Origin of the sequence: Pseudomonas huaxiensis (assembly GCF_003231275.1) — a bacterium.
GTDB classification, from domain to species: domain Bacteria; phylum Pseudomonadota; class Gammaproteobacteria; order Pseudomonadales; family Pseudomonadaceae; genus Aquipseudomonas; species Aquipseudomonas huaxiensis.
In genome coordinates, this window is record NZ_QKVL01000007.1 from 55,260 (window position 1) to 111,143 (window position 55,884).

General features: G+C 61.3%; 54 protein-coding genes and 1 pseudogene (2 of these 55 running past the window's edge). 27 read left to right on the plus strand and 28 right to left on the minus strand.

What is annotated here, in order from left to right:
• Both DM374_RS10725 and DM374_RS10730 read left to right on the plus strand, forming a co-directional pair.
• On the plus strand, positions 1 to 197 hold the final stretch of the coding sequence (locus DM374_RS10725; RefSeq protein WP_009402429.1) for an acyl-CoA thioesterase. The gene continues 205 nt to the left of window position 1, outside the view; the window shows 197 of its 402 coding nt (coding positions 206–402); its start codon lies off the left edge, out of view; its stop codon occupies positions 195 to 197.
• 71 nt (positions 198 to 268) lie between these two features.
• The gene (locus DM374_RS10730) at positions 269 to 1,165 is read left to right on the plus strand and encodes a D-hexose-6-phosphate mutarotase (protein WP_110969803.1); all 897 of its coding nucleotides are present in this window, start codon (positions 269 to 271) and stop codon (positions 1,163 to 1,165) included.
• Positions 1,166 to 1,184: 19 nt separating this feature from the next.
• Here DM374_RS10730 and DM374_RS10735 read toward each other — a convergent pair whose 3' ends face one another.
• The 4 genes from DM374_RS10735 to purE form a co-directional block, all read right to left on the minus strand.
• The gene (locus DM374_RS10735; RefSeq protein ID WP_225422475.1) at positions 1,185 to 1,718 is read right to left on the minus strand and encodes a DUF3299 domain-containing protein; all 534 of its coding nucleotides are present in this window, start codon (positions 1,716 to 1,718) and stop codon (positions 1,185 to 1,187) included.
• A 51-nt stretch (positions 1,719 to 1,769) separates the two neighbouring features.
• Complete coding sequence (locus DM374_RS10740; RefSeq protein ID WP_110969805.1) at positions 1,770 to 2,015, minus strand: GlsB/YeaQ/YmgE family stress response membrane protein; 246 nt, start codon at positions 2,013 to 2,015, stop codon at positions 1,770 to 1,772.
• A gap of 90 nt (positions 2,016 to 2,105) precedes the next feature.
• Positions 2,106 to 3,188: a 5-(carboxyamino)imidazole ribonucleotide synthase gene (locus tag DM374_RS10745; RefSeq protein WP_110969806.1), complete on the minus strand. Its 1,083-nt coding sequence runs from the start codon at positions 3,186 to 3,188 to the stop codon at positions 2,106 to 2,108.
• A gap of 10 nt (positions 3,189 to 3,198) precedes the next feature.
• Entirely contained in the window at positions 3,199 to 3,690 is a 492-nt protein-coding gene (gene purE / locus DM374_RS10750; RefSeq protein WP_065758113.1) for a 5-(carboxyamino)imidazole ribonucleotide mutase, read from the minus strand.
• Between the two features lie 255 nt (positions 3,691 to 3,945).
• On the opposite strand from purE, the gene DM374_RS10755 reads away from it, so the two are divergent.
• Positions 3,946 to 4,587, plus strand: a complete 642-nt coding sequence (locus DM374_RS10755) for a zinc metalloprotease (protein ID WP_110969807.1) — start codon at positions 3,946 to 3,948, stop codon at positions 4,585 to 4,587.
• A gap of 7 nt (positions 4,588 to 4,594) precedes the next feature.
• On the opposite strand, the gene DM374_RS10760 is transcribed toward DM374_RS10755, so the two are convergent.
• Complete coding sequence (locus tag DM374_RS10760; RefSeq protein ID WP_110969808.1) at positions 4,595 to 5,503, minus strand: LysR substrate-binding domain-containing protein; 909 nt, start codon at positions 5,501 to 5,503, stop codon at positions 4,595 to 4,597.
• 180 nt (positions 5,504 to 5,683) lie between these two features.
• Here DM374_RS10760 and aspA point away from each other — a divergent pair, with 180 nt between their 5' ends.
• The 5 genes from aspA to DM374_RS10785 all read left to right on the plus strand — a co-directional run bounded on the left by aspA (position 5,684) and on the right by DM374_RS10785 (position 11,634).
• Positions 5,684 to 7,108, plus strand: a complete 1,425-nt coding sequence (aspA, locus tag DM374_RS10765) for an aspartate ammonia-lyase (protein ID WP_095158915.1) — start codon at positions 5,684 to 5,686, stop codon at positions 7,106 to 7,108.
• A gap of 189 nt (positions 7,109 to 7,297) precedes the next feature.
• Positions 7,298 to 8,293 carry an asparaginase gene (locus tag DM374_RS10770; RefSeq protein ID WP_110969809.1) on the plus strand — a complete coding sequence of 332 codons (996 nt, stop codon included), beginning with the start codon at positions 7,298 to 7,300 and terminating at the stop codon, positions 8,291 to 8,293.
• Positions 8,294 to 8,344: 51 nt separating this feature from the next.
• A complete protein-coding gene (locus tag DM374_RS10775) occupies positions 8,345 to 9,337 on the plus strand; it encodes an AraC family transcriptional regulator (protein ID WP_110969810.1) in 993 nt (330 codons plus the stop codon).
• A gap of 150 nt (positions 9,338 to 9,487) precedes the next feature.
• Positions 9,488 to 10,534: a histone deacetylase family protein gene (locus DM374_RS10780; protein ID WP_110969811.1), complete on the plus strand. Its 1,047-nt coding sequence runs from the start codon at positions 9,488 to 9,490 to the stop codon at positions 10,532 to 10,534.
• Entirely contained in the window at positions 10,531 to 11,634 is a 1,104-nt protein-coding gene (locus DM374_RS10785) for a polyamine ABC transporter substrate-binding protein (protein ID WP_110969812.1), read from the plus strand. The genes DM374_RS10780 and DM374_RS10785 overlap by 4 nt, the downstream gene beginning before the upstream one ends.
• 68 nt (positions 11,635 to 11,702) lie before the next feature.
• Here the strand turns inward: DM374_RS10785 and pdxR are convergent, their stop codons facing one another.
• Entirely contained in the window at positions 11,703 to 13,232 is a 1,530-nt protein-coding gene (gene pdxR / locus DM374_RS10790; RefSeq protein WP_110969813.1) for a MocR-like pyridoxine biosynthesis transcription factor PdxR, read from the minus strand.
• Between the two features lie 91 nt (positions 13,233 to 13,323).
• Here pdxR and DM374_RS10795 point away from each other — a divergent pair, with 91 nt between their 5' ends.
• From DM374_RS10795 to DM374_RS10805, 3 genes are read left to right on the plus strand one after another with little or no spacing between them, the layout of a single operon-like run.
• The gene (locus DM374_RS10795) at positions 13,324 to 13,953 is read left to right on the plus strand and encodes an FMN-binding negative transcriptional regulator (protein ID WP_110969814.1); all 630 of its coding nucleotides are present in this window, start codon (positions 13,324 to 13,326) and stop codon (positions 13,951 to 13,953) included.
• Between the two features lie 13 nt (positions 13,954 to 13,966).
• Positions 13,967 to 14,413, plus strand: coding sequence for a GNAT family N-acetyltransferase (locus DM374_RS10800; RefSeq protein WP_110969815.1), 447 nt, complete (start codon positions 13,967 to 13,969; stop codon positions 14,411 to 14,413).
• Between the two features lie 14 nt (positions 14,414 to 14,427).
• Positions 14,428 to 15,102: a GNAT family N-acetyltransferase gene (locus DM374_RS10805; protein ID WP_110969816.1), complete on the plus strand. Its 675-nt coding sequence runs from the start codon at positions 14,428 to 14,430 to the stop codon at positions 15,100 to 15,102.
• A gap of 4 nt (positions 15,103 to 15,106) precedes the next feature.
• On the opposite strand, the gene DM374_RS10810 is transcribed toward DM374_RS10805, so the two are convergent.
• Positions 15,107 to 16,006 (minus strand): homocysteine S-methyltransferase family protein, encoded by a 900-nt coding sequence (locus DM374_RS10810; protein WP_110969817.1) that lies wholly within the window; start codon positions 16,004 to 16,006, stop codon positions 15,107 to 15,109.
• 106 nt (positions 16,007 to 16,112) lie between these two features.
• Here DM374_RS10810 and DM374_RS10815 point away from each other — a divergent pair, with 106 nt between their 5' ends.
• Positions 16,113 to 16,931, plus strand: coding sequence for a transporter substrate-binding domain-containing protein (locus tag DM374_RS10815; RefSeq protein WP_095158905.1), 819 nt, complete (start codon positions 16,113 to 16,115; stop codon positions 16,929 to 16,931).
• Positions 16,928 to 17,752 (plus strand): amino acid ABC transporter permease, encoded by an 825-nt coding sequence (locus DM374_RS10820; protein ID WP_110969818.1) that lies wholly within the window; start codon positions 16,928 to 16,930, stop codon positions 17,750 to 17,752. Before DM374_RS10815 ends, DM374_RS10820 begins: the two co-directional genes overlap by 4 nt.
• Before the next feature lie 32 nt (positions 17,753 to 17,784).
• On the opposite strand, the gene DM374_RS10825 is transcribed toward DM374_RS10820, so the two are convergent.
• The 4 genes from DM374_RS10825 to DM374_RS10840 all read right to left on the minus strand — a co-directional run bounded on the left by DM374_RS10825 (position 17,785) and on the right by DM374_RS10840 (position 22,817).
• On the minus strand, positions 17,785 to 18,063 hold the full coding sequence (locus DM374_RS10825; RefSeq protein WP_095158903.1) for a helix-turn-helix domain-containing protein: 279 nt from the start codon (positions 18,061 to 18,063) through the stop codon (positions 17,785 to 17,787).
• The gene (locus DM374_RS10830) at positions 18,060 to 19,385 is read right to left on the minus strand and encodes a type II toxin-antitoxin system HipA family toxin (protein WP_110969819.1); all 1,326 of its coding nucleotides are present in this window, start codon (positions 19,383 to 19,385) and stop codon (positions 18,060 to 18,062) included. The genes DM374_RS10825 and DM374_RS10830 overlap by 4 nt, the downstream gene beginning before the upstream one ends.
• A gap of 197 nt (positions 19,386 to 19,582) precedes the next feature.
• Positions 19,583 to 21,391 (minus strand): sodium-extruding oxaloacetate decarboxylase subunit alpha, encoded by a 1,809-nt coding sequence (gene oadA, locus DM374_RS10835; protein ID WP_110969820.1) that lies wholly within the window; start codon positions 21,389 to 21,391, stop codon positions 19,583 to 19,585.
• A 10-nt stretch (positions 21,392 to 21,401) separates the two neighbouring features.
• A complete protein-coding gene (locus tag DM374_RS10840) occupies positions 21,402 to 22,817 on the minus strand; it encodes an acetyl-CoA carboxylase biotin carboxylase subunit (protein ID WP_110969821.1) in 1,416 nt (471 codons plus the stop codon).
• 204 nt (positions 22,818 to 23,021) lie between these two features.
• Between DM374_RS10840 and DM374_RS10845 the strand changes: the two genes are divergently transcribed.
• Positions 23,022 to 23,969, plus strand: a complete 948-nt coding sequence (locus DM374_RS10845) for a LysR family transcriptional regulator (RefSeq protein WP_175653128.1) — start codon at positions 23,022 to 23,024, stop codon at positions 23,967 to 23,969.
• Here the strand turns inward: DM374_RS10845 and DM374_RS10850 are convergent.
• Both DM374_RS10850 and hexR read right to left on the minus strand, forming a co-directional pair.
• A complete protein-coding gene (locus DM374_RS10850) occupies positions 23,911 to 24,129 on the minus strand; it encodes a PA3496 family putative envelope integrity protein (protein ID WP_095158899.1) in 219 nt (72 codons plus the stop codon). The genes DM374_RS10845 and DM374_RS10850 overlap by 59 nt on opposite strands.
• Before the next feature lie 159 nt (positions 24,130 to 24,288).
• Positions 24,289 to 25,155 carry a transcriptional regulator HexR gene (gene hexR / locus DM374_RS10855; protein WP_095158898.1) on the minus strand — a complete coding sequence of 289 codons (867 nt, stop codon included), beginning with the start codon at positions 25,153 to 25,155 and terminating at the stop codon, positions 24,289 to 24,291.
• A gap of 103 nt (positions 25,156 to 25,258) precedes the next feature.
• Here hexR and zwf point away from each other — a divergent pair, with 103 nt between their 5' ends.
• Positions 25,259 to 26,701, plus strand: coding sequence for a glucose-6-phosphate dehydrogenase (gene zwf, locus DM374_RS10860; RefSeq protein ID WP_095158897.1), 1,443 nt, complete (start codon positions 25,259 to 25,261; stop codon positions 26,699 to 26,701).
• A 3-nt stretch (positions 26,702 to 26,704) separates the two neighbouring features.
• On the opposite strand, the gene DM374_RS10865 is transcribed toward zwf, so the two are convergent.
• A complete protein-coding gene (locus DM374_RS10865) occupies positions 26,705 to 29,575 on the minus strand; it encodes a putative bifunctional diguanylate cyclase/phosphodiesterase (protein ID WP_110969822.1) in 2,871 nt (956 codons plus the stop codon).
• 235 nt (positions 29,576 to 29,810) lie between these two features.
• On the opposite strand from DM374_RS10865, the gene uvrD reads away from it, so the two are divergent.
• The 4 genes from uvrD (at position 29,811) to DM374_RS10885 (ending at position 34,531) form a co-directional block, all read left to right on the plus strand.
• Positions 29,811 to 31,994 carry a DNA helicase II gene (gene uvrD, locus DM374_RS10870; protein ID WP_110969823.1) on the plus strand — a complete coding sequence of 728 codons (2,184 nt, stop codon included), beginning with the start codon at positions 29,811 to 29,813 and terminating at the stop codon, positions 31,992 to 31,994.
• Between the two features lie 180 nt (positions 31,995 to 32,174).
• Positions 32,175 to 33,029 carry a Tim44 domain-containing protein gene (locus DM374_RS10875; protein ID WP_110969824.1) on the plus strand — a complete coding sequence of 285 codons (855 nt, stop codon included), beginning with the start codon at positions 32,175 to 32,177 and terminating at the stop codon, positions 33,027 to 33,029.
• Between the two features lie 120 nt (positions 33,030 to 33,149).
• The gene (locus tag DM374_RS10880; RefSeq protein WP_095158893.1) at positions 33,150 to 33,557 is read left to right on the plus strand and encodes an SMI1/KNR4 family protein; all 408 of its coding nucleotides are present in this window, start codon (positions 33,150 to 33,152) and stop codon (positions 33,555 to 33,557) included.
• A gap of 152 nt (positions 33,558 to 33,709) precedes the next feature.
• Positions 33,710 to 34,531 carry an alpha/beta hydrolase gene (locus tag DM374_RS10885; RefSeq protein WP_225422476.1) on the plus strand — a complete coding sequence of 274 codons (822 nt, stop codon included), beginning with the start codon at positions 33,710 to 33,712 and terminating at the stop codon, positions 34,529 to 34,531.
• On the opposite strand, the gene DM374_RS10890 is transcribed toward DM374_RS10885, so the two are convergent.
• On the minus strand, positions 34,525 to 36,285 hold the full coding sequence (locus tag DM374_RS10890) for a cation:proton antiporter (protein WP_110969825.1): 1,761 nt from the start codon (positions 36,283 to 36,285) through the stop codon (positions 34,525 to 34,527). The genes DM374_RS10885 and DM374_RS10890 overlap by 7 nt on opposite strands.
• Positions 36,286 to 36,606: 321 nt before the next feature.
• On the opposite strand from DM374_RS10890, the gene DM374_RS10895 reads away from it, so the two are divergent.
• Positions 36,607 to 37,098: an acyl-CoA thioesterase gene (locus DM374_RS10895; RefSeq protein WP_110969826.1), complete on the plus strand. Its 492-nt coding sequence runs from the start codon at positions 36,607 to 36,609 to the stop codon at positions 37,096 to 37,098.
• On the opposite strand, the gene pdxY is transcribed toward DM374_RS10895, so the two are convergent.
• Positions 37,095 to 37,967, minus strand: coding sequence for a pyridoxal kinase PdxY (gene pdxY, locus DM374_RS10900; RefSeq protein WP_095158890.1), 873 nt, complete (start codon positions 37,965 to 37,967; stop codon positions 37,095 to 37,097). The two genes, DM374_RS10895 and pdxY, sit on opposite strands and share 4 nt — an antisense overlap.
• 118 nt (positions 37,968 to 38,085) lie before the next feature.
• Here pdxY and DM374_RS10905 point away from each other — a divergent pair, with 118 nt between their 5' ends.
• Complete coding sequence (locus tag DM374_RS10905) at positions 38,086 to 38,478, plus strand: DUF3301 domain-containing protein (RefSeq protein WP_110969827.1); 393 nt, start codon at positions 38,086 to 38,088, stop codon at positions 38,476 to 38,478.
• Here the strand turns inward: DM374_RS10905 and DM374_RS10910 are convergent.
• Genes DM374_RS10910 through zigA form a run of 3 tightly spaced genes read right to left on the minus strand, consistent with a single transcriptional unit; the run spans position 38,475 to position 41,336 of the window.
• Positions 38,475 to 39,449, minus strand: a complete 975-nt coding sequence (locus DM374_RS10910; RefSeq protein WP_110969828.1) for a CobW family GTP-binding protein — start codon at positions 39,447 to 39,449, stop codon at positions 38,475 to 38,477. The genes DM374_RS10905 and DM374_RS10910 overlap by 4 nt on opposite strands.
• Positions 39,450 to 39,492: 43 nt before the next feature.
• The gene (locus DM374_RS10915) at positions 39,493 to 40,128 is read right to left on the minus strand and encodes a DUF1826 domain-containing protein (RefSeq protein ID WP_110969829.1); all 636 of its coding nucleotides are present in this window, start codon (positions 40,126 to 40,128) and stop codon (positions 39,493 to 39,495) included.
• Positions 40,128 to 41,336: a zinc metallochaperone GTPase ZigA gene (gene zigA, locus DM374_RS10920; protein ID WP_110969830.1), complete on the minus strand. Its 1,209-nt coding sequence runs from the start codon at positions 41,334 to 41,336 to the stop codon at positions 40,128 to 40,130. The genes DM374_RS10915 and zigA overlap by 1 nt, the downstream gene beginning before the upstream one ends.
• A gap of 117 nt (positions 41,337 to 41,453) precedes the next feature.
• On the opposite strand from zigA, the gene DM374_RS10925 reads away from it, so the two are divergent.
• Positions 41,454 to 41,834: a glutamine synthetase gene (locus DM374_RS10925; protein WP_110969831.1), complete on the plus strand. Its 381-nt coding sequence runs from the start codon at positions 41,454 to 41,456 to the stop codon at positions 41,832 to 41,834.
• A gap of 74 nt (positions 41,835 to 41,908) precedes the next feature.
• Positions 41,909 to 42,796 (plus strand): GTP cyclohydrolase FolE2, encoded by an 888-nt coding sequence (folE2, locus tag DM374_RS10930; RefSeq protein ID WP_110969832.1) that lies wholly within the window; start codon positions 41,909 to 41,911, stop codon positions 42,794 to 42,796.
• Positions 42,797 to 42,818: 22 nt separating this feature from the next.
• Here folE2 and DM374_RS10935 read toward each other — a convergent pair whose 3' ends face one another.
• Complete coding sequence (locus DM374_RS10935) at positions 42,819 to 43,346, minus strand: DUF3617 domain-containing protein (protein WP_110969833.1); 528 nt, start codon at positions 43,344 to 43,346, stop codon at positions 42,819 to 42,821.
• A 126-nt stretch (positions 43,347 to 43,472) separates the two neighbouring features.
• Here DM374_RS10935 and cls point away from each other — a divergent pair, with 126 nt between their 5' ends.
• Positions 43,473 to 44,912, plus strand: coding sequence for a cardiolipin synthase (gene cls, locus DM374_RS10940; protein ID WP_110969834.1), 1,440 nt, complete (start codon positions 43,473 to 43,475; stop codon positions 44,910 to 44,912).
• Positions 44,913 to 44,922: 10 nt separating this feature from the next.
• Here cls and cfaB read toward each other — a convergent pair whose 3' ends face one another.
• On the minus strand, positions 44,923 to 46,107 hold the full coding sequence (gene cfaB, locus DM374_RS10945; protein ID WP_110969835.1) for a C17 cyclopropane fatty acid synthase CfaB: 1,185 nt from the start codon (positions 46,105 to 46,107) through the stop codon (positions 44,923 to 44,925).
• Between the two features lie 212 nt (positions 46,108 to 46,319).
• Here cfaB and lpdA point away from each other — a divergent pair, with 212 nt between their 5' ends.
• Entirely contained in the window at positions 46,320 to 47,720 is a 1,401-nt protein-coding gene (gene lpdA / locus DM374_RS10950) for a dihydrolipoyl dehydrogenase (protein WP_110969836.1), read from the plus strand.
• Positions 47,721 to 47,771: 51 nt separating this feature from the next.
• Here lpdA and DM374_RS34300 read toward each other — a convergent pair whose 3' ends face one another.
• The 7 genes and pseudogenes from DM374_RS34300 to DM374_RS10980 all read right to left on the minus strand — a co-directional run bounded on the left by DM374_RS34300 (position 47,772) and on the right by DM374_RS10980 (position 54,720).
• Complete coding sequence (locus DM374_RS34300) at positions 47,772 to 48,539, minus strand: methyl-accepting chemotaxis protein (protein ID WP_404821330.1); 768 nt, start codon at positions 48,537 to 48,539, stop codon at positions 47,772 to 47,774.
• Between the two features lie 87 nt (positions 48,540 to 48,626).
• Positions 48,627 to 49,709, minus strand: a pseudogene (locus DM374_RS34305) (cache domain-containing sensor histidine kinase); the annotation flags it as partial.
• 645 nt (positions 49,710 to 50,354) lie between these two features.
• Positions 50,355 to 51,257 carry an SdiA-regulated domain-containing protein gene (locus tag DM374_RS10960; protein ID WP_110969838.1) on the minus strand — a complete coding sequence of 301 codons (903 nt, stop codon included), beginning with the start codon at positions 51,255 to 51,257 and terminating at the stop codon, positions 50,355 to 50,357.
• Positions 51,258 to 51,277: 20 nt separating this feature from the next.
• Complete coding sequence (locus DM374_RS10965) at positions 51,278 to 51,922, minus strand: hypothetical protein (RefSeq protein ID WP_110969839.1); 645 nt, start codon at positions 51,920 to 51,922, stop codon at positions 51,278 to 51,280.
• A 42-nt stretch (positions 51,923 to 51,964) separates the two neighbouring features.
• On the minus strand, positions 51,965 to 53,227 hold the full coding sequence (locus DM374_RS10970; RefSeq protein WP_110969840.1) for a sensor histidine kinase: 1,263 nt from the start codon (positions 53,225 to 53,227) through the stop codon (positions 51,965 to 51,967).
• Positions 53,214 to 53,906, minus strand: a complete 693-nt coding sequence (locus tag DM374_RS10975; protein ID WP_110969841.1) for a response regulator transcription factor — start codon at positions 53,904 to 53,906, stop codon at positions 53,214 to 53,216. The genes DM374_RS10970 and DM374_RS10975 overlap by 14 nt, the downstream gene beginning before the upstream one ends.
• Positions 53,907 to 54,039: 133 nt before the next feature.
• Entirely contained in the window at positions 54,040 to 54,720 is a 681-nt protein-coding gene (locus DM374_RS10980) for a class I SAM-dependent methyltransferase (RefSeq protein ID WP_110969842.1), read from the minus strand.
• Between the two features lie 194 nt (positions 54,721 to 54,914).
• Between DM374_RS10980 and DM374_RS10985 the strand changes: the two genes are divergently transcribed.
• Together DM374_RS10985 and DM374_RS10990 are read left to right on the plus strand one after the other, a co-directional pair.
• Positions 54,915 to 55,493, plus strand: coding sequence for a cadmium resistance transporter (locus tag DM374_RS10985; RefSeq protein ID WP_110969843.1), 579 nt, complete (start codon positions 54,915 to 54,917; stop codon positions 55,491 to 55,493).
• A gap of 28 nt (positions 55,494 to 55,521) precedes the next feature.
• Positions 55,522 to 55,884, plus strand: partial view of an undecaprenyl-diphosphate phosphatase gene (locus DM374_RS10990; protein ID WP_110969844.1) — the 5' end (the start) only. It continues 468 nt past the right edge of the window; the window shows 363 of its 831 coding nt (coding positions 1–363); its start codon is at positions 55,522 to 55,524; the stop codon falls past the right edge of the window.

Here is a 55,884-nt window from a genome sequence, read left to right on the forward strand (position 1 = left end):
TGCCGGTTGCCGTTGGCGCGCAATTGTCCTTCTATACCCAGACCCTGGAAATCGGCCGTAGCTCGATCCAGATGATGGTCGAGGTGTGGAGCGACGATCCGCTGTCCAGCGAATGGCGCAAGGTCACCGAGGCGGTCTTCGTGTTCGTCGCCATCGACGGCAGCGGCCGCACCCGCTCGGTCCCACCTCGTCGCTGACCCGGGCGCGCGGTAAACTCGTCGATCTGTGAAAGGTCAAAGACCTTACGGCACTTCAACGAGATCAGCGCATGTCCACACCCAAGGTCGAATCGGAACAACACGGCGAACTCAACTGCTGGCGCATCACCAGTGACAGCGCCGAGCTGCTTGTGGCCCAGCAGGGCGCGCAGGTGTTGAGTTATCAGCGCCTGGGCGAACCACCCTTGCTGTGGCTGAGCGACCAGGCCCTGTTCAAGCACGGCAAATCGGTCCGCGCGGGCGTGCCGGTGTGCTGGCCGTGGTTCGGTAACCTGCAGCGTAACCCCGAAGCAGTCCGCAAGCAGTTCAAGGGCAGCGAAGCACCCGCCCACGGCCTGGCGCGCGGGCGCGACTGGCAATTGCTTGGCATCGACAGCAGCGGTGACAGCGTGCAACTGGAGTTCACCCTGCCGGAAAGCCAGGGCGACCTGCCCGACTGGCCCCACCAGGTCGAACTCAAGCTGTCCATCGTGATGGGCGAGCAACTGAGCCTGAACCTCACCAGCACCAATCTGGGCAAAGGCCACGTCACCCTGAGCCAGGCGCTGCACAGCTACTTCGCCGTCAGCGATGTGCGTTCGGTCCAAGTGGAAGGCGTGACGGGTCTGAACTACATCGAGACCCTGGCCGACTGGGAGCAACGCACCCAGCCAGCGGACCTGACCTTCAGCGGCGAGACAGACCGCATCTACCTCAACACCCCGTCGCTTTTGAGCATCGTTGATCCGACGTGGAACCGGCGCATCCGCCTGAGCTGCTCCGGCTCGCGCTCGGCGGTGATCTGGAACCCGTGGACCGAACGCGCTGCGGAGCTCGCGGACATGGCCGACGACGGCTGGCAGCGCATGCTCTGCATCGAGACTGCGAACGTCTGGGACGACCTGGTAGAACTGGCGCCCGGCGCCAGCCACACCCTCGGCCTGAGCATCGCCAGCGAAGCGCTCTGACAGCCTGCGGACCTGTGTCTTACAGGTCCGCGTCTTCCACCACGCGTACCTTGCCGGCCTCCATGGCGTAGGCGGCATCGGCCATGTCATTGCTGACCTTCTCGACTTTCAGGGTGCCGCTGACCCACAGCGGCGTGTAGATATCGTCCAGCTTCACACCCTTGGGATAGCGCACCAGCACCAATTGGTTGGGCGGTGGCGGCGGCACATGGATGCAAGCGCCCGGATACGGAACGAGGAAGAACAGGGTACTGTTGCCCTTGGCATCGGACTCCAGCGGCACCGGGTAACCACCCAACCGGATCGACTTGCCGTTCATCGCCGCAACGGTTTTGGTCGAGTACATCACCGCGGGCAAGCCCTTGCTCTGCTTCATGCCGCCCTTGTCGGTGAAGGTGCCTTGGGCTTCAGGTGAGTTGTGGTCGATTTCTGGCATCTCTTCCAGCGCTTTCTGATCCGACTTGGGCATCAGCTCCAACCAGTCGGTTTCAGGCAGTTCGGCCCGGGCGAGAGTGCTGCACAGCAGCAGCGGAATGAGGAATAACGCACGCATGAAAAATGCTCGGCAACCGTCGGAAAAGTTGCCGAGCATTCTATCCCGCCATCAGCTTTTTTTGATGAATCCGTAGATCACCAGAAGAATGATCGCGCCCACCAGCGCACCGAGGAACCCGGCTGCCTGGCCCGCCTGGTAAATCCCCAGGGCCTGGCCACCGTAGGTCGCGGCCAACGAGCCGCCGATACCGAGGAGGATGGTCATGATCCAGCCCATGCTGTCGTCGCCGGGCTTGAGAAAGCGCGCCAGCAAGCCAACGATGAGGCCGATGAAGATGGTTCCGATGATTCCCATGGCATTCCCTCTGATGTGAGTGCACTGCCAAAGCCTAGTCAGCGCTTTGGCGTCCTGCCATCAGAGGGGTGCGGAACGCAGAGGTTCAGTTCAACCCGCGATCAGAGCTTCAACTTGCTGGATCTTCTGCTCCAGGCTGGCCATGTCGGCGCAGCGCAGGGTGGCGTGGCCAACCTTGCGTCCGACCTTGAAGGCCTTGCCGTAGTGGTGCAGGTGGCAGTCGTCGATCGCGACCACTTTATCCACAGGCGGAACTTCGCCGATGAAGTTGAGCATGGCGCTTTCACCGACCTTGCGGGTCGGCCCCAGCGGCAGGCCGGCAACGGCGCGCAGATGGTTCTCGAACTGGCTGCACTCGGCGCCTTCGATGGTCCAGTGCCCGGAGTTGTGGACCCGCGGCGCGATTTCGTTGGCTTTCAGGCCGCCATCGACTTCAAAGAATTCGAAGGCCAGAACGCCGACGTAATCAAGCTGCTCAAGCACACGGCTGGCATAGTCTTCGGCGAGGGACTGCAGCGGGTGATCGCTGCTGGCTACCGACAGGCGCAGAATGCCGCTTTCGTGGGTGTTGTGGACCAGCGGGTAGAAGCGGGTTTCGCCATCCCGTGCACGCACGGCAACCAGCGAGACTTCACCGGTGAACGGCACGAAACCTTCCAGCAGGCACGGCACACTGCCCAGCTCGGCGAACGTGCCAATCACGTCGGCCGGGGTGCGCAGCACTTTCTGACCCTTGCCGTCGTAACCCAGGGTGCGGGTTTTCAACACGGCTGGCAGACCGATGCTGGCCACGGCGTTTTCCAGGTCGGCTTGCGACTGGATATCGGCGAAGGCCGGGGTCGGGATGCCCAGGTCTTTGAACATGCTCTTCTCGAACCAGCGGTCGCGAGCGATGCGCAGGGCTTCGGCGCTCGGGTAGACCGGCACGAACTGCGACAGGAACGCCACGGTCTCGGCCGGAACGCTTTCGAATTCGAAGGTCACCAGATCGACTTCATCGGCCAGTTGGCGCAGATGATCCTGGTCGCCATAGTCGGCACGCAGGTGCTCGCCCAATGGCGCGGCGCAGGCGTCTGGCGCCGGGTCGAGGAAGGCGAAGTTCATGCCCAGCGGGGTGCCCGCCAGAGCCAGCATGCGGCCGAGCTGGCCGCCACCGATTACACCGATTTTCATGCGTGTGACCTCAGGCCTGGCGTGGATCTGGGTTGTCCAGAACGCTGTCTGTCTGTTCTGCGCGGAACTGCTTGAGCACGGCGTGGAACTGCGGGTGCTTGGCCCCCAGAATGCTCGCCGAGAGCAGTGCTGCGTTGATCGCGCCAGCCTTGCCGATTGCCAGGGTCGCCACCGGAATGCCGGCGGGCATCTGAACGATCGACAGCAGCGAATCGACACCCGACAGCATCGACGACTGCACCGGAACGCCCAGCACGGGCAGGTGAGTCTTGGCGGCGCACATGCCTGGCAAGTGGGCAGCGCCACCCGCTCCGGCGATGATCACCTCGATGCCGCGGCCTTCGGCCTCTTCAGCGTACTGGAACAGCAGGTCCGGAGTGCGGTGGGCGGACACCACCTTCACTTCGTAGGGAATGCCGAGTTTTTCCAGCATATCGGCGGTGTGGCTAAGGGTGGACCAATCGGACTTGGAGCCCATGATCACGCCAACCAGTGCACTCATCGTCGAGCCTCTCCTGTAAGCGTCTTCCGACGCACCAAAAGCAACGAGCCACGCGGGAAGACCGGCGTGGCTCGTCATACGGATTCTGAATCGACCGACTGGTCGAAGGCGCGGGATTATAGCGCAATGAGGAGCAAAGCGCCCAGCCCCGTCGCGATGTGCGGCCATTGCCACGCTGCTGGGCTTCCAGATGCTTTGGCTCCGGGGCTTGGCGGTACGGTGGAGTCACCGCACACCGACGTCAAGGATGACACCATGAACAACTCGCTGTTTCCCGCCTTGCCACTGGCTCTAAGCCTGACGCTCAGCGCACCGCCCGTCAGTGCCGACGCCGCTCCGACGCTGACCATCTGGGTTTTTCCCCACGACGAACTGTCTGAACTTTCAGACGAACAGTTACAAAAAAACTACTTCGATGCCTGGGTGGACGAAATGAGCCAGATCACCAGCTTGCCGGTTGCCCTGCGTTTCAAGCGGCGTATTCCCGGCCTCACCGATATGGCTTACCAGGGGCTGACGTCCTCCACCGCGCTATCGGTCTGGACCGACGCGGCCTGGACCTGGCGGCGTCAACAGAACAGCCCGGGTGGAGCCATCGACAACAAGTACCTGCTACTGACCCGCGATGAACTGGAACTCCAGGGCAAAGACAGCATTTCTGGCGTGGCCTACCAAACGGGTCATTCGGCGATTGCCTCGCTGAATTCGTTTGCCACTGTGGGACATGAACTGGGCCATACGCTGAGCGCTACCCATGAGCAGTCCCACGTCAATTTCAATGGCTGGTTCTGCGAGACCTATATGTTCCCCCAGCCATTTGGCCTTCGCTCCAACTGTTATCGCTACTCCGATGAAAATCGGCAGAGCATCGCCAATTACCTGAAACGGCTGCAGTGATGACGGTTCAGGGCTGCTCTTGCGTCCCGGACTCAAGTTTGCGCCAGAGCAGTCGCACATTGGCCTTGCGCACCAGCGCACAGCGATACAGGCGTATCTCCAGTGGCACATGCCACTGGGGACCGCCACAAATCACCAGCTCACCACGCTCCAGTTCCGCCCGCGCCGACAGGCTCGGCACCCAGGCAATGCCCAGGCCTTCCAGGGCCATGCCCTTGAGGCTGTCGGCCATCGCGGTTTCATAGATAGTGGTAAAGCGCAGGTTGCGCTGGCGCAGCAGCAGGTTCACCGAGCGACCAAGAAAAGCCCCGGCGCTATACGCCAGCAGCGGCACACTGGCCTCGCCTTCGAGATCGAACAGCGGTTTGCCGTCCGGGCCCGCCGCACACACCGGGAGCATCTCGGTGTTGCCCAGGTGCAGCGACGGGAAAATTTCCGCATCCATCTGCAAGGCCGCATCCGGGTCGTAGAACGCCAGCATCAGATCGCACCCGCCCTCGCGCAAGGCGTGTACTGCATCGCCGACGTTGGTCGCCACCAGGCGGGTCGCTATGTTCAGGCCGTCGTTGCGCAACTGGGCGATCCAGCGCGGGAAGAATCCAAGCGCAAGTGAGTGAGCCGCGGACACCTGGATGACCTCACCCTGCCCGCCTTCAAGGTGATGCAAATGGCGGAGAACTTCGCTCAACTGGTCGACAACGGTACGGGCAGTGACGAGAAACAACTGCCCGGCGGCCGTCAGCTCGATCGGCGTGCGCGAACGGTTGACCAAGGTCAGGCCCAGCGCCGCCTCCAGGCTGCGGATGCGGCGACTGAACGCCGGCTGCGTGACGAAGCGGCGCTCGGCGGCCTGGGAAAAACTGCGGGTGGCGGCCAGGGCACTGAAATCTTCCAGCCACTTGCTTTCAACGTTCATCAAAACTCTCCAAACCGCGCACCAAAATGGTACACGCTCGAACCAGGAAGAACGTCACATCAGACGTTATGCCGTTTGTGCATAGGTTAGCGTGCAACAGCATTGGCCGCAAAACAGCTTCCGCTCCTACGATTAGCGCCATTCCGGCATGTGCCGGGTTAATTCGAGATGATATCCATCATGTCCGCTGCTGCATCGTTCCGCGTCGAGAAAGACCTGCTTGGTACCCTGGAAGTCCCTGCTGATGCCTACTACGGCATCCAGACCCTTCGCGCTGCCAACAACTTCCACCTCTCCGGTGTTCCGCTGTCGCACTACCCGAAGCTGGTCGTGGGCCTGGCCATGGTCAAGCAAGCCGCAGCCGACGCCAACCGTGAGCTGGGTCATCTGAGCGATGCCAAACATGCCGCCATCAGCGAGGCCTGCGCCCGCCTGATCCGAGGCGACTACCACGAGCAGTTCATCGTGGACATGATTCAAGGCGGTGCTGGTACTTCCACCAACATGAACGCCAACGAAGTCATCGCCAACATCGCACTGGAGGCCATGGGCCACCAGAAGGGCGAGTACAAGTACCTGCACCCGAACAACGACGTGAACATGGCGCAGTCGACCAACGACGCCTATCCGACCGCGATCCGCCTGGGTCTGCTGCTGGGTCACGACGCGCTGCTGGCCAGCCTCGACAGCCTGATCCAGGCGTTCGCTGCCAAGGGTCAAGAATTCAGCCACGTACTGAAGATGGGGCGTACCCAACTACAGGACGCGGTGCCGATGACCCTGGGCCAGGAATTCCGTGCCTTCGCCACCACCCTGACCGAAGACCTGAACCGCCTGCGCACCCTGGCACCAGAAGTGCTGACCGAAGTGAACCTGGGTGGTACCGCCATCGGTACCGGCATCAACGCCGACCCGGGCTACCAGGCCCTGGCCGTTCAGCGCCTGGCAACCATCAGCGGCCAGCCGCTGGTACCGGCCGCCGACCTGATCGAAGCCACCTCGGACATGGGCGCCTTCGTCCTGTTCTCCGGCATGCTCAAGCGCACCGCGGTCAAGCTGTCGAAGATCTGCAACGACCTGCGCCTGCTGTCCAGCGGCCCACGCACCGGCATCAACGAGATCAACCTGCCGGCTCGCCAGCCAGGCAGCTCGATCATGCCAGGCAAGGTCAACCCGGTTATCCCGGAAGCCGTCAACCAGGTTGCCTTCGCCATCATGGGCAACGACCTGGCCCTGACCATCGCTGCCGAAGGCGGTCAACTGCAACTGAACGTGATGGAGCCGCTGATCGCCTACAAGATCTTCGACTCGATCCGCCTGCTGCAGCGCGCCATGGACATGCTGCGTGAGCACTGCATCGTCGGCATCACCGCCAACGAACAGCGCTGCCGTGAACTGGTCGAACACTCGATCGGCCTGGTCACCGCCCTGAACCCTTACATCGGCTACGAAAACGCCACCCGTATCGCCCGCATCGCCCTGGAAAGTGGCCGCGGCGTGCTGGAACTGGTGCGCGAAGAAGGCCTGCTGGACGAAGCGATGCTCAACGACATCCTGCGTCCGGAAAACATGATTGCTCCGCGTCTGGTTCCGCTGAAGGCGTAACCCGCGCAACAAACCGTCTCACCAGGTCGAGGGACTAGACACCTCTCACCTTTTGAGGGCCCAGGGCTAAACCCCGGGCCCTTTTTTTTATTCTGACGAAAGCCCCCTCCCTTCAATCCGCCTGACAGCTCTCCACCGGATGTCGTACTGTTCCCCGCCACGAACAAGACCGACCATGGAGAATGGCGCATGACTTCGGCGTCCGCACGACCCGCCCGCAGCATCATGGTGCTGTATACCGGTGGCACCATCGGCATGCAGACCGGTGCCCACGGCCTGACCCCCGCCTCCGGCTTCGAGCAGCGCATGCGCGCGCAACTGAGCGGATCGGGTCGCCTCGCACCCTGGCGTTTCCGCGAAATGACGCCGCTGATCGACAGCGCCAACATGACCCCGCAGTACTGGCTGCGACTGCGCACGGCGATCATCGAAGCGATCGACTCTGGCTCCGATGCGGTGCTGATCCTGCATGGCACCGACACCCTGGCCTACAGCGCCGCGGCAATGAGCTTTCAACTGCTCGGGCTGGATGCCCCCGTGCTGTTCACCGGCTCCATGCTGCCGGCGGGCGTAGACGACAGCGATGCCTGGGAAAACCTCACCGGCGCGCTGCAAGCCCTGACTGATGGCCAGGCGCCCGGCGTACAGCTCTATTTCCACGGTGAACTGCTGGCACCAAGCCGCACCGCCAAGGTCCGCAGCTCTGGCCGGCACCCCTTCGTCATGCTCAAACGCAACAGTACCGCGACTTCATCGCCACCCCTGCTCGCCGCCCTGGATTATCGCCAGCCGAAACAGGTAGCGAATGTCGTCGTCCTGCCGCTGGTGCCGGGCTTTTCTGCGCAGGTGCTGAGGGCGGTGATCAACACCGGCGCCCGCGGGGTGATCCTCGAATGCTTCGGCAGCGGCACCGGACCGGGCGACAACCCGGACTTTCTTGCCGCCCTCGACGAGGCCCGCGCCAGCGGCGTGGTGGTGGTCGCGGTCAGCCAGTGCCATGAAGGCGGGGTCGAGCTGGATATCTACGAAGCCGGCAGCAAATTGCGCCAAGCTGGCGTGTTGTCTGGCGGCGGCATGACCCGCGAAACAGCGTTCGGCAAGCTGCAGTTGCTGCTCGGTGCCGGGCTGCCGTTGGACGAAGTGCGCCGTCTGGTGGAAGTGGATTTGGCCGGCGAGCTGCGTTGAAGGCACACAATTTGCTCGCTCACCGATCAGCCCAATAGCCGGACACAGCGCATGCTGCATTCACACCTGACCACCCTGAACGCGGTTTCCCTGGTGCTCCAGGCCTTCCAGAGCCAGGGCCTGGACGACGATTCGCTGCTCAAGGGCAGCGGCATCAGCCCGGCGGACCTGGGGCGCGCCGACCCGCGCATCACCACCCGCCAGGAGATGCAGGTGTGCGCCAATGCGGTGGCCCGGCGCCGTGAGATCGGCCTGGAACTGGGCCGGCGGATGCATATTTCGTCCTACGGCATGCTCGGCTATGCCCTGCTCTCCAGTGCCACCTTAGGTGACGCGTTACGTCTGGCGCTGCGTTATCCCGCGCTTCTGGGAACACTTTTCCAGCTGCGCCTGATCGAGGACGGCGAGCGTATCTGGTTCAGCGCCAGCGGCTACCGCGAAGAACCACAACTGGCCGCCTTCAACGCCGAGTTCTGCCTGACCTCGCTGAAAGTTATCTGCGATGACCTGCTGGGCCAGCCGCTGCCCCTGCTCGGTGCGCGCTTCGCCCACCCGACGCCGGATTACCATCCGCTCTACAGCAACCCCTTCACCTGCCCGCTGCGCTTCGAGGCCGAGGATAACGCGTTCGCCTTCGACCGCCGCTGGCTGGAACATCCCCTGCCGCTGGCCGACCAAGTAACCCACCGGGCCATGAGCGAACGATGCCGCCAGTTGAATCTGGAATTCACCGGCCGCCAGGCCTGGCTCGGGCGCATCCGTGAACTGCTGGCCCGGCAACTGGACGCCGCCCCCGGCCTGGAAGGATTGGCGCGGCAGATGAACTGCTCATCGCGAACCTTGCGCCGGCACTTGAGTGAAATGGGCAGCAGCTACCAACAATTGCTGGACGAACTACGCTTCGAGCGGGCCAAGCAATTGCTGGGCGAGGGGAAAATACCGATCTACCGGATCGCCGAGGAACTGGGCTTCAGCGAGACCGCCAGCTTCCGCCACGCGTTCATGCGCTGGAGCGGCGTGGCCCCGAGCCATTTCAAGACCTGAGCTCATAGCGTCAAGACGTGCACCATCCAGGGGCCAAATCCGGACACTCGTCGTGGCCATATCGATCCCCTTTTGGCCGTTTGCGCCGTTCTGCTTCACCGGGCTGCCATCAACAATGGACCGATACGCCAGTGACCGGAGAACAACAACATGCTGACGATCTATTCCGATGACCACCGCCTGCACCACGGCCGCTGCGAGCTGATCGACGGGCAACTGATGCCCTGCTTCGAAATGCCGTCGCGGGCCGACCACGTACTCGAGCGGGTCAAGACCCGTAACCTCGGGCCCATCAGCGGCCCACGCGATTTTGGCCGCGAACCGTTGCTGCGGGTGCACGACGCCGGCTATCTGAACTTCTTCGAAGGGGCCTGGGCCCGCTGGGCCGAACTGAACCGCGACGGCGACCTGCTGCCATTCACCTGGCCGGCGCGCACCTTGCGCCGGGTCAAACCGACCAGCCTGCTGGGCGAACTGGGCTACTACAGCTTCGACGCCGGCGCGCCGATCACTGCCGGCACCTGGCAAGCAGCCTACAGCGCCGCGCAAGTGGCGCTCACCGCCCAGGCGGCGGTGCAAGCCGGCGCCCACAGTGCCTTCGCGCTTTGCCGTCCGCCAGGACACCACGCCGCCAGCGATGTCATGGGCGGCTATTGCTACCTGAACAACGCAGCCATCGCTGCTCAGGCCTTCCTCGACCAAGGTCACAGCAAAGTGGCGATCCTCGATGTCGACTACCACCACGGCAACGGCACCCAGGAAATTTTCTACGACCGTAGCGACGTGTTCTTCGCCTCGATCCACGGCGACCCGCAGGCCGAATTCCCGTTCTTCCTCGGTTATGCCGACGAACACGGTGAAGGCGACGGCCTGGGCTACAACGTCAATTACCCGCTGCCCGCCGGCAGCGACTGGGCCACCTGGAACAACGCGCTCGAGCAGGCCTGTCAGCGCATCGAAGCCTACGCGCCGGACGTGCTGGTGATTTCCCTCGGCGTGGACACCTTCAAGGACGACCCGATCTCCCAGTTCAAGCTCGACAGCCCTGATTACCTGCAGATGGGCGAGCGCATCGCCCGCCTTGGCAAGCCGACCCTGTTCGTCATGGAAGGCGGCTATGCGGTGGAAGAAATCGGCATCAACGCCGTGAACGTTCTCGAAGGTTTCGAACGCGCCCAACAGGAAGCCCAAGCATGACTCGATTAAAACGACTGCTCGCCCCCCTGCTCTGTACCACCCTGCTCGCCGGCAGCCTCCAGGCTGTCGCCGAACAGCGCACCCTGCGGGTCTACAACTGGTTCGACTACATCACCCCGCAAACCCTGACGGACTTCCAGAAGGATGCCCAGGTCAAGCTGATCTACGACATCTTCGACACCAACGAGGCGCTGGAAGCCAAGTTGCTGACCGGCAACTCTGGCTACGACGTGGTGGTGCCTTCCAACGTGTTCCTGGCCAAGCAGATCGAGGCCGGCGTGTTCCAGCCGCTGGACCGCAGCAAGCTGCCGAACTGGCAGCATCTGGACCCGGCGCTGATGAAGCTGATCGAGGCCAACGACCCCGGCAACAAGTTTGCCGTGCCCTACATGTACGGCACCGTGCTGATCGGCTTCAACCCGGCCAAGATCAAGGCCGCGCTGGGTGAAAATGCGCCGGTGGACAGTTGGGACCTGATCTTCAAGGAAGAGAACATCTCCAAGCTCAAGCAGTGCGGTGTGGCGCTGCTCGATTCGCCGTCGGAAATCATGCCGCTGGCCCTGCAATACCTGGGCTTGCCGCCCAACAGCAGCAAACCGGCGGACTACAAGAAAGCCGAAGAGTTGATGCTGAAGATTCGTCCTTACATCACCTATTTCCATTCGTCCAAGTACATGGCCGACATCGCCAACGGCGATATCTGCGTGGCCGTGGGCTACTCCGGCAGCTTCTCCCAGGCCGCCAACCGCGCCATCGAAGCGAAAAACGGCGTAGTGGTCGACATGCGCGTGCCGAAGGAAGGCGCGCCAATCTGGTTCGACATGCTGGCCATCCCCAAAGGCGCAGCCAACCCGGAAGATGCCCACACCTTCATCAACTACCTCCTGCAACCGAAGGTGATTGCGCCGATCAGCGATTTCGTCGGCTATCCGAACCCGAACAAGGACGCTACCGAACTGGTCGCCCCGGCGATCCGCAACAACCCGAACCTGTACCCGACGGCGGAGGCGATGACCAAGCTGTATACCTTGCAGCCGCTGGGCCGTGACGCGGAGCGGGCACGGACGCGGGCCTGGACCAAGATCAAAGCGGGGACCTGAGCGTAATCATCGCGAGCAAGCTCGCTCCTACACAGATCTTGTAGGAGCGAGCTTGCTCGCGATGCGTTTCACCCCTTCCAGACCTTCCGCAATTTCCCCAACGCCTGCGCAATCCCCGCCTCTCCGACGGCCGCAAACCCCAACACCAGCCCCGCACCCTTATCCACAGACGCGGGCGTCTCCGGCAGCCAGTAATCACTCAGCGGATTTATCTCCACACCCACCTCAAGCGCCCGTTCCACCAGCCACTGCTCCCGCTCGAAGTTATCCACAGCCACTTTGACGTGCAGCCCCGCCACCATTTCCGGCAACTCGCCCACGCCGGGAATATCCACCGGCCAACCGGCCTGCAAGGCATTGCGTCGACTCAGCGCCGCCCGCCGCATACGCCGGATATGCCGTTGGAAATGCCCTTGAGCCATGAACTGCGCCATCACCGTCTGCGTGCCGACTTCCGAATGCCGCACCATCAACGCCCGACACCGGGAAAACGGCTCCACCAATTGCCGCGGTAGCACCAGATAGCCCAGACGCAGGGCCGGGAAAGCCACCTTGCTGAAGGTGCCGACGTACAACACCCGCCCACTGCGATCGAGCGCCGCCAGCGGTGCCAGTGGCGCACCGCTGTAACGGTATTCACCGTCGTAGTCATCCTCGACGATCCAACGCTCGTTGCGCTCGGCCCAGGCCAGCAGTTCCAGGCGCCGGGCCAGGCTCATCACCACGCCGGTGGGGTACTGGTGTGAAGGCGTGACATAGGCCAGGCGGCAATCACTCAAGGCGGCCAATGCGTTGCAGTCGAGCCCTTCGTTATCCACAGCCACGCCGTGCATCGTCGCGCCGGTCAGGGCGAAGGCACAGGCGGCGGCGCGATAGCCCGGGTTTTCCACAGCGACCCCCGCCCCAGGCTCCAACAGCAACTGTGCACAAAGGCTGATTGCCTGCTGTGCGCCGGTGGTGATCACAATTTGTTCAGGCGTGCAGGAAAGTCCCCTCGATCGACGCAAATAAGCGGCAATCAGTTCGCGAAGCATCGGTTCACCTGCCGGATCGCCGTAGCCGAGGCTGTCCGCATCCGGATTTCGCCAGAAACCCGCCTGCAACTTGGCCCAGACCTCGAACGGAAACAGGTCGAAGGCCGGTACGCCGACCCGGAAAGCCCGTGGCGGACCGCTTCGTGGCGTGGGCAAATGGTGATTTTCCAGGCGAAAAAGCGCGTCCGTGTGGATAACTTTACTGGACGAATCAACAGTATTTTCGGGCGAAATTGTGGATAAGGCTGTTGATAAACCCCGGGATAACCTTGTGGATACTTTTGTGGACAACTTTGGCAGGTGGCTGACATAAGTCCCGTCGCCCACCCGACTTTCGATGAAGCCCTCGGCATACAACTGGTCGTAGGCGCGCACCACGCTGTTTCGCGACAAACCGAGGATCGCGGCCATGTCGCGGCTGGCCGGGAGCCGGGCGCCGCTGCCCAGGCGTCCATCGAGCACGCGCGCACGCAATGCCTGGTAAAGCTGCCGGCTGAGGCCCTGGCGGCGGTCAAGAACGATCCCGGTGGGATCGAACGGCAAGGAAACGGAAGGCTCTACCATATTATTGGACCCAGGAAATTAGCCTGAAATGGCTCTTACACTAGACCAATAGCCTGCCTAGGATGAGTCCATTCGCCAAGGAAACTTTGCCATGTTCTCACCCAGCGCTTTCAAAGACGTCGACCTGCAACGCCAGCTCCAGCACATCGAGAACACCCGCCTGGCGGTGCTGATCACCCAGGGCGAGCAGGGCCTGCAAGCCAGCCATGTACCGCTGCTGCTGAATCCCGATGAAGGCCCCAATGGCACGCTCTACGGGCACCTGGCTCGGGGCAACCGGCAATGGCAGGAACTGGAGCGCGGTGCCGAGGTGCTGGTGGTGTTTCCTGGGACCGATGCTTATGTCAGCCCGGGCTTCTACCCGAGCAAGGCCGAGGACCCGCGGACCGTCCCGACCTGGAACTACACAGCGGTGCACGCCTGGGGCACGCCCCGCGTCTACCATGAAGCCGAACCGCTGCTGGATATCGTCCGGCGCCTGAGCGACCGCCATGAGCAGGGCCGCAAGCGTCCCTGGTCGGTGGACGACGCCCCGGCCGATTATCTGCAGGGCATGCTCAAGGCCATCGTCGGTTTCGCCGTGCCCATCGAGCGCCTGCAGAGCAACCGCAAGCTCAGCCAGAACCGTTCACCCCTCGACCACGACGGCGTGCGCGACGGCCTGACCGCCAGCCCCGACCCACTGGACAACCAACTCGCTGCGCTGATGCAGCAACCTTGAAGGAACGTGCCACATGTCTACCGTTCAGATCCGTCCGGTTACCGCCGCCGATCACGCCGCCTGGCTGCCACTGTGGCAGGCCTACCTGCATTTCTATGAAACCCGCCTGCCCGACGACGTCAGCCAGGTGACCTGGCAGCGCCTGCTCGACCCGGCCGAAACCACCAACTCGGCGCTGGCCTGGGTCGATGGCAAGGCCGTGGGCATGGTCAACTGGATCTACCACCGCTCCAACTGGTCTGTGGAAAACTCCTGCTACCTGCAGGACCTCTACGTTGACGGCAGCCAGCGCGGCAAGGGCGTCGGCCGCGAGCTCATCGAGCACGTCTACGCCGTCGCCCGCGAAGCTGGCTGCGCCAAGGTGCATTGGCTGACCCACGAAACCAACGCTACGGCCATTTCCCTGTACGAGCAGGTCGCCGAGCGTCCGGGCTTCATCCAGTTCCGCAAGCCGCTGTAAGACGGAGCCTTCTCATGAGTACGAATCTGAACTGGAAACCCGCCACGGAGCCGCACCCGGAGCCATTGACCGGACGCTTTATCCGCCTGGAGAAACTCGACCCGCGCCGGCACGGCGATGATCTCTGGCAGGTACTCCAGGGGCCGGGCGCCGATGGCCTGCTGTGGGACTACCTGCCTTATGGGCCTTTCAGCGAGCGCGCGCCGTTCGACCGCTGGCTGGAAGACAACGCCAGCAGCCGCGACCCGCTGTTCTATAGCGTCGTAGACCTGGCCAGCGGCCAGGTGCAAGGCATTCTCAGCCTGATGTCCATTGTCCCGGCGCACGGTCGCATCGAGATCGGCCATATCGCCTTCGGCGCGGCGATGCAGCGCACGCCCAAGGGCACGGAAGCGGTCTATCTGCTGGGCAAGTTGTCCTTCGAATTGGGCAACCGCCGACTGGAATGGAAGTGCAACAACGCCAACGCCCGCTCGCGACGTGCTGCGGAGCGTTTCGGGTTCAGCTTCGAGGGGGTGTTCCGTCAGCACATGGTGGTCAAGGACCAGAACCGCGACACGGCCTGGTATTCGATCCTCGATGACGAGTGGCCGGCGATTGCCGCCGGCTTCGAGCGCTGGCTGAGCGAAGACAACCAGCGTCCCGAGGGTCAACTCAGAACGCTGGAAGCCTGCCGCGCCGCGCCGTAAGGCGTTACTTCAAACGCTGGGCCAACAGCGCGATGTGCTCCGGGCCAATCCCGCAGCATCCGCCCAGCAGGCTGGCGCCACGTTGGCGCCAGTCCTGGGTCCAGTGCAGGTAACCGGGCGGGTCGAGGTCTTCGCGCAATTCGTCCAGGCCATCGTTGGCGGTGGCGTCCTTTGGCTGCGGCGGGAAAGCATTGGCGTAGGCGCCAACGGCAATCTCCACGCCCAGGCGCTTGAAGGTCGCGATGGCGTCGTCGATGGCGGCACCAATCACTTCTGGCTGGCTGCAGTTGAACAGCAGGGTCTCCACGCCCAAGGCCGCAACAGCCTCGGCGGCGTCGACCACCGGCTCACCGGAGCGCAGCCGCGGCACCTCATCGACATCCTCATCCTGCAACGTGAACGACACCCAGAACGGCTTGCCGTCCTGCGGAAGACCGGCGCGGATTGCCTGCACTTCAGCGATCGCGCTCTGGGTCTCCGCCAGCCACAGATCAACGTGTTCGGCCAGACCTTCAACCAGCGGCGTCAGCACGTCGCCGACGCGTTCAGCCTCGTACAGGTCGGGACGATAAGAGCCGAACAACGGCGGCAGCGACCCGGCCACGCGCACCGCTTGCGGTCCGGCGTCCGCCGCCACGCGAGCAAGTTGCCCGGCAGTGCTGGCCAGGGCGCGGCCCTCGGCCTTGAAACGCTCTTCGCCAATATGGAAAGGCACCACCGCATAGCTGTTGCTGGTGATGACCTGGGCACCCGCCTCGATATAGGCCCGGTGCACCGCCACCACCGCTTCCGGCGCCTCGCTCAATGCCAGTGCCGACCACTCCGGCTGCCGGAACGGCGCCCCACGGCGCTGAAGCTCCCGGCCCATGCCGCCATCAAGAATGACCAAAGCCTTTTCGCCCATATAACACCTGCTTCTAAAGATATAAATAAAACGTATTAGTGCCTCTATTGTTATAACTATCTAATACATCGCACGCTTTGTCTTACAACTTTTTCCGGTGATTCCTATGAAATTATCTTCTCTGCTAGGCGCGGGCCTGCTGGCTCTGACTGCGACCCAAGCCTTCGCCGGTGCCACCCTGGACCGTGTGGAGTCCCGCAAAGAGTTGGTCAACGTGCTGATGGAAAGCTATCCGCCGTTCTCCTTCCTCAATGAACAGAACCAGCTGGATGGTTTCGATGTCGATGTGGCCAAGGCTGTGGCTGACAAGCTGGGTGTGAAATTGCGCCTGGAAACGCCGTCCTGGGACGTGATCGCCGCAGGACGCTGGAGCGGTCGCTACGACATCTGCATCTGCTCCATGACCCCGAGCAAGGCCCGCGCCGAGGTGTTCGCCTTCCCGGTCGAGTACTACGCCTCGCCCGCAGTGATCGTGGTCAACGCCAAGGACGAGCGCATTCACTCAGCCAAGGACCTCGACGGCCTGAAAGTCGGCCTGACCAGCGCCTCCAGCTACGAGAGCTACCTGAACAAGAACCTGGTGATCGAAGGCGCCGAAGACACCAAGCTTGAGTACCCCTTCGAAGCGGTGCAGATCGCCCCGTACGACACCGACAACGTCGCCTTCCAGGATCTCGGCCTGGGCGCCGGCGTGCGCCTGGATGCCATCCTCACCAACCTGGTCACTGCCAAGCCACGCCTGGATCAGGACAAGCGCTTCAAACTGGCCGGCGCGGCGCTCTATGAGGAGCCGAACTCGGTGGCCATCGAGAAAGGCGACGCTGAATGGGATGCCAAGGTTCGCGATGTCTTCGCGCAATTGAAGCAGGACGGCACCCTGACGCGCATTTCGCAGAAGTGGATCGGCGCCGACATCAGTAAATGAGCGCTCAACAACAACTGCCGCCAAAGCCCGCCGAAACCCGCGCGGGCTTGCCGCTGCCGGGCTTTCGCGTCCGGCTCTACCTGACCTGGCTGGTCCTGCTACTGGTATTCGTGGGCTTCTTCCTGAGTTTTGATCTGAAGTTTTCGATCATCCTTGAGAAGTTTCCCAATCTGGCCGGCTTCAAACTCGGCCCCAACGGCTTCCTGCAAGGCGCCGCGCTGACCCTGTTCCTCTGCCTGTGTTCGATGGTCTGCTCGGTGGTGCTGGGCTTCGCCGCCGCGTTGGCGCGGCTGTCGCACAGCGCGGTGTTGCTGGGCATTGCCAGCTTCTACACCTCGTTCTTCCGCGGCACACCGCTGCTGATCCAGATCATGCTGCTCTACCTGGGCCTGCCGCAGATCGGCCTGGTGCCGGGCGCGATCACTGCGGGGATCATTGCCCTGTCGCTGAACTACGGCGCCTACCTGAGCGAAATCTTCCGCGCCGGCATCCTCGGCGTGGCCCAGGGCCAGCGTCAGGCGGCACTGGCGTTGGGCATGCGGCCGGCGACCATCTTCTGGCACGTCACCCTGCCCCAGGCCATGCGCACCATCATCCCGCCGGGGGCCAACCAGTTCATCTCGATGCTCAAGGATTCATCGTTGATTTCGGTGATGGGCGTGTGGGAAGTGATGTTCCTCGCGCAGTCCTACGGGCGCTCCAGCTACCGCTATCTGGAAATGCTCACGACCGCGGCGCTGATCTACTGGCTGCTGTCGTTTGCCCTGGAACTGGTGCAGGCGCGGTTGGAGCGGTATTACGGGAAGGGGTATCAGCGGTAAACGTGGGTGGCGCCAGCGATTTGGCTGCTCACTCAGCGCAACCGATCCGGCCGCCTCATGACCCCCATCTGCAAACCGAACGGCCGGAACACGGCATTCAGCGAATTGAGTGTCGGGTTCCCTTCGCCCTGTTCAATCTGAATCAGGGTCCGCACCGAAATCTTGCACATCTTCGCAAACTGGGTTTGCTGCATCTTGGCGACTTCGACCCGCAACCGACGCACGGCGGCACCCAATTCCAGTGAGCCATCGGCGATACCCGCCATTACGCTTTCGATCAGCAACCCTCGAATCTCGATCGAAACCGTCATAGCAACTCCCAGTCCTTCATGCGTTGTTCAAGGTTTTTCAAAGCGATCGCCGGGTGATTCATGACGGCGTCCGACAAACCCAGCCCGGACAGAAGATCGGGTAACGCCAGCAAGCCACGGGCATCTTGGCGCAATGTTTCAAACACCTGATCCGGATTCACCAGAGGCTTGAGAAGCTGACAGGCCGCACGCCAATCAACCTCCCCGCCACGCTCCACGGGCGAGGACCACTTGGTAGTCCGGGTGATGCCCTCAGCGTCCATCACCATGGGCGCAAGGTCATAGATCGGCGCCAGCCGCAGCGCGTCCTTGCCACGAATAATCGCCGTGTTGCGCCCATGGTTGTCGGAGTTGCCGAGAATCTTGTTGATCAGATCACGGCGCAAATATTCCGCCACCAGATCAGGCACCTGATCCTTCTGCCCGGCATTTATCCACAGGGCGGCGAGCCTCTGGATAACCTCCAGATGATCCATTCGGCTACCCGGCTCGGTCACCCCCGCCAGCGAATACACCGACTCCACCGCCAATCGCTCAACACCGGAAGCACCGATCCGGCGGTCAAAGCGCTTCATCCAGAGGCTGGGCTTATCGGCCTCTTTCAGGTCCAGTTCGGCAGTGGCTACCGTGTCGATACCAAGGCGTTGCAGCGCCGTGTAGTAGAGGTGTTCGGCACGCAAGATGGTCTGATCGTTGCCTAGCGCCTGGTTACGAGAAAACTTCACAAACCAGTGGCAGGCAGCGTCCTCGTCATTCAGCACCGCATCCGGATAGAGCTGCCCGTCCCGCCCTTCTGTCAGCAGCAGCTTGGGCGCCTCGCCCCCCGCCCCCGTCGCCCCACCAATAGCCGCGCCCTGCTCGTAGGCATATTCAAGAAAGCGCTGATCGCGACTGACGACATCCTCGAAGCTGAACCCCATCGGGGCGCTGGTATCCAGGGCCTCGGCCGATTCCTTGATGCGCAGATTGCCAATCGGTGCCGGCGTGCTGCGCGTCAGCAAGAAGATGTCGTCAGCCAGCGTCTCCGGCTTTTCTCGCCCAATGTGTTTGAGCAAAAAGCGCTTGGCCGCTCCTGAGGGTGCGATGTCATAGAGAAAGGCCGGCGCCTTTCTCGATTGATGAGTATCGAAATCCACCGGTAGCGCGGCGCTGACGGCCTTGTCGAGGGTGGTCTGGTAGGCGTCCAGATTGGATTTCACATAGGCCGAGGTGTAAGCGAATTGGCAAGGACTCTGAAAACCGTCTTCTGGTTGAGAGAAGGTCAAAGTCATGGCGTCCTGCCACTCGCTTTGGGCGAACAATTGGAGGGTCAACGGGTACATATCGGCCTCTCTCAGCTAAAGCATCTGATCTGCAATATAGTGCAAATTCTGAGGCCTAATAGGTAAATTTTCTGCATTTAAGTGCAGATATTTTCAAGGCTCATACGATTTTCTGCATTTAAATGCATATAATCAAACGAAAAAAAGGGGAGCAATTCGCTCCCCATGAGGTTAACCGTTTACTGCCGAGGGCTTGATCAGCCCTCGATCTCGATCAGGATTTCGCCCGGGTTGACCCGGTCGCCCTTGGCAACGTGGATGGCGGTGACTTTGCCGGCAATCGGCGATTGCACTTCGGTTTCCATCTTCATCGCTTCGGTGATGAGCACTGCCTGACCGGCCTTGACCGTATCGCCTTCCTTGACCAGGACATCGACGATGTTGCCCGGCATGGTGGTGCTGATATGGCCCGGTGCAGTGGCCTGCTTGCGCTTGCTGCCACCACCGCCGACGAACTCGTTGAGCGGTTCGAACACCACTTCTTCCGGCATGCCGTCGATGGACAGGTAGAAGTGACGCTTGCCTTCGGCCTTGACGCCCACACCGGTGATGTCGACGCGGTAGGTCTCGCCGTGCACATCGATGACGAACTCGGTTGGCACGCCTTCACCGCTGGCCGAGGCCACGGCGCCAGCTTCCGGTATCGGCAGCAGCACTTCTGGGGTCAGGGTGCCGGCTTCGCGCTCTTCGAGGAACTTGCGCCCGATATCCGGGAACATGGCGAAGGTCAGGACGTCTTCTTCCGACTTGGCCAGAGCGCCGATGTCCGCGCGCAGTTTGGTCATTTCCGGCTTCAGCAGGTCCGCCGGACGCACGTCGATCACTTCTTCGCTGCCGATGGCCTGGCGACGCAGTTGCTCGCTGACCACGCCCGGCGCCTTGCCGTAGCCGCCTTGCAGGTAGAGCTTCACTTCGTTGGTGATGGTCTTGTAGCGCTCGCCGGCCAGTACGTTGAAGAACGCCTGGGTGCCAACGATCTGCGAAGTCGGGGTCACCAGCGGCGGGAAGCCGAGGTCTTCACGGACTCGCGGGATCTCCGCCAGCACTTCGTTCATGCGGTTCAGCGCGCCCTGCTCTTTGAGCTGGTTGGCCAGGTTGGAAATCATGCCGCCGGGCACCTGGTTGACCTGAACACGGGTGTCGACCGAGGTGAATTCGCTTTCGAACTGGTGGTATTTCTTACGCACAGCGTAGAAGTACAGGCCGATTTCCTGCAGCAGTTGCAGATCCAGACCGGTGTCGAATTCGCTGCCCTTGAGCGCGGCGACCATCGATTCGGTACCCGGGTGGCTAGTGCCCCAGGCGAAGCTGGAGATGGCGGTGTCAATGTGATCCGCGCCGTTCTCGATCGCCTTGAGCTGGCACATGGCAGCCAGGCCGGCGGTGTCATGCGAGTGGATGAACACGGGCAGCGATTGCTCGGCTTTCAGCGCCTTGACCAGTTCGCCGGTGGCGTACGGGGTCAGCAGGCCGGCCATGTCCTTGATCGCGATGGAGTCGCAACCCATGGCTTCCATTTGCTTGGCCTGGGCGACGAAGGCGTCGATGGTGTGAACCGGGCTGGTGGTGTAGGCGATGGTGCCCTGGGCATGCTTGCCGGCGGCCTTCACCGCTTCGATGGCCACGCGCAGGTTACGCACGTCGTTCATTGCGTCGAAGATGCGGAAGACGTCGATGCCGTTGACCGCAGCTTTGGCGACGAACGCCTTGACCACGTCATCGCTGTAATGGCGGTAGCCCAGCAAGTTCTGGCCGCGCAGGAGCATTTGCAGGCGGGTGTTGGGCAACGCCGCGCGCAGTTTGCGCAGGCGCTCCCACGGGTCTTCCTTGAGGAAGCGCACGCAGGCGTCGAAGGTCGCGCCGCCCCAGACTTCCAGCGACCAGTAGCCGACTTTGTCGAGCTTGTCGCAGATCGGCAGCATGTCGTCGGTGCGCATGCGGGTGGCCAGCAGGGACTGGTGGGCGTCGCGCAGGATTGTGTCGGTTACGAAAATTTTCTTGGACATTATGGGTTCCTCACAGGCCTGCATGCGCGGCGATGGCGGCGGCGATGGCCAAAGCCAGCTCTTCGGGTTTGCGCTTGATCGAGTAGTTGGTCAGTTCCGGATGGCTTTCCACGAAGCTGGTGTTGAACTGGCCGCTGCGGAACTCCGGATTGCGCAGGATTTCCTGGTAGTACGCGGCAGTGGTCTTGACCCCCTGCAAACGCATGTCATCCAGGGCGCGCAGGCCGCGGTCCATGGCTTCTTCCCAGGTCAGCGCCCAGACCACCAGTTTCAGACACATGGAGTCGTAGTACGGCGGAATGGTGTAGCCGGTGTAGATCGCCGTGTCGGTGCGCACGCCGGGACCGCCGGGCGCGTAGTAACGGGTGATCTTGCCGAAGCTGGGCAGGAAGTTGTTCTTCGGGTCTTCAGCGTTGATCCGGAATTGCAGGGCAAATCCGCGGTGCTGGATGTCTTCCTGCTTGACCGACAGCGGCAGGCCCGAGGCAATGCGGATCTGCTCGCGAACGATGTCGATGCCGGTGATTTCCTCGGTGATGGTGTGCTCCACCTGCACCCGGGTGTTCATTTCCATGAAGTACACCTCGCCATCGGCGAGCAGGAACTCCACGGTACCGGCGTTTTCATAACCGACCGCCTTGGCCGCGCGCACCGACAGGTCGCCGATGTAGGCGCGCTGTTCCGGGGTGAGTTGCGGGCTCGGGGCGATCTCGATCAGCTTCTGGTTGCGGCGCTGGATCGAGCAATCGCGCTCGAACAGGTGCACCACATTGCCGAAGCTGTCGCCAAGAATCTGGGCTTCGATGTGTTTCGGGTTGACGATGCACTTTTCCAGGAAGACTTCCGCCGAACCGAAGGCTTTGGTGGCTTCGGAAATGACCCGGGGGAAGGCCTGTTCCAGTTCGTCGCGGCTGTTGCAGCGACGAATCCCGCGGCCGCCGCCGCCAGACGTGGCCTTGAGCATCACCGGATAGCCGATGCGTTCACCTTCCTGCAGGGCCTCATGGATGTCGGCAACGTTGCCTTCGGTGCCAGGCGTAACCGGTACGCCGGCCTTGATCATGCTGCGGCGGGCTTCGGTCTTGTCGCCCATGCGGCGAATGACTTCGGCGGCCGGGCCGATGAACTTGATCCCACGTTCCGCGCAGATATCTGCCAGTTCGGCGTTTTCCGACAGGAAACCATACCCCGGGTGCAGTGCATCGCAGCCGGTTTCCACAGCCAGGTTCACCAGCTTGCGCGGGTTCAGGTAACCGGCCAGGGGCTCGGCACCAATGCTGTGAGCCTCATCGGCACGCTTGACGTGCAAGGCGTGACGGTCGGCGTCGGAATAGATCGCCACGGAGCGGATACCCATTTCGGCGCAGGCCCGCACGATCCGAACTGCGATTTCACCCCGGTTGGCGATCAGGATTTTTTTTATCACTGGATTCTTCCCAAAGCCGCTGGACAAACGACCGGGCTCTGCCGGTCGGCGCGTGACCAGAGCTAGCTGGCCAGTCGCACAAACACCCTAGCGCTGTAGGTGAATAAACAAAAATCAATATTTGTTAGAGGCTCCATTAGCAAAAGCTTATAGTGCTGTTACAAGGTTTTGCCACGGGCTGGGGATAACATGCGTAAGTCATTGATGCGTATGACATTGCGTCAATTGCAGATCTTCAATGAAGTGTGCGATTTGCGCTCGTACAGCCGCGCCGCAGAGGAAATGGCGCTGACGCAACCCGCCGTTAGTCTACAGATCCGCCAGCTCGAAGAACTGGTGGGCCAGCCTCTGTTCGAGTACGTCGGCAAGAAACTCTACCTCACCGAAGCCGCCGAGGCTCTGCAGCGCGCCAGCCGGGACATCTTCGGCCGCCTGGAAAGCCTCGACATGCAGCTTTCCGACATGCAGGGCTCGTTGCAGGGCCAACTGAAGTTGGCGGTCGAGTCGAGCGCCAAGTACTTCGTGCCGCACTTGTTCGCGGCGTTCAAGAAACTCCATCCCGAGGTCAACCTGACGCTCACGGTGGTCAACCGCGCCCAGGCGATCCGGCGCCTTTCCGACAACCGTGACGATCTGATCATCATGTCCATGGTCCCGCAGGACATGGGCCTGGAATTTCTGCCCTTCCTCAACAACCCGATCGTTGCCGTCGCCCCACCCGACCACCCGCTGTGCAAGCTGGACAGCTTGCGCCTGCAGGATCTGGAGCCGCATACGCTGCTGGTGCGTGAGCAAGGCTCCGGCACCCGCAAGGCCTGCGAGGAGTACTTCAAGGAAAAGCGCGTGCACTTCACCCAGACGCTGGAAGTGGCCTCGGCCGACGCCCAGCGCGAATGCGTGATTGCCGGGCTGGGCATCGCCCTGCTGACCCGTCATGCGTTGAATATGGAGTTGGCGACCGGCGTCCTCCGCGAGCTGCCGGTGGAAGAACTGCCGCTGTATCGGAGCTGGTGCGTGGTGCAATCCAAGGCCAAGCGGCAGTCGCCGGTGGCCTTGGCGTTTCTTGCGTTCATTCGCAGCGAACGTGTGCAGATCAGCGCGCTTGTTGAGCGTTTCTCTGGGGTTCTGCCGCCGATACCTGCCACAGATTGACGGCTTGCAGGTCGGGGTAGTCGGTGATGTCCTGGAGCAGGCGGCGCTGCTCGCAGTAGCTTTCGATCGCGCGGCGATACTCCATGCGGCGCAGGTCTTTTTCCTGTTGCTTACGGGATTTGGCGCTGGGCTGATACGAGCCATCGAGTTCACGAGCCATTGCATATCTCCCTGATCGAGTGCGGGAGTTTCAGCCTGACTGGCAAAGTTGACGGTTTGACGGCGAGCGGGTGACAGAGGCGTTAAATGCAGTGGCAAGCTACAAGCTGCAAGCCGCAAGAAAAAGCAGGGTCGCAGGGTCAACGTGCTTTCTTGTAGCTTAATCTTCCACGTTTTTCAGTGACTTGGGCGACAACCGCAGGCTGCGCAAGCTGCGCTTGACGCTCTTGAGGTGGTTGACCAGGCTCGGACCGCGGGCCATGGCCACGCCCATGGCCAGCACGTCGATCACCACCAGGTGAGCGATACGCGAGGTCAGCGGGGTATAGATTTCGGTGTCTTCATGGACATCGATGGCCAGGTTGACCGTCGACAGCTCGGCCAGAGGCGTCTGGCTCGGGCAGAGGGTTATGAGCGTGGCGCCGCTTTCACGCACGAGGTTCGCGGTGATCAGCAGGTCCTTGGAACGACCGGACTGGGAAATGCACACCGCCACGTCGCCGGGCTTGAGGGTTACCGCCGACATGGCTTGCATGTGCGGGTCGGAGTACGCCGCCGCGCTGAGCAGCAGGCGGAAAAACTTGTGCTGGGCATCGGCCGCCACCGCACCGGAAGCGCCGAAACCATAGAACTCGACACGCTGGGCCTGCGCCATGGCAGTCACCGCGCGCTGCAGGGCTTGTGCGTCGAGGTTCTCGCGCACTTCCATCAGGGTGTGCAGGGTGGTGTCGAAGATTTTCAGGCTGTAGTCGGCGACCGAGTCATCTTCATGGATGGCAAACTGACCGAAACTGGCACCGGCCGCGAGGCTCTGTGCCAGCTTGAGTTTCAGGTCCTGAAAGCCCGAGCAGCCAATCGCCCGGCAGAAACGCACGATGGTCGGCTCACTGATACCAACGTTGTGCGCCAGATCAGCCATGGAGCTGTGCATGACCGCCGCAGGGTCAAGCAATACGTGGTCGGCAACCTTGAGTTCCGATTTGCGTAGCAGGTGGCGCGACTGGGCGATGTGTTGCAACAGATTCAATGGCGGGACTCGGTTATGATCGGCTGGCCGGTTGTAGCAATCTTGTAGTTATACTACATGACCAGCGAACCGCCCAGCTAAACGAATCAGGAGTGTGGTGGCATTGACTATTCCTTGTGACATTCTGGTCTTCGGCGGTACCGGTGACCTGGCCCTGCACAAACTGCTTCCAGCGCTCTACCACCTGTTTCGCGAGGCTCGCCTGCACCCTGCGGTGAGGATCGTCGCGCTAGCCCGAAGCCCCATGCCGCGCAATAGTTTTCAAAAACTTGCAGAGCGCCGTTGCCGCGCCCAGATCGCCCGCAACGACTTCGACGAAGACACCTGGCACCGCTTCTCCACCCGCCTCGACTACTTCTCCATGGACGCCTCGCAAAGCGCCGATTTCGGCCGCCTGGCGCATTTCCTCGGCGAGCCCGGTGGCCTGGCCCGTATCTACTACCTCGCCACCGCGCCCAACCTGTTCGTGCCCATCGTCACCCACCTGCACATTGCCGGTTTGGTGGACAGCGAATCGCGCATCGTCCTGGAAAAGCCCATCGGCCACTCGCTGGAATCGGCCACCGCCATCAACAGTGCGATTGGCGCGGTGTTCGACGAATCCCAGGTGTTCCGCATCGACCACTACCTGGGCAAGGAAACGGTGCAGAACCTCATGGCCCTGAGGTTCGCCAACGCGCTGCTTGAACCCGTCTGGCGCGCCAACCAGATCGACCACGTGCAAATCAGCGTCTGCGAGACCCTCGGCGTGGAAAATCGCGGCGCCTACTACGACCGCGCTGGCGCCACCCGCGACATGCTGCAGAACCACCTGTTGCAACTGCTCTGCCTGGTGGCCATGGAGCCGCCGGCGCAGTTCGAGGCCGAAGCGGTACGCGACGAGAAAGTGAAGATCCTTCGCGCCCTCAAGCCAATCACCGACCAGGACGTCCAGGACAAGACCGTGCGCGGCCAGTACAGCGCCGGCAAGATCGGCGGCCAGGAAGTACCGGCCTATTACTTCGAGAAGGATGTGGACAATGACAGCGACACCGAGACCTTCGTCGCCGTAGAAGCCCACATCAACAACTGGCGCTGGGCCGGCGTGCCGTTCTACCTGCGCACCGGCAAGCGGCTGGCCAAGCGCTCGTCGCAGATCGTCATCCAGTTCAAGCCCGTGCCACATCGGCTGTTCGAGGACGACCGCGCCAACCAGTTGCTGATCCAGCTACAGCCGGACGAGCGCATCAGCCTGCAGATGATGACCAAGACGCCGGGCAAGGGCATGCGCCTGGAACCGGTTGAGCTGAACCTGAACCTGGCCCAGGTGTTCGGCCAGACACGGCGCTGGGAGGCGTACGAGCGTTTGCTGCTGGATGTGCTGGATGGCGATTCGACGCTGTTCATGCGTCGTGACGAGGTAGAGGCGGCCTGGGCCTGGATCGACCCGATCCTCAATGGCTGGCAGGAGCACTTCCAGACACCGCGCCCCTACCACGCCGGCACCAACGGCCCCGAGCAGGCCCACAGCCTGCTGGCCCGCCACGGACGCGCCTGGCACGGCTAATGCCTACCAGACCGCGTCTTCCTGAAGCAGCCGCGCCAGCGTGGCGGCTTCGACGGGGCGGCTGATCAGATAGCCCTGGACCTCGTCGCAGCCCTGTTCGCGCAGGAACTTGAGTTGTTCAAGGGTTTCCACGCCCTCGGCCACCACCTGCAGGTCCAGGCTGTGGGCCATGACAATGATCGCGCGGGTGATCGCGGCGTCTTCGCTGCCTTCACTCAGGCCGCGGATGAACGTCTGGTCGATCTTCACGTAATCCACCGGGAAGCGCTTCAGGTAGCTGAGCGAGGAATAACCCGTGCCGAAATCGTCGATGGCCAGCTTCACGCCCAGCTCATGCAACTGCTGGAAGATCGCGATGATGTGCTCGACACTGTCCAGCAGTTGGCTTTCCGTCAGTTCCAGCTCAAGCAACTGCGGCTCCAGCCCGGTTTCCTCGAGCACCTGGCGCACCAGGCTGACCAGCTTGCCCTGGCGCAACTGATAGACCGACAGGTTCACCGACACGCGAATCGGGGCCAGCCCCTGACGCTGCCATTCACAGGCCTGCCAGCAGGCCTGACGCAGAACGAATTCGCCCATGGGCGCAATCAGTCCGGTTTCTTCCGCAAGGCCGATGAAATCCCCCGGCGGCACCATCCCCATGGCCGGGTGATGCCAGCGCACCAGCGCCTCGGCGGCGTGCAGGTGACCGCTGGCAAGGCACACTTTGGGCTGGTAGTAGACCTCCAGTTGCCGCTCCTCGATGGCTTTGCGCAACTGGTTTTCCAGTTGCAGGCGGTCGAGGGTGCTGGCCTGCAGGCTCTCGGTATAGAACTGGAAGTTGTCGCCGCCAAGGTGCTTGGCATGCTGCATGGCCATGTTCGCCTGGCTGACCAACTGGTTCAGTTCGAGGGTCATGTCGGACAGCAGCGCAATTCCCACCGAAGCGCTGATCACCAGCTCATGACCATCGACCCGCACCGGCACCCGCAGCTTGTCCAGCAGCCGGGTGGCAACCCGGACCAGGCTCGACAGATTGCTGTAACCATCGAACAGAACCGCGAATTCGTCACCGGACAGCCGGGCCACGGTGTCGGCCTCGGGCATCGCGTTGCCGATGCGCATGGCCATCTGCTTGAGCAACTGGTCGGCGACTTCGTGGCCAAGGCTGTCGTTGAGCAGCTTGAAGCGGTCCAGATCGATATGCATCAACGCGAGGCTACGGCCGCTCGTGCGCAGGCGCTGCCCCGCCTCGTGCAGGCGCAGGCGGAATAGCGCGCGGTTGGCCAGGCCGGTGAGTTCGTCGTAATGGGCGAGGTAGCGCAGACGCTCCTCGGATTCGCGCCGCTCGGAAAGATCGCTGAAGAAGCCGACAACGTTGCTGATATTGCCGCGATTGTCGCAAACACCGTTCAGTTGTAACCATTGCGGGTACAACGAACCGTCTTTGCGTGCTTCGACCAGTTCGCCCTGCCAACGCCCCTGCTGCTCCAACGCCTGGTCGATCGCCCCGTAGTGCCGCCGCGCATCGAGGCTGCAGGGCAATTCCAGGGCGTTGCGGCCCAGCAGTTCTTCGCGGCTGTAACCGGTCATCCGGCAAAACGCCTGGTTCAGCGCCAGCAGTTGGTAATCCGGGCCAAGAATGGCGATCCCCTCACTGGCCGCTTCGAACACCGTCGCTGCCAGCCGTTGCTGTTCTTCCTGTGCTTTTCGCGCGCTGATGTCGCGGCGGGTGCCGATCATCCTTATTACGCGACCACTGCTGTCGCGCTCCACGGCGCGACCGCGGTCTTCGATCCAGCACCAGTGGCCCAGGTTGTGGCGGAAGCGATATTCGATACGGTAATCGTCGGTACGACCCTTGAGGTGTTCCACCAGCGTCCGCCTCAGTGCCGGCACGTCGTCAGGGTGCAGGCGCGGCTTGAGATGCACTAGCATCGCTTTGACAGCGTCGGGATTGAGGCCGAACAGCTCCATGAGCTGGGTGTGATGGACCTCGTCGGTTTGCAGGTTCCAGTCCCACAGACCCAGTTCACTCGCCTCCAGCGCCTGAGCCAGACGCTGCTCACTCTTGCTCAAGGCCTGGTTGGCGGCGTCCAGCTCGGCGCTGCGCTGGAACACGCGGTGCTCCAGCCCCGTCTGGGCTTCACGCAATTGCTCCTCGACCCCGCGGCGCTGTTCGACTTCTCCGGCCAGTGCCTGGTTGAGCCGTTCGCTGCGAGTGTGGGCGGCTTGCAGGTGCTCGATCAGCGCCTGATTCTGGAAGCGTCGCAACAGGCTGTGCTCGATCAGCCGATTGACCTGCCAGGCCACCACCAGCAACGCACTTAACAGAATCAGGCCAAGCAGCCCCCAGCCCTGCTGCTGTTGATCACCCGTCCAGAACAGGAAGACGATCGGCGGCAGCAAGCATGGCAGGGCAAAACTGAGGAAAGCCGGCAGACTGACGGCGTAGGCCACACTGGCCGAGAGGGTCGCGGCACCGAGCAGGCCGAATACCCAGGCCTGCTGCACGAAGTTATCCACAGGAACAAGCGCGATCGCCGCGCTGGCGAGCGTCAAGCCACTGAAGGCCGAGCCCAGGAGGAACATCCGGCGCCAGGTCGGTTTCGCCTGGCGGTCGGGCATGGCGGCGTCGAACGCGGCCACCTGAATCACCCGCAGGGCGACCAGCGCCATCAGCCACACCACCCAGATACTCACCAGCAGATAACGCTGCGGGCTCCACAACAACCAGGCGCAGACCAGGCCGTTGAGCAGCATGAACAGCGTCGGCAACAGAGAACCTTGATACAACAGACGGGTACGCTCAACCGCCAGCTGCGTGGCGAACTGCTTGCGTATTCCTCGGCGCGCCTCGATTGGCACGCTCGCGGGGCCAGATGCGAGTGTCATGGGCAATGTTCTTGTAATGGTGAGCCGCAAACGTGGACGGAGCATACACAAGCATCCGCTCAGGCCAAACTGCTCTGTGTCATAAATTCGTACCCCCTTTTCCCATCCTTTTGTTCCGTGCCGAGCGCTCAAGCGCACGGGCGAAGGCTTGCGCCCGATGACCGGCCGGTCGACGGACACATCTTTTTCCCCGGCGGGTTTGCCCATGGCTCGGTTGCCCCCATAGAATGGGCGGATGCACGATGATCTCTCTCTCCTGTTGAACTCCCTCAACGATGCCCAGCGCCAGGCCGTAGCCGCGCAGGTCGGGCGTCAGTTGGTCCTGGCCGGTGCCGGCTCCGGCAAGACCCGTGTGCTGGTGCACCGTATCGCCTGGTTGATCCAGGTCGAGCGGGCCTCGCCGCACTCGATCCTGTCGGTGACCTTCACCAACAAGGCCGCCGCCGAGATGCGCCACCGCATCGAGCAGTTGCTGGGCATCAGCCCGGCCGGCATGTGGGTCGGCACCTTCCATGGCCTGGCTCACCGCTTGCTGCGCGCGCACTGGCAGGAAGCCGGGCTGAACCAGAACTTCCAGATCCTCGACAGCGATGACCAGCAACGCCTGGTCAAGCGGGTGATCCGCGACCTCGGCCTCGACGAGCAACGCTGGCCGGCCCGTCAGGCGCAGTGGTTCATCAACGGACAGAAAGACGAAGGCCTGCGGCCCCAGCACATCCAGGTCAATGGCGACCTGTTCCTGGGCACCATGCGCAGCATCTATGAAGCCTACGAAGCCGCCTGCCAACGCGCCGGCGTCATCGACTTCTCCGAATTGCTGCTGCGCGCCCTGGACCTGTGGCGTGACAGCCCCGGCCTGTTGCAGCACTACCAGCGGCGCTTCCGTCACCTGCTGGTGGACGAGTTCCAGGACACCAACGCCGTGCAGTACGCCTGGTTGCGCCTGCTGGCCCAGGGTGGCGACAGCCTGATGGTGGTCGGCGACGACGACCAGTCCATTTATGGCTGGCGCGGCGCGCGGATCGAGAACATCCAGCAATTCTCTACCGACTTCCCCGACTCCGAAGTGATCCGCCTGGAGCAGAACTACCGCTCCACCGCCGGCATCCTCAAGGCCGCCAACGCCCTGATCGCCAACAACAGCGGGCGTCTGGGCAAGGAACTCTGGACCGATGGTGGCGATGGTGAACCGCTGAGCCTGTACGCCGCCTTCAACGAGCACGACGAAGCCCGCTACGTGGTGGAAACCATCGAAAGCGCGCTGAAGACCGGGATGTCCCGCAGCGACATCGCCATCCTCTACCGCTCCAACGCCCAGTCACGGGTATTGGAAGAGGCGCTGCTGCGGGAACGCATTCCTTACCGCATCTACGGCGGCCAGCGCTTCTTCGAGCGCGCCGAGATCAAGAACGCCATGGCCTACCTGCGTCTGCTGGAAGGCCGTGGCAACGACGCCGCGCTGGAACGGGTCATCAACGTTCCGCCACGGGGCATCGGCGAAAAAACCGTCGAAGCCATCCGTGAACATGCCCGCCACGCCCAGCTTTCCATGTGGGAAGCGATGGCCCAGTTGCTCGCCAACAAAGCCCTCAAGGGCCGCGCCGCGAGCGCCTTGGGCGCGTTCATCGAGCTGATCGAAAACCTCGCAGCCAAAGTCACGGACATGCCGCTGCACCTGATGACCCAGACCGTCATCGAGCAGTCCGGGCTGATCGTCTATCACCAGGAAGAAAAAGGTGAAAAGGGCCAGGCACGGGTAGAAAACCTTGAGGAACTGGTCAGCGCCGCGCGCAACTTCGAAAGCGCCGAGGAAGATGCCGACCTGTCGCCGCTGTCGGCCTTCCTCGGTCACGCCTCGCTGGAAGCCGGCGATGCCCAGGCCGACGAGCACGAAGACAGCATCCAGTTGATGACCCTGCACAGCGCCAAGGGCCTGGAATTCCCTCATGTGTTCCTGGTGGGGATGGAAGAAGGCCTGTTCCCGCACAAGATGAGCCTGGAAGAACCTGGCCGTCTCGAAGAGGAACGGCGCCTGGCGTATGTAGGTATTACCCGCGCCATGCAGCAGTTGGTCATGACCTACGCGGAAACCCGACGCCTCTACGGCAGTGAAACCTACAACAAGGTTTCTCGCTTCGTACGCGAGATCCCCGCAGGCCTGGTCCAGGAAGTGCGCCTGTCCAACAGTGTCAGCCGGCCCTTCTCCGGCGCGCAGAAACAGACCGTCAACAGCCTGTTCGCCAACGCCAACATCCCGCAGACCAGCTTCAACCTCGGTCAGCGTGTCCAGCACGCGGTATTCGGTGAAGGCGTCATCCTCAACTTCGAGGGTTCCGGTGCCCAGGCCCGGGTCCAGGTGAACTTCGCCGAAGGCAGCAAGTGGCTGATGCTCGGCTACGCCAAGCTCGAAGCCATCTAAGAGAAAAATCCGACCATGGGCGTGGGCCTTTCCTTCTATAGATGAAGGAAAGGCCCACGGCTTGCTGTGTAGGCGGTCAGACTTTTCAGGCAAAAGATGGAAACATGTTGTCGCTGGTCATGTGTCAGGGAACCTGTGCACCATGGCGCGCGTGTAATCCACAAACGGGAATACCCTTCTATGCAACGTTTTCTAAGCATCGCCCTGGCGCTGTGCATCGGTCTCACCATGAGCCTCGACGCCAACGCCAAGCGCTTCGGCGGCGGCAAGAGCTCGGGCGCCGCTCCGACGCACCAGGCCCGTCAGGCCACCCCTGCCAACCCTGCCGCCACCCCGAACGCGCCAGGCCGTGCTCCTGCCGCCGCCAGCGGCGCTTCGAAATGGCTCGGCCCGCTGGCCGGCATCGCCGCAGGTGGCCTGCTGGCCTCCATGCTGATGGGCGATGGTTTCGAAGGCATGCAGATCTTCGACATTCTGATCATGGCGCTGATTGCGTTCCTGGTCTTCCGCTTCATCGCCGCGCGCCGTCGCAAGCAACAGCAGCCACAAATGGCAGCCGCTGGCCACCCGCCGTATCAGCGTGAAGCCTACGAGCAGCCTGCCCAGCCGTCGATCTTCGGTGGTTCCGCACCTGCCGCGGCCGCCCGCCCGGTGATCAACGCCCCGGCCTGGTTCAATGAGCAAAACTTCCTGGCGGCTGCCCGCAGCCACTTCCAGTCGCTGCAACAGCACTGGGATGCCAACGAGATGGACAAGATCGCCGAGTTCGTGACCCCGCAGATGCTGCAGTTCCTCAAGCAGGAGCGTGCCGATCTGGGTGACACCTTCCAGTCCACCTACATCGATGACCTGCAAGTGCAGCTCGAAGGTGTCGACGATCGTGCCGACAAGACCATCGCCACCCTGACCTTCAGTGGTGTGTCGAAGACTTCGCGTTTCGACAAGGGCGAAGTGTTCAGCGAAAGCTGGAACATGGAGCGCGCCCCAGGCGAGAACCAGCCTTGGCTGGTCGCAGGTATCCGCCAGAACGGCTGATCTTGAGGCGCTGCACAGAAAAAACCCCGGGCTTGCCCGGGGTTTTGCTTTTAGCGCACTGCCCTACTAGGGTATAACGCGCAACGCTTTGAAAAGGTCAGAACACAGAGGACAAGCACCGTGGAAGAAGTCATCGAACAGCTTCGTGAGGCCAACGAACCGGTACCGGTACCGCTTGAGCTACCCGACGAAGACCAACTGGTCGAAATCGAAGAAGAGTTGTTCATCAACATTCCGTTTGTCTTCAAGGAATTCCTGCTGACCGTCAGTGATGTGGTTTATGGCAGCCTGGAGCCGGTGACTGTCACCGATCCACAATCCCATACCTACCTGCCGGAAGTTGCCGCCAACGCCTGGGACGCCGGCGTGCCGCGCGACCTGATTCCAATCTGCCAGGACGGCGACGATTACTACTGCGTCGAGGAAGACGGCACCGTGGTGCTGTGGTCCGGCGAGGAAGAGATCGTCACCGAAGAAAGCTGGGAGTCGGTGTGGCACTGGGTGCGGGATGTCTGGCTGGAAAGCTGAATCAATTCCCTTGTACAAATTAATGGCTCTTGGCCATCAATGTTCGTAGAATCCGCCGCGTCTTCCTGTGCGTGGCGGGTCGCTACCGCTCCATCCCCTCGGACATACGTCCCGCACGCACAGGAAGCCCCCTCGCCGTTTACGGGTCTTCGATGTCGATTCATCCTCGTTGGTTGTTGTCATTTACGCTGATGCTGCTCGCAGGCTGTCAGGCGCCTCTGACGCAATTGCAGGAACTGAGCGCCGAGCACACCCACCGCGTCACCCTCGAGTCGTCCCGACCGTTTCCCCTCGTTGTGAGCCTCCCGCTAACCCGCCCCTCCGGTAGTCGCTTGCGTGTCTATCTGGAAGGCGACGGCCATGCCTGGGCTACCGCAACCCAACCCAGCCTCGACCCCAGCCCGCGCACGCTGTTGCTGGCCCGCCTGGCAATGAGCGATCCTCAACCGAGCGTCTATCTCGCGCGGCCTTGCCAGTTCGTCAGCAGCCCGGCGTGCAAACCCGTGGTCTGGACCGACCAGCGTTTCGGCCAGGCGGCACTCGACAGCCTCGGCCAGGCCCTTGACCGTATTCGGCAGCACTATGGCAATCGGGATTTCGAGCTGATTGGTTACTCCGGCGGCGCGGCACTGGCGCTGTTGCTCGCCGCACAACGCGATGACATCGCGGTGGTGCAGACCCTGGCCGGCAACCTCAGCCCGCGCCAGTGGACGCAAAGCCTGGGCTTGAGCCCTCTGCACGGTTCGCTGGAACCACTGGACCACTCGGAACGGCTAGCTCGGGTCGCGCAGAGACACTTTCTCGGCCTGGACGACCGCACGGTGCCGCCAGCGCTCTATGAACACTACCGCAGCGCATTGGGCCCTGCGGCGTGCATCGAGAGTGTTCGCCTGCCGGGGGTGAATCATGCTGAAGGCTGGTCTGCGGCCTGGGCGCAGTGGCGCGACCGGCCACTGCGCTGCGCGCCTCAATGATGATGTTCTTTCTGGTTCTCGAGGGTTTCGAGCAAGGCGATCTGCATCCGCGTATGCACGCGAATGAACCAGCGCCAGAGCACCGCCACCACGCCCGCCGCCACGACGGCAATCAATAGCAGCAGCTCGTTGGTCGGCAGGATGCTCGCCGACAACGCCGAGAGCAGCAGGAAGATCACCAGCAGCGAGAGCAGCGGAATGACCTCGGCGATCACCCGACGCACGCGCTGGGTATGACGGCCGGCCATTTCCGGCTTCACGCCCATTTCCGCCAGCAACATCGACAGCGCCTTGAGCTTGCGGTACGCAGCGATCAGGAACGGCAGCGACAGCAGCAAGGCCAGGCCCCAGATCAGCGCCTTCTGCTGACCGATATCTGGCAGCCAGTGGGTGAGATAGGTCCCGATCTGAACGGCGAAATAACCACCACTGAAGAAAATCGCCACCACCAGCGCCAGGTTGACGCCGACTTGCAACAGGATGCGCCGGATCATCGATGCCAGCATCGCGCCTTCACCCTGCGGCTGAATACTGCGCAGCCATTCGCCATACAACGACAGCACCCGGGACAAACGGCTCGGGACCACCTTGGCCAGTTTGATCGACAGCGGATCGGCGGCACGGATCAGATACGGCGTCAGCAGCGTGGTGATGGCGGACACCGCTACGGCCACCGGATACAGGAAGTCGCTGGTCACCTGCAGGGTCATGCCCAGCGCAGCGATGATGAAGGAAAACTCGCCAATCTGTGAAAGACCCATCCCGACACGCAGTGAGGTGCGGCCGTCGTTGCCGGCGATAAAGGCCCCCATGCCGCAGGACAGCATCTTGCCCAGTACCACCGCAATGGTGATGACCACGATCGGCCAGATGTACTCCACCAATACCGTCGGGTCGATCATCAGGCCGATGGCGACGAAGAAGATGGCGCTGAACATGTCACGCACCGGCTCGATCAGGCGCTCGATCTTCACCAGTTGCCGCGACTCGGCCATGATCGCGCCGATCAGGAAGGCGCCCAGCACCATGCTGTACTCCAGCTTGACCACCAGCAGGCAGAAGCCGAAGCACAGGCCGAGCACGGTGATCAGCAGCATTTCATTGCTTTCGAAACGCGCCACGTAGGCCAACAGCCGCGGAACCAGGAGGATGCCGATCACTAACGCGACGATCATGAACAGCGACAGCTTGCCCACGGTGGAGAACACTTCGCCGGAGCTGACCGTACCGCTGACGGCGATGCCGGAGAGCAGCGCGATGATGCCAATCCCGAGGATGTCCTCGACGATCAGCACGCCGAAGATCAGTTGGGCGAAGCGCTCGTTCTTCATCTTCAGGTCATTGAGCGCCTTGACGATGATGGTGGTGGAGGAAATCGCCAGGATCGCGCCGAGGAACAGCGAATCCATGGTGCTCCAGCCAAACCAGCGGCCGATCTCGAAACCGATCCAGATCATCAGGACGATTTCCAGGAACGCAGCGATGAACGCCGTGGCGCCCACCTTGAACAGCTTGCCGAGGCTGAATTCCAGGCCCAGACAGAACATCAGGAAGATCACCCCGAGTTCGGCGAGCGTCTTGATGGTGTCTTCGTCGTGGATAAGGCCGAATGGCGGGGTGTGGGGGCCGATGATGAAGCCGGCGACGATGTAGCCCAGCACGACGGGCTGCTTGAGACGATGAAAGAGGATGGTGACTACACCGGCAACCAGCATGATCACCGCCAGATCCTGGATAAAGCTGATGGCATGCACGGCGTGACACTCCTTACTTCTCATGCGAAGAACAAAGCACGACCCAACCCCAGCTCGGATTGAGTTGCGGACGTTTCTGTTTTAAATGTAGGAAATAGACCTGTTACAAAGTCGTTTCTGGAGGTTATCACCGACGACTGCTGCAAAATGGTCGTGCAATATGTAGAAACAGATCGGCACTTCCATCACCGCAAATGGCATGAAACGCGTGACGAGAGGCGAGGTGTCAGCGTCCCGTTTTCAAGATGGCAATTCATAGGGGAAAGAAGCATGGACAAACCGCGCCACCCCGCCTCAGCGCAACCTTACCGTGAGCAGATTATGGAACCCGGAAACGCCCAGCTATCGATGACCGTCCTGATGACCCCCGACATGGCCAACTTCTCCGGCAATGTCCACGGCGGCACCCTGCTCAAGTACCTCGACGAGGTGGCCTACGCCTGCGCCAGCCGGTATGCCGGTCGCTACGTCGTGACCCTGTCGGTGGACCAGGTGGTGTTCCGCGAGCCGGTGCATGTCGGTGAGTTGGTGACCTTCCTTGCCTCGGTCAACTACACCGGGAACACCTCCATGGAGGTGGGGATCAAGGTGGTGACCGAGAACATCCGCGAGCGCTCGGTGCGCCACAGCAATAGCTGCTTCTTCACCATGGTCGCGGTGGACGATGACCGCAAGCCAGTGGCCGTGCCGCCACGCCAGCCACAATCCGCAGAGGAAAAGCGACGCTTCCTGCAGGGCAAGCAGCGCCGTCTGATCCGTCAGGAACTGGAGAAGCGTTACCAGGAGCTCAAGGTCGATCTCGACTCGATCTAAACCGAAAGACGCCGGGCCTCGAAACGCAACCGTGGGTGCACGATGCGATCCTGGGCCCGCACCACTTCCAGCTCATAGCTGCCGCAGGCCTGGGTCTCCAGCAGCACTTCGTGCACTGCCGCAGCGGTGAATTCGAAGGCCGTCACCCAGTTGTCGCCCAACAACAGCCGAGCGATGAACAGACCAGACGTCAGGTCACCCACGCCGACCGGCTGGCGCGGGAACGCCAGCAGCGGGCGTTGCAGATGCCAGCTACCGTCTTCGGTTACCAGCAACATTTCGAAGTCATCCGCGAGCTTGCCGGGGTAGGACAGGTGCTTGACCAGTACCGCCTTCGGTCCAAGCGCCATCAGTGCACGGGCCATGCCCACACAGTCTTCCAGCGACTCGGCGGATCGACCGGCAAAGCTGTCCAGCTCGAGCTGGTTCGGGCAGAGCACATCGGCGGCCGCAACGGCCTCGCGAAGAAGAAAATCACTGACTTCGGCTGGAACGATGCAGCCCTTCTCCGGATGGCCCATCACCGGGTCACAAAGGTACAGCGCACGCGGGTTGGCTTCCTTGATTCGCGCTACCGCGCTGAGGATCGCGCGGCCCTGCGCAGCACTGCCCAGATAGCCGGATAGAACTGCGTCGCAATTGCCCAACTCACCGATATTGCTAATCCCTTCCACCAACGCGGGAATTTGAGCTGGAGCAAGCACTTCTCCCGTCCACTGGCCATACTGAGTGTGATTGGAGAACTGCACCGTATTGAGCGGCCAGACATTGACCCCGACCCGCTGCATCGGGAACACCGCGGCGCTGTTGCCGGCGTGGCCAAACACAACGTGAGACTGGATGGCGAGCAGGTGCGGCGTACGTTTCATGCAGGGCGTCCAAAACGGTTGAATGACAAACAAGGCGCGCAGTATGGCGCCAAATGCCACCTGTACGACAGACCGGGGCGGCAGTTAAGCTGGGCACACCTCGTTGGAGCATGTGTAGATGGTTACCCTCGAAAACATCCTGGTGCTGATGTTGCTTGCCACGGCGGGCGCGTGGCTGTGGCACAACCACGGCTTGCGGGAAAAGGCGCTGGAGCGGGTCAAGCTGCACTGCGCGAAGCTTGATCTTGAGCTGCTCGACGGCAACGTCGCGCTGAAGAAGATCGCCTTCGTCCGCGACGCCAATGGCCGCAAACGGCTAGCGCGTGTGTATAACTTCGAATTCACCGTCACCGGCGAGCAGCGCCACCCGGGGACGGTCACCCAGTTCGGTGCCCACAGCGTGCAGATCGAACTCGCGCCGTATCCATTCGAGATCAAACCGCCCGTGCATGGCGACAACGTCATCGAAATGAAGCAGTGGCGCCAGGAACACAGCCGCTCGCGTCATTAATCCACAGGCAAGCGGCAGGCGAGCATGCGCCGCTCAAGCACTGCGGGTTCCTGGGCCTGATCGAAGATCAGTTCGATCCGCGAATCCCGCCGCCAGGCACTTTCCTGCCATTCCAGCGCCTGCCCCGCCACGGCGTTGGCGGAGTACCAGCCTTGCGCGCCGTGCACCACCATCTTCGCCCGACGCCAGCCGAGCTTTTCCACAAACTTCTGCAATTGCGCCCTCTCAAGCTTTTGCTGTGGATGAAATCGCCAGCCGATGCTCCAGCCTTCCGGGAGCTGTTGATAAGTGCATATCGGTTGGGAAATGTCCGTCCACAGCGCAATAACAGAAGGCGGACCGGCGGGCAAAAGGTTATCCACAACCGAGTTATCCACTGCCGAGGGCGGGCTGGATGGCAGTTCATCGAGCGGCAACTGCCCGTGATCTGTCCAGAAAATCGGCACTGAAGGCAGTTTCGAGGTTATCCACAGGCGGCTTTTGTCATCCACAACCGATGCTTTGTTCAGTACCAGCAAGCCAGCATCGGTCAACGCCTGTGCCTGCGCCGGCGGTAGCTCCGCGCCGGCGGCCAGCGCTTCGGCATCGAGCACCAGCACTGCCGGCTGCACCGCCAATACGCCCTGCCACGGCGGTAATCGGAGTTGCGCCAGCAATTGCGCCGGATGCCCAAGACCGGAAGGCTCGATAAACAGGCGATCCGGTCGCGCCTTGCGCAGCAACCGGGCCAGGCCAACCTGAAACGGCGCACCGTTCACGCAGCAGAGACAGCCGCCAGCCACCTCGCCCATGCTCACGCCCGCGTCATCAGTGCTGAGCAGCGCCGCATCCAGGCCGATCTGACCAAACTCGTTGATCAGCACAGCCCAGCGTTCGTCGGCCGGACGCTGGCTGAGCAGGTGGCGAATCAGGCTGGTCTTGCCGGCCCCAAGCGGGCCGGCGATCAGATGGGTGGGAATGTTCTTCAGCATGGAAAGCCGTTTCAGCGGGAAATTTCAGCACTATGCTCCGCGCTCATGCCAGCCAGTCAAGGGTCAGTATCAAACGCCGTTCGCCGTTGGCCAGCGCCGGCGAACGGTGAACCACGCCGGCGCCTTCGTTACCCAGCCATTTCTCGCCCTTGAACAGCGCCACATCACCACAGGTCAGTTGCCGGATATCGGCGCTGTCCACCTCGTCCTGTGCCAGCCGCCGCCGATCTACCGCGCTTTCCTCCAGCCACTCACTGGCCGGCCCGGCGTAAGTGGTGATCAAACGCAACGGCACATGATCGACATGAAACCGCGGGCACATGGCCCGCTCCAGTGCGCGCAGACGAACACCGACGCTCTTGGCACCGAGCAGGCAGACGTAGGCATCGATCAGCCAGGCCAGGTCGGCGATGAAGCCGTCATAACCGGCCAGATCCGTGTAAGCACTGGCCACACCATCAAGCGGTGGCATCTGACCATCCTTGCCGACCGTCAAAGTGAAGGATTCGGCCAACGGCTCATTCAACGACAACAACAGCGTGGCGAAGTCATTGATGTGCGCCGGCAAACGCCGCTGCCATACCGCAAGATTGACGCCGTCGAGCAGGGCCTCGGTCAGCGCCATCGGCGTCTCTCCAAATACCTGGCGCACCGGCGCCAGTGCCTCGGCCACTTGCATCAGGCCACCTCCTCTTCATGCCAGGCGCCAAACGGATCCGGCAACTGACGCCAACGGTTTGCACCGAGGGCCATTTCGGCGTCGCTGAGCAAGCAGGCATCAAGCTCGGCATGCAAGCGCGGCACGTCGATGTGCTGACCGATGAACACCAATTCCTGACGGCAGTCGCCGGATTCCGGGTCCCATTGCTGAAGAATCGCGGCAGTGCTTTCCGGGTCCTGTGGCCATTGTGCTTTCGGGACAAAGCGCCACCAGCGCCCGGCGAAACCATGGCGCATCATGCCGCCAGCCTGCGACCAGCTTCCCGCTTCCTGGTATTTGCTGGCCAGCCAGAAGAAGCCTTTGGAACGCAGCAGGCGGCCATTGCTCCAGGGCCTGTGGATAAAGTCGAAGAACCGCTGCGGATGTAGCGGGCGCCGGGCTTGCCAGACGCTGGCGGCGATACCGTATTCCTCGGTTTCCGGTACATGCTCGCCCCGCAGCTCCTGCAGCCAGCCCGGCGCGCTGGAGGCGCGGTCGAAGTCGAACAGGCCGGTGTCGAGGATCGCGTTGAGGTCTACCTGCCCCATCAGCATCGGTACGATTCGCGCATGAGCATTGAGACGGCGAAGGATTGCGCTGAGTTCTTCGCGCTCATGGCTGCTGATCAGGTCGATCTTGCTCAAGAGAATCACGTCGGCGAACTCCACCTGGTCGATCAGCAGGTCGCTGATGGAGCGCTCGTCGTCATCCCCCAGGGTTTCACCACGACTCGCCAGGCTCTCGGCCGCCTGATAGTCACGGAGGAAATTCAAACCGTCGACCACGGTGACCATGGTATCGAGCCGTGCCATCTCGGCCAGGCTGCGGCCCTGGTCGTCGCGGAAGGTGAAAGTTTCCGCGACCGGCAGCGGTTCGGCGATCCCCGTGGACTCGATCAGCAGATAGTCGAAGCGGCCTTCCGCAGCCAAGCGGCTGACTTCTTCCAGCAGGTCTTCACGCAAGGTGCAGCAGATGCAGCCGTTGCTCATCTCCACCAGTTTTTCTTCAGTGCGATTGAGGCTGACATTGCGCTGCACTTCGGTGGCGTCGATATTGATCACGCTCATGTCGTTGACGATCACGGCGACCCGCAGGTTGTCGCGGTTACGCAGCACATGGTTGAGCACCGTGCTCTTGCCGGCACCAAGAAAGCCAGAGAGCACGGTTACGGGGAGACGATCGGGCATGGCGCGGTTCCTCATCAGAGCGGCAAAGTGCATTCGAACGATGCATTGGTTTATTGTTACATTATAACAATGCACTTTCATCAACCGCCTGTCCACGTCCAAAGCGAGAGGGCACTCATGACGTCACGGAATCATCTGCTGTGGATAACGTTGTTCTGTATCGCCAGCGGCGCCCAAGCCATGCCACGCAGCGAACCGGCAACCTGCACGCGCAGCGCCAATTTGCTGGCCTGCGCCGATCGTCAGGGCAGCTACTACAGCGTGCAGACCCAAGGCGCGACAACCTACCTGCGCGGCTACGATGTACCGAGCGAACGCCGCTGGGCTCAGACCAACAGCCGCTATGGCCAATTGACCTTCTACACGGGCATCGCCAGCGACGGTGAAGCCTGGGTCGGATACAGCCGGCGAGTGGGCTGGACCACCCTCAACCGCGTCTCCAGTTCCAGCGGTCAGCGCTTCAACCTGCGCTGCAACCGACTCAGCGGCTGCCAGTGAGGCGAAGAAAAAGTGCTGGCATTCGAATTGTTATAATGTAACTTATTGCGATCTCTTCACTGACGGCTCGCACTATGACCGCCCTGACCCTCCCCGATATTGCTGCACAAGCCAGCCAGCAATCCCTGCCGCTGGAATGGGTTGGCATGTGTGGCATCGCGCTTGCCTTGCGTCTGGATCAGCAAACCCTTCATGGGACCGCAGACGCGGGCGTGAACCTGAGCGATGGCACTTCACGCGGCATTCACATGTCTCGCTTGTATCTCGCGCTCGCAGTATTCAAGGACGAACCGCTGTCGGTTCACCTGATCCATCGCGTACTCAGGCAATTTCTCGACAGCCATGAAGGCCTTTCCACCCGCGCACAGCTCACCCTGCGCTTCGACGTACTGCTCGAACGCGCGGCGTTAGTCAGTTCGGAATCCGGTTTCAAGCGCTATCCAGTAGTTATCGATGCGCGGCTGGAAGATGAAATGTTCCACGTGGAACTAAATGCCGAGGTTATCTATTCCTCAACCTGCCCCTGCTCGGCGGCGCTGGCCAGACAATTGATTCAACAACAGTTCCTCACTGACTTCGGCAACCGTAACCTGACCCATGAACAAGTATTGAGCTGGCTCGGTAGCGCTCAGGGCATCGTCGCTACACCTCACAGCCAGCGCAGCACAGCCAAGTTGCGGGTGCGGCTCAAGCAGGGCTGCGACCAGTTGCCAATTCTCGAAGTAATTGATCAGGCGGAAGCTGCCTTGGGCACCGCGGTACAAACCGCCGTGAAACGAGCGGACGAACAAGCCTTCGCCTTGGCCAATGGTCAGAACCTGATGTTCTGCGAAGACGCTGCCCGCCGCCTGAACCGGGTCCTGAAGCAGGTGCCCTCCGTGGCCGGCTTCCAGTTGCGCGTGGAACATGCAGAGAGCCTGCACGCCCACGACGCTGTCGCCCAAAGCCACTGGAACTGGTAACCAAGGTGTCGCGGAACGAGTCTTAGCTGCGCGGCTTGACCGTTCCGCAGTCGGCTCCCAGCCACACCGCGCGAGTATCCATGCTGCCCTGTTGCTTGGCGCCGGTTGCGTTGAAGGTGCCATGAACCTTGGTCAGGAATTCACGATCGCTGACGAACTGCGCCTGCCCGGTGCCCTGCGCCTTGGGGCAACTGAACTCGAACTTCCAGACATTGCCATTGCGCTCGGTGATCCGCTGGGTGCAACCCGACTGTGGGTCCTGCAAAGGAATGTTGTCGGTCTTCACCTGTTCTGGCGTCAGACATGAACGCACACCCTTGCCCGCCACCGTTACGCCCTGCTTGGCCAACACGCCTTCCATCATCGCGCGCTGCTCCGGAGGCAGGTTTTTCAACTGCCCGAGCATAAAGTCCATGTCAGGCAGCGCGTTGCCATCGACCTGCATGTTGCTGGTGGTCAGCTCCCACAACCCCGGTTGCAGCATCTGCGCCTGAACCAGAGGACTCGACAGGCCAACCAGCAGCGCCAGCATCGACATGCGAATGTTCATCTAATGACTCCCGAAAACTCCGGCCCCGTGCCGGACTACGGATTAGACGACAAATTGCCCACCGGGTTGCAAGACACGTGTGGAACATGGTCTGTTAGGACCCTGATTGCGGACGGCAGGACGTATATGGACTACCACAGCCCCCAGTTCTTCGGTTACCTCATTGGTGCAATTCATCTGCTCGGCCTGATTGCCGCCGCGCATGCGGTGTTCACCGTGCGTACCGCCCAAGGGGCGATTGCCTGGGCGATGTCGCTGCTGTTCATCCCTTACCTGACACTGATTCCCTACCTGATCTTCGGCAGTCGTACCTTCGACGCCTACATCCAGGCCCGACGCCAGGCCAACCAGGAAATGCACATCGCCATGGCCGACCTGAACTGGCGCCCCTGGGTCGAGGAAGCACTGGCCGCCAGCAACTCGCCTGCCTATGCCGGCCTGCGCGCATTGCCCCGACTCAGTCGCATGCCGTGCCTGGCAAACAACACGCTGAAACTGCTGATCGATGGCCAGGCCACCTTCAAGGCGATCTTCAATGCTATCGATCAGGCTCGCGATACAGTGCTGGTACAGTTCTTCATCATTCATGACGATGACCTGGGCCGTCAGCTTCAGGCATTGCTGCTGAAGAAAGCCGCCGAGGGCGTGAAGATCTATGTGCTTTACGACAGCGTGGGCAGTCACGCCCTTCCCACTCGTTACAGTCAGGTCCTGCGCGAAGGCGGCGTCGATATCCGCGCCTTCGCCACTCGCCGCGGCTGGTTCAACCGCTTCCAGGTGAACTTCCGCAATCACCGCAAGATCGTGGTGGTGGACGGTGTAACGGGCTTTGTCGGCGGACACAACGTCGGCGATGAATACCTCGGCGGCAATCCTCGGCTATCGCCTTGGCGCGATACCCATGTTCAGGTGGGTGGTCCGGTGCTGGCCTGTTTGCAGGAATCCTTCGCCGAAGACTGGTTCTGGGCCGCGCGGAAATTGCCGCCATTGATCCTGCCGGATACCTACCCGGAAAACGGCATGCTCTGTCAGGTCCTGGCCAGCGGTCCGGCTGATCCACAAGAAACCTGCTCACTGTTTTTCCTCGATGCCATCCACGCGGCACAAGAACGGGTGTGGATAACCAGCCCCTATTTCATTCCTGATGAAGCGGTGTTCGCCGCGTTGCGCCTGGCGGTCCTGCGCGGCGTGGACGTGCGCATCCTGATTCCCTCACGCCCCGACCACCGCATCGTCTACGCCGCCTCCAGCCTGTTCGCCTTCGAAGCGGTGCGCGCCGGCGTGCGGATGTTTCGGTATGAGCCGGGGTTTCTGCATCAGAAAGTGGTGCTTGTGGATAACGACGTCGCCGCGATTGGCAGCGCCAACCTGGACAACCGATCCTTTCGCCTGAATTTCGAAATCATGCTGGTGACAATCGACGCGGAATTCGCCACCAAGGTGGAGCAGATGCTGGTCAACGACTTCGACCAGGCCCGGGAAATCACCCCGGAGGACAGCCGCGATACGCACCGCTTGCAACAACTGGGGATGCGTATCGCGCGGCTGATTTCTCCGATCCTTTAGCGAGTGGCGCTCAGCGGTAGAGGTCGGCGCGGGTCAGCGGCAGGTCGTGACTGCCGTCCGCTTTGGGTTTGACCGCGAGAATCTGATGCAGGTTGATCCAGCCGCGGGTAAACGCGTAGGAACAGCCCGCCAGATAAAGCCGCCAGATGCGCAAGGCTTTTTCCGGGACCATGGCGGACGCTTCTTGGAGTCGAGCTTCAAGGTTGTCGCTCCAGAACTTCAGCGTGCGCGCGTAGTGCAGCCGCAGGCTTTCCACGTCCACCACTTCCAGCCCGGCCTGACTGATGGAGCCGCTGATCATCGACACATGCGGCAACTCCCCATGGGGAAACACATAGCGCTCAATGAAGTTTCCCGCCCCACGCCCCACCGGACGACCGTCCAGGTGCTTGGCGGTGATCCCGTGGTTCATCACCAGGCCACCCTCGCGCACCGCGCCGAAAAGGCGTTGGCAATAAAGGTCGAGGTTGGCATGACCGACATGTTCGAACATGCCGACACTGACCACTTTGTCGAAACGACCATCCTGGGGCAGGTCGCGGTAGTCGAGGATTTGCAGGTCAACCTGCTTCTGCAGCCCTTCGGCCTTGACCCGCTCGCGACCCAGCTTCAACTGCTCCTTGCTCAGGGTGATGCCAAACACCTTGGCGCCGTATTCCCGAGCGGCGAAACGCGCCAGCCCGCCCCAGCCACATCCTACGTCCAGCAGGTAATCGCCCTGCTTGAGGCGCAGCTTGCGACACAGGTGCTCGAACTTGTTCTGCTGGGCCTGTTCCAGGCTGTCATCGGCATTCTTGAAATACGCGCAGGAGTAGGCCATGTCCGGGTCCAGCCAGAGCTGGTAGAACGCATTGGACAGATCGTAGTGGTAGGAAATGGAGGCCGCGTCGGTGGCCTTGTCATGCTCGCTGCGTACGGGTACGTCGTCTTCTTCATCCCTGAGCAACGCCTCGCTGAGTTCATCGCAGATGCGGATGACCTCGCTGATGGTTCCTTCCAGTTCCAGCTTGCCTTCGACAAATGCCGTACCCAGTTCATCCAGGCCCGGATGGGTGAGCTGACTCATCAGCGTCGGATCCTTGACCAGAATGGTTACCTGCGGCTGGGGACCGAGATCGAACTCATGGCCATCCCAGAGCCGTAGGCGAAGTGGCAGATGAAGGCTTTGCAGCGCGGGTGGAAGTTGCACAAGCATAAAGTGGACCCTCCCATACATTCGTAGGACGTCATGGGAAAAGGGTAGTTCATATGTAAGATCTTTCAGGCTATTAGCACCATAGTCTGACGCTATCGAAACCATTCAGCGGAATTAGCTTTGTGTAAAAACACGCCGTAAATTGTATACAATTCATCGCTTGAGCGACTAACCTTGGCGCCACTTTCGATCCTTCATCCGGGAGCACAACAATGAAAAGCTACGACGTCATCATCATCGGCGGCGGCCCCGGCGGTTACAACGCCGCCATTCGCGCCGGACAACTGGGCCTGAGCGTCGCCTGCATCGAGGGCCGCTCGACCCTCGGCGGCACCTGCCTGAACGTCGGTTGCATGCCCTCCAAGGCACTGCTGCATGCATCAGAGCTCTATGAAGCGGCCAGTGGCGCCGAGTTCGCTCACCTCGGTATCGAGGTCAAGCCGAGCCTGAACCTGACGCAAATGATGAAGCAGAAAGAAGAGAGCGTGACCGGCCTGACCAAAGGCATCGAGTTTCTCTTTCGCAAGAACAAGGTGGACTGGATCAAGGGTTGGGGCCGCCTGGATGGCGTCGGCAAAGTGAAGGTCACCGATGACCAGGGCAACGTCAGCGACTATGCCGCCAAGGACATCGTCATCGCCACCGGCTCCGAGCCCACTCCCCTGCCCGGCGTAACCATCGACAACCAACGCATCATCGACTCCACCGGCGCCTTGTCGCTGCCGCAAGTGCCCAAGCACCTGGTGGTGATCGGTGCTGGCGTGATCGGCCTGGAGCTGGGTTCGGTGTGGCGCCGGCTGGGCAGCGAAGTGACCGTGATCGAGTATCTGGACCGGATCTGCCCGGGCATCGATGAAGAAACCGCCAAGACCCTGCAACGCTCCCTGGACAAGCAAGGCATGGCCTTCAAGCTCGGTAGCAAAGTCACCCAGGCCACCCCGTCGGCCGACGGCGTCAGCCTGACCCTGGAACCCGCCGCTGGCGGCGAAGCCCAGACACTGCAAGCCGATTACGTGCTGGTGGCCATCGGTCGTCGGCCGTATACCGAGGGCCTGGGCCTGGACAGCGTCGGCCTGCAGACCGACAAACGCGGCATGCTGGAAAACCAGGGCCATCGCACCAGCGTGCCGGGTGTCTGGGTCATCGGCGACGTCACCTCCGGGCCGATGCTGGCGCACAAGGCCGAAGACGAAGCCATCGCCTGCATCGAGCGCATCCACGGCAAGCCGCACGAAGTGAACTACGGCCTGATCCCGGGTGTGATCTACACCAAGCCGGAGCTGGCCACTGTCGGTAAGACCGAAGAGCAGCTAAAGGCGGAAGGTCGCGCCTACAAGGTCGGAAAATTCCCGTTCATGGCCAACAGCCGGGCGAAGATCAACCACGAGACAGAAGGTTTCGCCAAAGTCATCGCCGACGCCGAGACCGATCAGGTCCTGGGCGTGCACCTGGTGGGTCCGAGTGTCAGCGAGATGATCGGCGAGTACTGCGTAGCCATGGAGTTCGCCGCCTCGGCGGAAGACATCGCACTGATTTGTCATCCGCATCCGACGCGTTCGGAAGCCCTGCGCCAGGCTGCAATGAACGTTGACGGCATGGCAATGCAGATCTGAACACGCTCATCGCTGGCAAGCAGGAGTTCCCGACTTGCCAGCGATGAGACCTCAGGTTTTGAAACGCGACACCAAATCCAGGAATTCCTGCGACAGTTGATTCAACTGCCGCGAATCCGCCTGCGCGGAACCCGCAAGCTCCTCGATCAACTGTGCATCCGCCTGAATCTGGATGATGTGCTGGTTGATGTCCTCGGCCACCTGATGCTGCTCCTCCGCGGCCGTGGCGATCTGATTGCTCTGGTCGCGAATCGCGTCCACCGACGCTCGAATGTCTTCGAAACTGTCCCGCGCTTCGCGGATGCAGCCGACACTGTGCTGCGACATGTTCAGGCTGCTGTGCATCTGCTGGGTCACATCCTGGGCGCGTCGGGCCAGACCGCCGAGCAGCCCGTCGATCTCACCCGTGGAGTCGGCGGTACGTTTGGCCAGGGCGCGGACTTCATCGGCAACCACCGCAAAACCACGCCCCTGCTCGCCCGCCCGCGCCGCTTCAATAGCAGCGTTGAGCGCCAGCAGGTTGGTCTGCTCGGCAATGGAACGAATGGTGCCGAGGATGGTGTTGATGTCCTGGCTCTCGCGTTCGAGTTCCTGCATCGCCTCGGTGGACTGCTGCAGGTTTTCGCTCAGGCGGGTGACGCTGCTGGTCGCCTGCTCGATCTGCTGCTGGCCGGCGCTCACCTGACGCTGACCGGCATCGGCGGACGACGCGGCATTGCTGCACGACCTCGCCACTTCGTTGGCCGTGGCCACCATCTCATTGAACGCCGTGGATACCAGTTCCACCGCCTGACGCTGGCGGCCAGTGGCGTCGCCCATGTTCGAAGCGACGCGGCTGTTGGTTTCCGAGGCGCTTTGCAGATCGGCGGACGCATTACCGATGCGCTGCACCAGCGCGCGGATACGCTCGACAAACTGGTTGAACCAGCCAGCCAGCGCGGCGGTTTCGTCATTGCCCTTCACCTGCAGTGAGCGCGTCAGATCGCCCTCACCCTGAGCGATGTCCTCAAGGCTGCCGGCCACACCCTTGATCGGGTTGACGATCAGGTTGGCGAACGCAGCACCCAGCACCGCGAACAGGGCGGCGAGCACCAAGGCGATGACCGTGATGGTCCAGGTGAGGCGCGTGACATCCGCCATCACTTCGCTTTTCTCGATCAGGCCGACAAAGCGCCAGCCCAGCGTTGGCGACGTCCAGATATTGGCCATGTAGCGCTTGCCGCCCAGATCAACTTCGATCAGACCTTTGCTGGTGCTGGCCAAACGCTCGTAATCGCCGCCGAGGTCCTTGAGTTGCTTGAAGGCATGCGCCGGGTTGCTGGGGTCCACCAGCACCGCGCCAGTGTCCTCGACCAGCATCAGGTAACCACTTTCGCCGAGCTTGGTCTTGCCAATGAATCCGGCCAGTTGTGCCAGCGAAACGTCCGTCCCCATTACCCCGACCACTTCCCCGGAGGGGCCGTGAATCGTGCGTACAGTGCAAATCAACGCTTCGTTACCCCACAGGTACGCGCCGGTGCGGGAAACCTTGCCAGGGTTGGCGAGCGCCTTTTGATACCAGGGGCGTTGGCGCGGATCGTAGTTTTTCAGGCCCGGCTCGTCAGGCCAGGCCACATATTGACCGTCGCTGCGGGCCATCGAGACGAACGCGGTAGTCGGGTGCGCCTTGGCGTAACGGGTGAAGTGCTCGAGCAACAGGCGGCTGCCTTCCGGTAATGGAATGCTCGGGGCGTCGCCGCCGGTGTAAACCTTCAAGTCCTTGGCATTGACGACTAATGGATCGTCGGCCCACTGCGCGACGTTCTGAGCGATGGAATCGAGAAACACATTGACCGTATTGTCGATCTGCCGGATCTCCCGGCTGGAGGTATCCACGAAGCCGGTTCTGGCTTGTTCATTGAGGTTGTAAACCACCAGGCATGCGATCAACGCCACCGGGATGACGGCGATTACGCCGAATGCACACGTCAGCTTCTTTTTTATATTCATGGATGACTTCCGATACGGCGTGCCATGTGTTGGCGAGCTCTCTGAGACGTTCCGGCTGCTATCCGTTCGAGTGCGCCAAGCGTGATCACTCTACGAAAGGATGCAGGCACAAGGAGAATGGCAATTTGACATTGCAGGCGCAAGACTTCCCGAACATTGCTGGAAAACTGCTCGGAAAAATGGCTGAGGCGGGGAATTTACAGCGAGGGGAAAAGCAAAGGGAGCGTATGAAAGACGCTCCCTTGCCTGTAATCTCCAACAATAAAGTCTGTCATCTCTGCCCCCCGGATTACGGGGGGATCACAGCTATCAGACAACTCGGTAAAGCTGTCACAGTGCGACCGATATCGGGGTTCAGCCAAAGCCTCAAACAATAAAGTCTGTCAGCTAAACGTAAGCCACTGAAATTTATGCATATTTAAGCAATCCCCTCATCCTCAGACGCGCCCTCCGTTCTGCTTAAGGAATCATGCCCCACGCGGTTTGCAGAGCACATCTTTCACACCGCGGTTATTACCAAAACGCCGGTGAAGCTAGCGAGTGAACGGGCTGACATCCAGGTGACCTTCGCCCTGACCTGGCGAAGCCAGTGGTCGAACCGCCGCTACCGTAACCGACCGATAGCAGCGGTCGAGAGTGCCCCAATCAGGGCTTCTTCTTGAACACGTAGAACAGGTTCGGCTCACTCATCACATAGAGCGTACCGTCAGGGCCGAGCGCGATGCCCTCGGCTTGTTTCACCAGTTTGTCCAAATCGCTGCCCAGGCCGAGCAGCGACAACGTGCTGATTGGACGTCCTTGGTCATCGAGTTCGGTGATCAGGCGGGACTCATGGGACAGCACCAGAAGGTGACCGGTCTCCGGATCCACCTCCAGTCCGGACAGGTCCTTGATGAACAGTCGCTGCTCGCGGGCGATGTCCCCACGCACAACCATGTCCTTGGTCTTGTCGGGGCTCGTGAACCCGTCTATTTCGTAGATCCTGATGGGATTACGCTCTTTGGCGACGTAGATCCTTCCAAGCTTTTTCGAATAGGCCAGGCCCTCGAAATTCTTGTTGAAGTTGTTGAGTTCGATCTCAAGCGAAATCCGGGAAATGTAGGTGTTGAGCACCTTGGTATCCGCGCCAATCTCGACGATCGAGATTCGGTTGTACGGTTCCTCCAGAACCAGGTATTTGCCATTGCCGATGTACTCGATGGCTTCTGTTTCGTCGAAACCTTCCATAGGAATGCGGCGGAGCACCTCACCCTTGGTAGTCAGCTCCAGGATCTCTGGCGTGTCGTCGCCCAAGGTGAACAGTGTTCCGGTATCAGTGTTGTAGGTCAGCGAAGAAAGACCATTGCCATCGACCTTCTTCGCCTGAATCACCGGTCGGTAGCTGTCCAGCTTCCCAGAGGGCTTGTCCTGCAGTGCGTGACCAATGTTGAAACGCCAACGGTCCAGCAGTTGGTATTGGTAGATGTACCAACAACCTTTCACCAAGGCGAACAGAAGCAGAATCGACACTGAGACCAGTGCGAATTTTACGAGTCTTGAAGAACGCATTTACTTATCTCATCGAGGACTTAGAGCGGTTTCCTTAGCTTGGAAACATAAAAACAGTAATCAGAAATAACAGGACCCACCCGGATCTTCGCCACCACATCGAACCCACCCTTGGCCAGTTCGAAACTCATCAGGTCGTCCGCAATTGCGCGGCGCGCCGTTCTGCCGGGGAGCAGCGTTCCCAAGGCGTGGGATGCGCGGCGGCGGTTACTCACGGTGTGGGAAACGACGAGCCACTTGGACGTCACTCTGGAAAACTCCCTGAGCAATTCCAGCCGCTCCTCCGAAGTGAGTAACTCCGGCAGCAGGTTCTGGCAGAACACACAATCAACGGCATTGGTCGCCAGTCCAATCTGGTTGTCCATCACATGCAGCCGCTCGGCATCCTGCTTGAAGCCTGGAAGGCCGAGAATTCGTTCACCGTCGAGGGTACGAAGCGTCGCGTCAAAAACCTCGGCGTTCGAGATGTAACGCAGCAGATTCAACGAACCGCTGGCTGCATGAGACAGATTGAGGATGCGATGGACCCGCCCGAGCACATGCAATGCCCGTAGCGCCGTTTTCCGTTCGCGCGCCATCAGAAACTGCCGATACACACTCGCGTGCGACGGCGGTTGCAGCGGCTGTTGTGTGCTGGGCTTTGCAACTTGATCGGACTCTTTCATACAGCCCCCTGATGACAAGGACTCAGGCTATATGGAGGGTCGTTAGGAAAGCGTTAGGGTCCTTCCGGGGCTCGACGCCTGGAAGTGGATCGTGAACATGCAGCCAGGCCCGTCTACCGCATCAAGGGTGATTTCCCATCCCAGGTAGTTCACCACCCGCTTCACAATGGACAGGCCAATACCGGTTCCCGAGCTGCTGTCCTGCTCGCCGCGGTTGAATCGGTCAAAAAGCCGCTCACGGACCTTCTGCGGTATCCCCAAGCCCGTATCCCGGATCGTGATGCTTTCGTCCAGAAGGCAGACGTCGATCTTTCCCTCATTGGTGTACTGGCAGGCGTTCCTGATCAGATTGCCAACGGCGATGCTGACAAGCTCAGGTACTGCTTCGACGTGAACATCGCCGTTCGCCCTGAAGCTCAACTCTACCTGCTTGCCCCGCAGCAGAGGACGGTACCGATCGACCTCGTGAGCAACCAGCGAGCGAAGATTGATGGGTACCCTGGCACTGGTCTCGGGAGACTGGGCCAGCTTGAGCAGCGCCCCCACCTGCAGAGCCGTGGCAGAGGCATTACGGCGAATTCGCTCTGCCATCAATTGCAGCTCAGGATGCTCGCGAAGCCTGCTGTGAAGCACCTCGGCGCTGCCGATCATGATGGTCAACGGCGTGCGCAGCTCGTGGCTGACGTCCGCCGTAAAGTAGCGTTCACGTTGCAACGCCGATAGGAGCCGCTCGTTTCGATCCTCGATGGCGCGGGCTAGGATGCCGATCTCATCGGTGGCCTCAAGGCCAGGAAGCTTGCCTGACGCCCAGCCATCCTGAACGGCCTTGGCCAGCTTGGTAAGCGGAAGAATTACGCGGCTGGCATTGGCGCGGCCGATGATCACCGCCAGGATGATCGCCGCCAGGAACGATACGCCGACGGCGATCATGGAAATGAACTCGATCGAGAGATAGTCGCTGCGGTCATCGATGACCGCATACCGCTCGCCTCGGTCTTCGGCAATCAGGATGCGGGCTGACCGGCCATTGATCTGCACAGAGTGCATGCCCGCCTTGAGCCCCCTGAATTCAGGAGGGATTTCGGCGCCTCGCAAAAACTCCAGTTCGGCTGGCTTGCTGGAGATTCGGTTGAAAGCCTCACCTGCCCACAGCTCGGCAGAACTCGACAGCCGCTGGTCGATGAATTCGTGCCGAATGGTGAGGTTCACTAGCACCGACACCGCGCCAAAAAACGCAATGATGATTGCCGCCAGCAGGACAGAGGCCGCCACCAATCTGCCACGAATCGATTCACGCTTTTTCATTGTTCCCCGCCAAGCGGTAACCAACGCCCGGGACGGTGATCAAGATGGGGTCGCGCTCTGGAAAGGGTTTGTCGATGGCCTGGCGCAGAGAGTGGACGTGAGTCCTGAGTGCATCACTCATGGGCGGGTCGTCTTGCCAGAGTTCGTATTCGAGGTCCTCTCGCAGTACCAGCTCGGGTGCGGCCCGCATGAGGGCGGCCAGAAGCTTGAAGCTCAAGGGAGGAAGCTCGACTGTCACTCCGCTGCGGCTCACATGCCGGGTGCCCAGGTCCACGATGAGGTCACCAAAACTCAGCGCCTTGCCGGCACTGCGCTTGGACGACCGCCTGTTCAGCGCAACGATACGGGCCTCCAGCTCAATCAGCGAGTACGGCTTGACCATGTAGTCGTCGGCGCCGGCGTAGAGGCCGTCCACCTTGTCCTGGGTGGTATCACGAGCCGTCAGCATGAGAATCGGAACGTCGCTGTTGGCACCAGATCGAATACCACGGCAGACATCGAGCCCGTCGATACCCGGCAGCATGCCGTCCAGGACAATTACATCGAACGATTTCTCGTTGGCCAATGACAACCCGGCCGGCCCCGTTGTTGCGTTGTCCAGGAGATAGCCCAACGGCTCGAAATACTCATAGAGGTTTTCGACAATGTCAGGGTTGTCTTCGATTATTAGAATTCTCATGGTCAGCCGAGGCGAGTTAAGCGAGTAAGGCAGCCGAGGGCCCGGTAATCAATGGAATCTTCGGCATCTTGCAGGCCAATGAACCTACCCCGTCGCCCGTTAAGATGCTGTTAAGCAGCATAGCGCGACCGACTTACTTCTGCAGAACGTACACCCGTGCAGCACCGCAGAATGGCGGAGAGTCCAGCCCGACGATGGTCCGGAAGCCGGCAGCCCGAAACTCTGCCTCTACGACGCTTGCCGGCAACATGTACCTGCCTTGGTGCTCAGGTATTGCTTGCCCTCGGTGATCCCAGAGCAAACGGTTCGTGCGTTGCCGACGAAGGGCCTTGAAATGATTGCCTGTCCACACCGACAAGATAACGCTCTCCCTTGTGACCCGGGCGAACTCGCTAAGCAAAGCCGCTCGATCCGAGGCGTCCCCAAGATAGTGAAACATCCGCATGCACAGAACCGCATCGACCGATTGCACGGGCAACGCAATGTCCGTCGGCGGGCAGCGCAGAAGTCTGACGCAATCCTTGTTTGCCACTGGCATTTGCCGCGAAGCAGGCAAGCGAAGGTCCTCATCAACTGCCGTAATCCGACGGTCAGCTCGCTCAGCCAATAGCACCGACCAGTACTGTCCCGCGCCACAGGGGATGTCCAAAACCTCGCGAGGGCTACCAACCAGTTGTAGCGCCCTTCTGATGAGGAGGGTTTCCCGGAGCCAGGCCAAGCGTTTGGTGAAGTGAGCCTGGTGGCTGAGGTAATACCTTGTCGATGCTTCCGCTTCGTACTTTTCCGTGGCTTTCAACCTGATGATCGTCTTCATGGAAAGGGCCTCGTCGCATCAAAGTCTGAACCTTGACCCTAGCGAGGCTGCCGTGAGGAAAGCGTAAGGACGGGGCTCAGGAGAAGGAAAAACGTCTTCACGCTTTCCTAACCTCGGGCTCTTTACGCTCCGACGCCCTGAACGTGCATGCCGGTTGGCAAGCCCCGAAGCTCAACGAGGTCTAAGGCCGAATAATGGAAACCTTGATATCCGCGATCGTTGTTTTTGCGGTCACGAACATCGACGACATGATCATCCTGTCCCTGTTCTTTGGGGATAAAACGCTCAGCCGAAAAGCCATCGTACTGGGGCAATACGCGGGCATTGGCCTGATCCTGGTCGCCAGCATCGCCTTGTCACTGGTCGCGGCGCAGTTCCCGGCCAAATGGGTCTCGTTGCTGGGCTTCATCCCGCTCGGTCTGGGTGTCTACAAGGGACTGATGCTCATCATCCGGCCGAACGAAGAGGGGGACCACACGGCTCCGACACTGATGGGGTCGAAAGCAGCCTTCACCTACATCACGATGATGACGATCTCGAACGGTGGCGATAACACCGGAGTCTACGTGCCTCTGTTCGCCTCCGCCCCCAGCGTCATTCCTGTCTACGCCGTGGTATTCGCCGTCATGACAGCCGTATGGTGCTTCCTGGGGCACCTGCTGTTGAAGTGGCCACCACTCGCCGCAAAGGTCGAGCGTTACGGCCATTACGTTCTGCCTGTCGTGCTCATCGTCATCGGCTTGGAAATCCTCAGCGGATTCGTTAGCCACTGATCAACTGCCGAACGGGTGAGCATCAATAATGGAATTTTTTCTTCTCCTTCAGACAATCATCCTGGGGATTGTCGAGGGATTGACGGAGTTTCTTCCGATTTCGAGCACCGGCCACCAGATCATCGTGGCGGACCTGATAGGGTTCGGCGGCGAACGAGCAATGGCCTTCAATATCATCATCCAACTGGGCGCGATCCTGGCCGTGGTGTGGGAGTTCCGCCGCAGGATCATCACGGTGGTGGTGGGATTGCCCACCAGACCTTCAGCACGCCGTTTCACCCTCAACCTGTTGGTCGCGTTCCTGCCAGCGGTGGTATTCGGCGTGTTGTTCGCGGACGTGATCCACAACTACCTCTTCAACGCGATCACTGTAGCTACGGCGCTGGTAGTG

Bases quoted from the DNA above. Each gene is read 5' to 3' on its own strand.
- DM374_RS10730 (WP_110969803.1), top strand. From the start codon at position 269: ATGTCCACACCCAAGGTCGAATCGGAACAACACGGCGAACTCAACTGC.
- DM374_RS10735 (WP_225422475.1), bottom strand. From the start codon at position 1,718: ATGCGTGCGTTATTCCTCATTCCGCTGCTGCTGTGCAGCACTCTCGCC.
- DM374_RS10740 (WP_110969805.1), bottom strand. From the start codon at position 2,015: ATGGGAATCATCGGAACCATCTTCATCGGCCTCATCGTTGGCTTGCTG.
- DM374_RS10745 (WP_110969806.1), bottom strand. From the start codon at position 3,188: ATGAAAATCGGTGTAATCGGTGGCGGCCAGCTCGGCCGCATGCTGGCT.
- purE (WP_065758113.1), bottom strand. From the start codon at position 3,690: ATGAGTGCACTGGTTGGCGTGATCATGGGCTCCAAGTCCGATTGGTCC.
- DM374_RS10755 (WP_110969807.1), top strand. From the start codon at position 3,946: ATGAACAACTCGCTGTTTCCCGCCTTGCCACTGGCTCTAAGCCTGACG.
- DM374_RS10760 (WP_110969808.1), bottom strand. From the start codon at position 5,503: ATGAACGTTGAAAGCAAGTGGCTGGAAGATTTCAGTGCCCTGGCCGCC.
- aspA (WP_095158915.1), top strand. From the start codon at position 5,684: ATGTCCGCTGCTGCATCGTTCCGCGTCGAGAAAGACCTGCTTGGTACC.
- DM374_RS10770 (WP_110969809.1), top strand. From the start codon at position 7,298: ATGACTTCGGCGTCCGCACGACCCGCCCGCAGCATCATGGTGCTGTAT.
- DM374_RS10775 (WP_110969810.1), top strand. From the start codon at position 8,345: ATGCTGCATTCACACCTGACCACCCTGAACGCGGTTTCCCTGGTGCTC.
- DM374_RS10780 (WP_110969811.1), top strand. From the start codon at position 9,488: ATGCTGACGATCTATTCCGATGACCACCGCCTGCACCACGGCCGCTGC.
- DM374_RS10785 (WP_110969812.1), top strand. From the start codon at position 10,531: ATGACTCGATTAAAACGACTGCTCGCCCCCCTGCTCTGTACCACCCTG.
- pdxR (WP_110969813.1), bottom strand. From the start codon at position 13,232: ATGGTAGAGCCTTCCGTTTCCTTGCCGTTCGATCCCACCGGGATCGTT.
- DM374_RS10795 (WP_110969814.1), top strand. From the start codon at position 13,324: ATGTTCTCACCCAGCGCTTTCAAAGACGTCGACCTGCAACGCCAGCTC.
- DM374_RS10800 (WP_110969815.1), top strand. From the start codon at position 13,967: ATGTCTACCGTTCAGATCCGTCCGGTTACCGCCGCCGATCACGCCGCC.
- DM374_RS10805 (WP_110969816.1), top strand. From the start codon at position 14,428: ATGAGTACGAATCTGAACTGGAAACCCGCCACGGAGCCGCACCCGGAG.
- DM374_RS10810 (WP_110969817.1), bottom strand. From the start codon at position 16,006: ATGGGCGAAAAGGCTTTGGTCATTCTTGATGGCGGCATGGGCCGGGAG.
- DM374_RS10815 (WP_095158905.1), top strand. From the start codon at position 16,113: ATGAAATTATCTTCTCTGCTAGGCGCGGGCCTGCTGGCTCTGACTGCG.
- DM374_RS10820 (WP_110969818.1), top strand. From the start codon at position 16,928: ATGAGCGCTCAACAACAACTGCCGCCAAAGCCCGCCGAAACCCGCGCG.
- DM374_RS10825 (WP_095158903.1), bottom strand. From the start codon at position 18,063: ATGACGGTTTCGATCGAGATTCGAGGGTTGCTGATCGAAAGCGTAATG.
- DM374_RS10830 (WP_110969819.1), bottom strand. From the start codon at position 19,385: ATGTACCCGTTGACCCTCCAATTGTTCGCCCAAAGCGAGTGGCAGGAC.
- oadA (WP_110969820.1), bottom strand. From the start codon at position 21,391: ATGTCCAAGAAAATTTTCGTAACCGACACAATCCTGCGCGACGCCCAC.
- DM374_RS10845 (WP_175653128.1), top strand. From the start codon at position 23,022: ATGCGTATGACATTGCGTCAATTGCAGATCTTCAATGAAGTGTGCGAT.
- DM374_RS10850 (WP_095158899.1), bottom strand. From the start codon at position 24,129: ATGGCTCGTGAACTCGATGGCTCGTATCAGCCCAGCGCCAAATCCCGT.
- DM374_RS10865 (WP_110969822.1), bottom strand. From the start codon at position 29,575: ATGACACTCGCATCTGGCCCCGCGAGCGTGCCAATCGAGGCGCGCCGA.
- uvrD (WP_110969823.1), top strand. From the start codon at position 29,811: ATGCACGATGATCTCTCTCTCCTGTTGAACTCCCTCAACGATGCCCAG.
- DM374_RS10875 (WP_110969824.1), top strand. From the start codon at position 32,175: ATGCAACGTTTTCTAAGCATCGCCCTGGCGCTGTGCATCGGTCTCACC.
- DM374_RS10885 (WP_225422476.1), top strand. From the start codon at position 33,710: ATGTCGATTCATCCTCGTTGGTTGTTGTCATTTACGCTGATGCTGCTC.
- DM374_RS10895 (WP_110969826.1), top strand. From the start codon at position 36,607: ATGGAACCCGGAAACGCCCAGCTATCGATGACCGTCCTGATGACCCCC.
- pdxY (WP_095158890.1), bottom strand. From the start codon at position 37,967: ATGAAACGTACGCCGCACCTGCTCGCCATCCAGTCTCACGTTGTGTTT.
- DM374_RS10905 (WP_110969827.1), top strand. From the start codon at position 38,086: ATGGTTACCCTCGAAAACATCCTGGTGCTGATGTTGCTTGCCACGGCG.
- DM374_RS10910 (WP_110969828.1), bottom strand. From the start codon at position 39,449: ATGCTGAAGAACATTCCCACCCATCTGATCGCCGGCCCGCTTGGGGCC.
- DM374_RS10915 (WP_110969829.1), bottom strand. From the start codon at position 40,128: ATGCAAGTGGCCGAGGCACTGGCGCCGGTGCGCCAGGTATTTGGAGAG.
- zigA (WP_110969830.1), bottom strand. From the start codon at position 41,336: ATGCCCGATCGTCTCCCCGTAACCGTGCTCTCTGGCTTTCTTGGTGCC.
- DM374_RS10925 (WP_110969831.1), top strand. From the start codon at position 41,454: ATGACGTCACGGAATCATCTGCTGTGGATAACGTTGTTCTGTATCGCC.
- folE2 (WP_110969832.1), top strand. From the start codon at position 41,909: ATGACCGCCCTGACCCTCCCCGATATTGCTGCACAAGCCAGCCAGCAA.
- DM374_RS10935 (WP_110969833.1), bottom strand. From the start codon at position 43,346: ATGAACATTCGCATGTCGATGCTGGCGCTGCTGGTTGGCCTGTCGAGT.
- cls (WP_110969834.1), top strand. From the start codon at position 43,473: ATGGACTACCACAGCCCCCAGTTCTTCGGTTACCTCATTGGTGCAATT.
- cfaB (WP_110969835.1), bottom strand. From the start codon at position 46,107: ATGCTTGTGCAACTTCCACCCGCGCTGCAAAGCCTTCATCTGCCACTT.
- lpdA (WP_110969836.1), top strand. From the start codon at position 46,320: ATGAAAAGCTACGACGTCATCATCATCGGCGGCGGCCCCGGCGGTTAC.
- DM374_RS34300 (WP_404821330.1), bottom strand. From the start codon at position 48,539: ATGGGCGACGCCACTGGCCGCCAGCGTCAGGCGGTGGAACTGGTATCC.
- DM374_RS10960 (WP_110969838.1), bottom strand. From the start codon at position 51,257: ATGCGTTCTTCAAGACTCGTAAAATTCGCACTGGTCTCAGTGTCGATT.
- DM374_RS10965 (WP_110969839.1), bottom strand. From the start codon at position 51,922: ATGAAAGAGTCCGATCAAGTTGCAAAGCCCAGCACACAACAGCCGCTG.
- DM374_RS10970 (WP_110969840.1), bottom strand. From the start codon at position 53,227: ATGAAAAAGCGTGAATCGATTCGTGGCAGATTGGTGGCGGCCTCTGTC.
- DM374_RS10975 (WP_110969841.1), bottom strand. From the start codon at position 53,906: ATGAGAATTCTAATAATCGAAGACAACCCTGACATTGTCGAAAACCTC.
- DM374_RS10980 (WP_110969842.1), bottom strand. From the start codon at position 54,720: ATGAAGACGATCATCAGGTTGAAAGCCACGGAAAAGTACGAAGCGGAA.
- DM374_RS10985 (WP_110969843.1), top strand. From the start codon at position 54,915: ATGGAAACCTTGATATCCGCGATCGTTGTTTTTGCGGTCACGAACATC.